Annotated in this window: 47 protein-coding genes, 2 tRNA genes and 1 pseudogene (1 of these 50 running past the window's edge); 34 read left to right on the top strand and 16 right to left on the bottom strand. The window is 40.5% G+C overall.

Annotation, left to right across the window (positions count from 1 at the left end; translation table 11 throughout):
* The 4 genes and pseudogenes from NW213_RS02845 to NW213_RS02860 all read left to right on the top strand — a co-directional run.
* Positions 1 to 182, top strand: a pseudogene (locus NW213_RS02845) (IS66 family transposase); the annotation flags it as partial.
* Between the two features lie 491 nt (positions 183 to 673).
* The gene (ltrA, locus tag NW213_RS02850; protein WP_258321796.1) at positions 674 to 2080 is read left to right on the top strand and encodes a group II intron reverse transcriptase/maturase; all 1407 of its coding nucleotides are present in this window, start codon (positions 674 to 676) and stop codon (positions 2078 to 2080) included.
* A gap of 571 nt (positions 2081 to 2651) precedes the next feature.
* A complete protein-coding gene (gene ltrA / locus NW213_RS02855; RefSeq protein ID WP_258321797.1) occupies positions 2652 to 3923 on the top strand; it encodes a group II intron reverse transcriptase/maturase in 1272 nt (423 codons plus the stop codon).
* A 181-nt stretch (positions 3924 to 4104) separates the two neighbouring features.
* A complete protein-coding gene (locus tag NW213_RS02860) occupies positions 4105 to 5433 on the top strand; it encodes a nucleoside hydrolase-like domain-containing protein (protein WP_258321798.1) in 1329 nt (442 codons plus the stop codon).
* Between the two features lie 627 nt (positions 5434 to 6060).
* Here NW213_RS02860 and NW213_RS02865 read toward each other — a convergent pair.
* Complete coding sequence (locus tag NW213_RS02865; protein WP_258321799.1) at positions 6061 to 7773, bottom strand: glycoside hydrolase family 43 protein; 1713 nt, start codon at positions 7771 to 7773, stop codon at positions 6061 to 6063.
* Positions 7774 to 8109: 336 nt separating this feature from the next.
* Between NW213_RS02865 and NW213_RS02870 the strand changes: the two genes are divergently transcribed.
* The 9 genes from NW213_RS02870 to NW213_RS02910 all read left to right on the top strand — a co-directional run bounded on the left by NW213_RS02870 (position 8110) and on the right by NW213_RS02910 (position 22540).
* Positions 8110 to 8964, top strand: a complete 855-nt coding sequence (locus NW213_RS02870) for an esterase family protein (protein ID WP_154043115.1) — start codon at positions 8110 to 8112, stop codon at positions 8962 to 8964.
* Positions 8965 to 8976: 12 nt separating this feature from the next.
* Entirely contained in the window at positions 8977 to 11409 is a 2433-nt protein-coding gene (locus NW213_RS02875) for a glycoside hydrolase N-terminal domain-containing protein (RefSeq protein ID WP_258321800.1), read from the top strand.
* A gap of 18 nt (positions 11410 to 11427) precedes the next feature.
* Positions 11428 to 13029, top strand: coding sequence for a glycoside hydrolase 43 family protein (locus tag NW213_RS02880; protein WP_154043117.1), 1602 nt, complete (start codon positions 11428 to 11430; stop codon positions 13027 to 13029).
* A gap of 124 nt (positions 13030 to 13153) precedes the next feature.
* Positions 13154 to 15073: a glycoside hydrolase family 97 protein gene (locus NW213_RS02885; RefSeq protein WP_375338105.1), complete on the top strand. Its 1920-nt coding sequence runs from the start codon at positions 13154 to 13156 to the stop codon at positions 15071 to 15073.
* 5 nt (positions 15074 to 15078) lie between these two features.
* On the top strand, positions 15079 to 16455 hold the full coding sequence (locus NW213_RS02890) for a glycoside hydrolase family 43 protein (protein ID WP_204401600.1): 1377 nt from the start codon (positions 15079 to 15081) through the stop codon (positions 16453 to 16455).
* Between the two features lie 23 nt (positions 16456 to 16478).
* Positions 16479 to 17699 carry a glycosyl hydrolase family 8 gene (locus NW213_RS02895; RefSeq protein WP_204390464.1) on the top strand — a complete coding sequence of 407 codons (1221 nt, stop codon included), beginning with the start codon at positions 16479 to 16481 and terminating at the stop codon, positions 17697 to 17699.
* 14 nt (positions 17700 to 17713) lie between these two features.
* A complete protein-coding gene (locus NW213_RS02900) occupies positions 17714 to 20290 on the top strand; it encodes a glycoside hydrolase family 31 protein (RefSeq protein ID WP_258321802.1) in 2577 nt (858 codons plus the stop codon).
* Positions 20291 to 20387: 97 nt separating this feature from the next.
* Complete coding sequence (locus NW213_RS02905) at positions 20388 to 21176, top strand: esterase family protein (protein ID WP_235339007.1); 789 nt, start codon at positions 20388 to 20390, stop codon at positions 21174 to 21176.
* A gap of 5 nt (positions 21177 to 21181) precedes the next feature.
* The gene (locus tag NW213_RS02910) at positions 21182 to 22540 is read left to right on the top strand and encodes a glycoside hydrolase family 43 protein (protein WP_375338100.1); all 1359 of its coding nucleotides are present in this window, start codon (positions 21182 to 21184) and stop codon (positions 22538 to 22540) included.
* Between the two features lie 136 nt (positions 22541 to 22676).
* Here NW213_RS02910 and NW213_RS02915 read toward each other — a convergent pair whose 3' ends face one another.
* Positions 22677 to 23879: a class I SAM-dependent methyltransferase gene (locus NW213_RS02915; protein WP_258321803.1), complete on the bottom strand. Its 1203-nt coding sequence runs from the start codon at positions 23877 to 23879 to the stop codon at positions 22677 to 22679.
* Between the two features lie 240 nt (positions 23880 to 24119).
* Here NW213_RS02915 and NW213_RS02920 point away from each other — a divergent pair, with 240 nt between their 5' ends.
* The 10 genes from NW213_RS02920 (at position 24120) to upp (ending at position 32160) form a co-directional block, all read left to right on the top strand.
* Positions 24120 to 24632, top strand: coding sequence for a DUF177 domain-containing protein (locus tag NW213_RS02920; RefSeq protein ID WP_258321804.1), 513 nt, complete (start codon positions 24120 to 24122; stop codon positions 24630 to 24632).
* Between the two features lie 64 nt (positions 24633 to 24696).
* A complete protein-coding gene (gene rpmF / locus NW213_RS02925; protein ID WP_007559879.1) occupies positions 24697 to 24882 on the top strand; it encodes a 50S ribosomal protein L32 in 186 nt (61 codons plus the stop codon).
* 106 nt (positions 24883 to 24988) lie between these two features.
* Complete coding sequence (locus NW213_RS02930; RefSeq protein ID WP_154043125.1) at positions 24989 to 25990, top strand: beta-ketoacyl-ACP synthase III; 1002 nt, start codon at positions 24989 to 24991, stop codon at positions 25988 to 25990.
* 84 nt (positions 25991 to 26074) lie between these two features.
* A complete protein-coding gene (gene era, locus NW213_RS02935; protein WP_204390468.1) occupies positions 26075 to 26956 on the top strand; it encodes a GTPase Era in 882 nt (293 codons plus the stop codon).
* Between the two features lie 34 nt (positions 26957 to 26990).
* Positions 26991 to 28304 carry a ribosome biogenesis GTPase Der gene (der, locus tag NW213_RS02940; protein ID WP_154043127.1) on the top strand — a complete coding sequence of 438 codons (1314 nt, stop codon included), beginning with the start codon at positions 26991 to 26993 and terminating at the stop codon, positions 28302 to 28304.
* Positions 28305 to 28482: 178 nt separating this feature from the next.
* Positions 28483 to 29553 (top strand): glycosyltransferase family 2 protein, encoded by a 1071-nt coding sequence (locus tag NW213_RS02945; protein WP_258321805.1) that lies wholly within the window; start codon positions 28483 to 28485, stop codon positions 29551 to 29553.
* Complete coding sequence (gene radC, locus NW213_RS02950) at positions 29550 to 30239, top strand: DNA repair protein RadC (protein ID WP_204390470.1); 690 nt, start codon at positions 29550 to 29552, stop codon at positions 30237 to 30239. The genes NW213_RS02945 and radC overlap by 4 nt, the downstream gene beginning before the upstream one ends.
* A 76-nt stretch (positions 30240 to 30315) precedes the next feature.
* Complete coding sequence (locus tag NW213_RS02955; RefSeq protein WP_154043130.1) at positions 30316 to 30636, top strand: metal-sulfur cluster assembly factor; 321 nt, start codon at positions 30316 to 30318, stop codon at positions 30634 to 30636.
* A 36-nt stretch (positions 30637 to 30672) separates the two neighbouring features.
* A complete protein-coding gene (locus tag NW213_RS02960; RefSeq protein ID WP_154043353.1) occupies positions 30673 to 31437 on the top strand; it encodes a UDP-2,3-diacylglucosamine diphosphatase in 765 nt (254 codons plus the stop codon).
* Between the two features lie 63 nt (positions 31438 to 31500).
* The gene (gene upp / locus NW213_RS02965; RefSeq protein WP_258321806.1) at positions 31501 to 32160 is read left to right on the top strand and encodes a uracil phosphoribosyltransferase; all 660 of its coding nucleotides are present in this window, start codon (positions 31501 to 31503) and stop codon (positions 32158 to 32160) included.
* A 60-nt stretch (positions 32161 to 32220) separates the two neighbouring features.
* Here upp and NW213_RS02970 read toward each other — a convergent pair whose 3' ends face one another.
* The 3 genes from NW213_RS02970 to pta form a co-directional block, all read right to left on the bottom strand.
* Positions 32221 to 33261, bottom strand: a complete 1041-nt coding sequence (locus tag NW213_RS02970) for a sugar kinase (protein ID WP_204390472.1) — start codon at positions 33259 to 33261, stop codon at positions 32221 to 32223.
* Positions 33262 to 33422: 161 nt separating this feature from the next.
* On the bottom strand, positions 33423 to 34622 hold the full coding sequence (locus NW213_RS02975; protein ID WP_154043133.1) for an acetate kinase: 1200 nt from the start codon (positions 34620 to 34622) through the stop codon (positions 33423 to 33425).
* 85 nt (positions 34623 to 34707) lie between these two features.
* Entirely contained in the window at positions 34708 to 35721 is a 1014-nt protein-coding gene (pta, locus tag NW213_RS02980) for a phosphate acetyltransferase (protein WP_258321807.1), read from the bottom strand.
* A 245-nt stretch (positions 35722 to 35966) separates the two neighbouring features.
* On the opposite strand from pta, the gene NW213_RS02985 reads away from it, so the two are divergent.
* Genes NW213_RS02985 through NW213_RS03000 form a run of 4 tightly spaced genes read left to right on the top strand, consistent with a single transcriptional unit; the run spans position 35967 to position 38907 of the window.
* The gene (locus tag NW213_RS02985; protein ID WP_258321808.1) at positions 35967 to 36317 is read left to right on the top strand and encodes a CidA/LrgA family protein; all 351 of its coding nucleotides are present in this window, start codon (positions 35967 to 35969) and stop codon (positions 36315 to 36317) included.
* Entirely contained in the window at positions 36298 to 36993 is a 696-nt protein-coding gene (locus NW213_RS02990; RefSeq protein ID WP_235339014.1) for an LrgB family protein, read from the top strand. Before NW213_RS02985 ends, NW213_RS02990 begins: the two co-directional genes overlap by 20 nt.
* Positions 36994 to 37003: 10 nt before the next feature.
* Positions 37004 to 37894 carry a DUF2156 domain-containing protein gene (locus NW213_RS02995; protein ID WP_258321809.1) on the top strand — a complete coding sequence of 297 codons (891 nt, stop codon included), beginning with the start codon at positions 37004 to 37006 and terminating at the stop codon, positions 37892 to 37894.
* On the top strand, positions 37891 to 38907 hold the full coding sequence (locus NW213_RS03000; protein WP_258321810.1) for a GNAT family N-acetyltransferase: 1017 nt from the start codon (positions 37891 to 37893) through the stop codon (positions 38905 to 38907). The genes NW213_RS02995 and NW213_RS03000 overlap by 4 nt, the downstream gene beginning before the upstream one ends.
* Here the strand turns inward: NW213_RS03000 and cdaA are convergent.
* Both cdaA and folP read right to left on the bottom strand, forming a co-directional pair.
* Positions 38894 to 39679: a diadenylate cyclase CdaA gene (gene cdaA, locus NW213_RS03005; RefSeq protein ID WP_154043139.1), complete on the bottom strand. Its 786-nt coding sequence runs from the start codon at positions 39677 to 39679 to the stop codon at positions 38894 to 38896. The two genes, NW213_RS03000 and cdaA, sit on opposite strands and share 14 nt — an antisense overlap.
* Before the next feature lie 8 nt (positions 39680 to 39687).
* Entirely contained in the window at positions 39688 to 40539 is an 852-nt protein-coding gene (gene folP, locus NW213_RS03010; RefSeq protein ID WP_258321811.1) for a dihydropteroate synthase, read from the bottom strand.
* Positions 40540 to 40650: 111 nt separating this feature from the next.
* On the opposite strand from folP, the gene murF reads away from it, so the two are divergent.
* Entirely contained in the window at positions 40651 to 41946 is a 1296-nt protein-coding gene (murF, locus tag NW213_RS03015) for a UDP-N-acetylmuramoyl-tripeptide--D-alanyl-D-alanine ligase (RefSeq protein ID WP_258321812.1), read from the top strand.
* Between the two features lie 142 nt (positions 41947 to 42088).
* Here murF and NW213_RS03020 read toward each other — a convergent pair whose 3' ends face one another.
* The gene (locus NW213_RS03020; protein WP_154043142.1) at positions 42089 to 42958 is read right to left on the bottom strand and encodes an AraC family transcriptional regulator; all 870 of its coding nucleotides are present in this window, start codon (positions 42956 to 42958) and stop codon (positions 42089 to 42091) included.
* A 119-nt stretch (positions 42959 to 43077) separates the two neighbouring features.
* On the opposite strand from NW213_RS03020, the gene NW213_RS03025 reads away from it, so the two are divergent.
* The 4 genes from NW213_RS03025 to uxaC all read left to right on the top strand — a co-directional run bounded on the left by NW213_RS03025 (position 43078) and on the right by uxaC (position 48202).
* Positions 43078 to 43893 carry an SDR family oxidoreductase gene (locus NW213_RS03025; RefSeq protein ID WP_258321813.1) on the top strand — a complete coding sequence of 272 codons (816 nt, stop codon included), beginning with the start codon at positions 43078 to 43080 and terminating at the stop codon, positions 43891 to 43893.
* Positions 43894 to 44025: 132 nt separating this feature from the next.
* Complete coding sequence (uxuA, locus tag NW213_RS03030) at positions 44026 to 45210, top strand: mannonate dehydratase (protein WP_258321814.1); 1185 nt, start codon at positions 44026 to 44028, stop codon at positions 45208 to 45210.
* A 97-nt stretch (positions 45211 to 45307) separates the two neighbouring features.
* The gene (locus tag NW213_RS03035; protein WP_258321815.1) at positions 45308 to 46783 is read left to right on the top strand and encodes an MFS transporter; all 1476 of its coding nucleotides are present in this window, start codon (positions 45308 to 45310) and stop codon (positions 46781 to 46783) included.
* A 12-nt stretch (positions 46784 to 46795) separates the two neighbouring features.
* Complete coding sequence (gene uxaC / locus NW213_RS03040; protein WP_204390481.1) at positions 46796 to 48202, top strand: glucuronate isomerase; 1407 nt, start codon at positions 46796 to 46798, stop codon at positions 48200 to 48202.
* A gap of 83 nt (positions 48203 to 48285) precedes the next feature.
* On the opposite strand, the gene NW213_RS03045 is transcribed toward uxaC, so the two are convergent.
* The 5 genes from NW213_RS03045 to rsfS form a co-directional block, all read right to left on the bottom strand.
* Positions 48286 to 48711 (bottom strand): SufE family protein, encoded by a 426-nt coding sequence (locus NW213_RS03045; RefSeq protein WP_204390482.1) that lies wholly within the window; start codon positions 48709 to 48711, stop codon positions 48286 to 48288.
* Between the two features lie 18 nt (positions 48712 to 48729).
* The gene (locus NW213_RS03050) at positions 48730 to 49737 is read right to left on the bottom strand and encodes a M28 family peptidase (RefSeq protein ID WP_235339025.1); all 1008 of its coding nucleotides are present in this window, start codon (positions 49735 to 49737) and stop codon (positions 48730 to 48732) included.
* Between the two features lie 82 nt (positions 49738 to 49819).
* Entirely contained in the window at positions 49820 to 50659 is an 840-nt protein-coding gene (locus NW213_RS03055; protein WP_154043147.1) for a phosphatidate cytidylyltransferase, read from the bottom strand.
* Between the two features lie 61 nt (positions 50660 to 50720).
* A complete protein-coding gene (gene ftsH, locus NW213_RS03060) occupies positions 50721 to 52688 on the bottom strand; it encodes an ATP-dependent zinc metalloprotease FtsH (protein WP_154043148.1) in 1968 nt (655 codons plus the stop codon).
* A 64-nt stretch (positions 52689 to 52752) separates the two neighbouring features.
* The gene (rsfS, locus tag NW213_RS03065; RefSeq protein WP_154043149.1) at positions 52753 to 53112 is read right to left on the bottom strand and encodes a ribosome silencing factor; all 360 of its coding nucleotides are present in this window, start codon (positions 53110 to 53112) and stop codon (positions 52753 to 52755) included.
* A gap of 264 nt (positions 53113 to 53376) precedes the next feature.
* Between rsfS and NW213_RS03070 the strand changes: the two genes are divergently transcribed.
* Positions 53377 to 53447: transfer RNA gene (locus tag NW213_RS03070), tRNA-Gln, on the top strand.
* 30 nt (positions 53448 to 53477) lie between these two features.
* Positions 53478 to 53548, top strand: a tRNA-Gln gene (locus NW213_RS03075).
* Positions 53549 to 53627: 79 nt separating this feature from the next.
* Here NW213_RS03075 and NW213_RS03080 read toward each other — a convergent pair.
* The 3 genes from NW213_RS03080 to rsmA form a co-directional block, all read right to left on the bottom strand.
* On the bottom strand, positions 53628 to 55427 hold the full coding sequence (locus tag NW213_RS03080) for a DUF349 domain-containing protein (RefSeq protein ID WP_258321816.1): 1800 nt from the start codon (positions 55425 to 55427) through the stop codon (positions 53628 to 53630).
* Between the two features lie 167 nt (positions 55428 to 55594).
* Positions 55595 to 56935: a magnesium transporter gene (mgtE, locus tag NW213_RS03085; protein WP_235339027.1), complete on the bottom strand. Its 1341-nt coding sequence runs from the start codon at positions 56933 to 56935 to the stop codon at positions 55595 to 55597.
* A gap of 37 nt (positions 56936 to 56972) precedes the next feature.
* A protein-coding gene (rsmA, locus tag NW213_RS03090) for a 16S rRNA (adenine(1518)-N(6)/adenine(1519)-N(6))-dimethyltransferase RsmA (protein ID WP_204390485.1) crosses the window boundary here: on the bottom strand, positions 56973 to 57671 show its 3' portion. 114 nt of this gene lie beyond the right edge of the window; the window shows 699 of its 813 coding nt (coding positions 115-813); its start codon lies off the right edge, out of view; its stop codon occupies positions 56973 to 56975.

Consider the following 57671-nt stretch of genomic DNA (forward strand, 5'->3'; position numbering starts at 1 on the left):
GGAACAGCCTGTTCTTCGGAAGTGTGAAAGGAATACAGAACTCCGCAATCTATAATACCTTTATAGAAACATGCAAACAGGCAGGAGTCTCCTTCAGGGATTACTTCTGCAGGCTGCTCAGAGAATTAAAAAAGGGAAGAACGGATTACGAAAACCTGCTTCCCATGACAATATGCAAATAATAATCGTTAAATTTGTGGACTCTTTTTTAGACGGGCGCTTGCTGGCGTCCGTCTAAAAGGGGACAGTATGCTCGGCATGAGTATTAGCTAACGGGTGCAAGTCCCTAATGAGCCCTAATAGCGGGAATCATACAGCCAATAGCAAGGGTGTCCATCGTGAGGTGGAATCTGAAAGAAGCTGGCGGCAAACATCTGGTCTGACGAACAGAAACTTCATATAAGGCATAAAAACCGTGGGCAAGGTTGCTGTCCAAACCAAAGCCCTATAGCTATTCGGAACGGTTAATGTAGATGAAGCAGACATAAGATGGAAAGTTAATACCCTTATCCGAGGAGGTCTCACGGACATACAGATTAGTTTTTTTTTTTTACGAAATGTATGGAGTAAAGCTTGCCGTGAGAAGTCAGCAGATGTCATAGTAGCAAACGTGTCGATAAGTTTGTGAAGGACTGAACCTAATAATTAAACGATAGTAATAGAAACATACCTAATGAAAGAACGAATGCAGAAAACATTATCCGAAGTTAATGACTGCCCTCAAAGAGATAGGTCGGAAACCGAATGGTATGAGGGAGTGCAGACTTTCATGTGGATATGTGAAGACAACATCGTGGAAGTACCATTCGACAAGGAACACCTTTTCGAGCAAATCCTGAATCCTTCCAATCTTAATCGAGCCTATAAGGCAGTGATTGGAAACAAGGGCTGTGGCGGTATCGACAATATGTCATGTGAACAATTGTTTTCATGGCTACTAGCCAACAAAAATGCGCTCATCCGTTCCTTGATGGACGGTTCTTACCGTCCGAACCCCGTCAAAAGGGTAGAAATCCCCAAGGACAATGGCAAGATGCGTCTATTAGGAATCCCCACGGTGGTAGACCGCTTGGTGCAACAAGCCATTAACCAAGTTCTTAGCCCTATCTATGAGCGTCAATTCTCCAGGAGAAGTTACGGCTTCCGTCCGAGGAGAGGCTGTCATGACGCGGTAAGAGGAGCTCAAGAGATAATCAATACAGGCTACACATACGTAGTAGACCTTGACCTCGAGTGCTTCTTTGATACCGTGAATCACAGCAAACTCATAGAAATCCTCAGCCGTACTATTAAAGACGGCAGAGTTGTCAGTCTAATACACAAGTACCTCCGAAGCGGTGTAATGAACAAAGGTTTGTTTGAAACGAGCGAGGAAGGAACTCCCCAAGGAGGACCACTAAGTCCATTGTTAAGTAATATTATGCTCAATGAACTGGACAAGGAACTCGAACGCAGAGGACTTCCTTTTGTGCGCTATGCCGATGACTCAATGATATTCTGCAAATCCAAAAGGGCGGCAAGAAGAGTCAGGGAGTCCATAACCCGATTTATAGAGGGAACTCTATATCTCAAAGTCAACAAGGAAAAGACTGTAGTGTCATATGTCCAAGGAGTGAAGTATCTCGGGTATTCCTTTTATGTAACGAAAGGCAAATGTCGTCTCACAGTGCATCCGAAATCCAAATCTAAGATTAAATCAAGACTTAAAGAACTGACGAATCGTAGCAACGGATGGGGATACATGAAGAGGAAACAGAAACTGAAAGAATACATACATGGATGGATTGGATACTATCATCTTGCCGAAATGAAACGTTTTCTTCTTGACACAGATGAGTGGTTAAGACGGAGAATACGTATGTGTATATGGAAAGCTTGGAAGAAACCCAAGACCAAGGTGGCAAACCTCATTAAATGTGGTATAGAAAAATACAATGCACGGAAATGGGGTAATACTCGCAAAGGTTATTGGCGTATCGCTGATAGCCCTATATTGAAAGTGGCGATAAATAATGATAGCCTGCGAAAGGCAGGATATCCTACCTTAATGGACTCGTATCTCGAATGGCGCCCAAAATAGGAACCGCCGTATGCCGAACGGCAAGTACGGTGGTGGTGTGCTATGTAGAGTTTTTCTTAAACTCAAAACTGACAATTAGATGGAAGCAGTCCTTCCACTATCGGTAAATAGGTACCGGTAGTAAACCGGCAAGTGCTGCTTTATCTGAAAAGATATTGTAGTGAACGACTTGTTAAAAGGCTATAAAAAAAAAAATAGTCAGGTAGGCGGACAAAAGATGAACGGAAGTGAACCGCTGATGAAGCATCGAAATGTACGTTAGACTACATCAGAACTTGGTTTTCACCACAAACCTTGGATAAGAATAAGAGATACCTATACTGCTGCTTATTCGATGTACGGTGTTAAGGCGGCATGATTTGTCTGTAGGCTAATTGTCGGAACATAGGAACCTGCTTCAGAATGTTAAAGGAAAATACACAAGTGAAAGAAGCACAAGGTAGAAATACTGATGTCTGATGCAGGGGCGGATTACCTCGTAGTAGTGAAGAACTCTCTGTAATGGAGACGGAGCGAAGGGGGTAACTTATTCAAGCGAAATTGTATTGTACAACTTAAAATTTCATTAAGGATGACACAAAAGCAAGGAGCAAAACCATTCGATATTGACCGATGGAAACTATATTACGCATACCAGCGTGTGAATCAAAATCGAGGTGGTTCAGGTGTTGACAATGTCACACTTGAGAAATATAACAGTAATTTGAAAAGAAACTTATACAAACTATGGAATCGTATGAGTTCGGGTAGTTATGTTCCTAAACCAGTTAGACTGGTTCAGATACCGAAGCCTGCAGGAGGAACGAGACCATTGGGTATTCCAACAGTGGAAGACAGAATTGCACAGATGCTTGTAGTTGAAATGATAGAACCTGAGATTGAGAAGATATTTCATGAAGATTCCTATGGTTATCGTCCCAACCGTTCTGCTCATGATGCGCTTGGTCGTGCAAGAGAGAGATGTTGGAAATATGCGTGGGTTTTGGATATGGACATCAGCAAATTCTTTGATACGATAGACCATCAGTTATTGATGAAAGCCGTAAGGCTTCATGTAAAAGAAAGATGGATAATATTATATATAGAAAGATGGCTCAAAGTCCCATATCAGAATGCAGACAAAAGTCTGATTGAAAGGACCTGCGGTGTACCCCAAGGTAGTGTTATAGGACCGATTCTGGCAAATCTCTTCCTGCATTATTGTTTTGACAGATGGATGCAGATACATCATCCTGAAATCCCTTTTGAGAGATATGCGGATGATACTGTATGTCATTGTCGGAGCCAACGGGAAGCCGAATCGTTATATGAGGAACTAATAATTAGGTTTAAGTCATGCAAATTAAGCCTGAATGAAGAGAAAACAAAGATAGTATATTGCAAATCAAGCAGGAGAAAAGAAAATCACTCAAATGTTACCTTTGATTTTCTCGGACATACATTTCGACCATGTAAAACCATGCACAAAAGTTCCCGTGAAGCTTTTACAGGTTTCCAACCACGAATCAGTATGAAAGCTACAACGAAAATCAGGGCTACCATGCGTTCATGGAATCTTAAGTCAAAATCACATACTCCGCTGGACTGCATAGCTCATATGGTTAACCCCATACTTCGTGGATGGGTAAATTATTATGGCAAATATGGTGGAAAATCTTTTCAAAAATTACTTGGGTACTTCGATTTATTACTTGCAAGATGGGCAAAAGCGAAATATAAAACTTTCAGACGAAAGCCCATGTACGTAATATTGAAATGGCTTGGGAATGTTGCAGATAGAGATGCCGTTTTCTATCATTGGCAAATAGGTCTCAAACCAGCCAAAGGTACGATAAAGTTATAAGGTTGAATAAGAAGAGCCGTGTGATGGGAGACTATCACGCACGGTTCTGTGAGAGATTTAAGGTGAAACTCCTTTTATCTACTCGACTGAGAGGTCGGTGAACATGAAAATAGGAGATAAACACCTATGATTAATGTTTACCTCCTACTCGATCCCTAAAATTGGAAGTTTACATATGGATATGAAAAAGCTGTTATTTTTATTTATTGCTTTAGTTTGTACTTTTGTAGTTTCTGCCCAAAGTACATCATGTAAACAAAGATTGATTGTGGCTACCGATTTGGGTGGTGCAGATCCTGATGACACACAATCATTGATACATCTTTTGGTTTGTTCGGATGTTGTAGATATTGAGGGAATAATAAGTTCCTCCTCATGGATAGATTGTCCGGACTGGACTGCTGAAATTATAAAAGTGATAGACGGTTATTCAATGGTTTTGCCCATGTTGAGGAAACATTCCGATGGCTTTCCTGATGCTGGCTATCTGAAATCGATAGTGAAACGCGGGCAGTCGGTTTCTAACATGGCAGGTGTAGGCCAAGGAAAAGATTCTCCTGGTTCTGAACTTATTATTTCAGCTGTCGACAAGCAGAGTGATTCCCGACCAGTGTGGCTTTTAGCATGGAGTGGTATGAATACCATAGCTCAGGCAATATGGAAAGTTCATGAAAGTAGAACTTCTGAGGAGTTTAAGAGGTTTGTTGCTAAGATACGTATATTCGATGTGTTGGGACAAGACGATGCCGGGGCATGGATTGCAAAGCATTTTCCTGAAATACAGTATATACGCAATACTCAGGTTTACGGATGTGGTCCGTCTGATGAGTGGATAGCAGAGAATGTGCAGTCAAAAGAACCGTTCGGAGCAACATATCCCGACAGAAAATGGGCAGCTGAGGGAGATACACCTTCTTTCCTTTATGTTTTGGCTAACGGATTAAATGTGCCCGACAGTGTCTCATACGGTGGATGGGGAGGAAGGTTTTCAAAAGAACCTGTTGCAGGTGTAAGAGGTATGGATTTTATAGAAAAATCTGGTAAGAGTGAAGCACAGTATGATACATACTATATGTATGCTAGTGCACCAGAAGGTGTTAATGCTATAAATAAATGGAAGGAACATATTCTGAACGATTTTGCTGCAAGGATGATATGGACAACTACTTCTGAATATTCAGAAGCCAATCATCACCCAATAGTTGTTATAAACAATGATTCTACTTACAATCATATCAATATTGAGGTATCAGCAGGAGAAACATTATTGTTGGATGCATCTTCTTCGTTCGATCCTGATAATGATGATTTGCATTATGAGTGGATGGTGTATAATGAACCAGGAAGCTATAAAAGAACTGTTAGCCTGAATTATGATAATATGGGGAAATGCAAGGTCATTATACCAGATGATGCAAGAGGGAAGAATTTCCATGTTATATTAGTTTTAACTGATGATGGTGTTCCATCTCTTACTGCTTATAGAAGATTTGTCATAGACGTTAAATAAAAGATTTATTAATCCTGCCAGTTGATTGATATTATTGCGATAAGACAATAATGTCATAATTCTAAGTATATTCATACCACATTTCACTTTCACATCCTTCACATATCACTTCAATAACGCATAATAATTATTCTCGTTCTTGCGGTACTTCTTTTCCATTTCGGAATAGTCAGTTAACTGTCCATCACAAAACTTATAACTTGGGAACATTATGGTTTTCATTTAATTTGTAAATGTCTTATAGAATCTCTAAAAGTACGTTGCAAACAGATATAACTCCTTGTTGTTTGACACGTGTCGGACGAATTGCTGACAGCTGTCAAACGAATTGCCTACACGTGTCAGACAATTGTCCGACAGCTGTCAGACGATAAATAATTCTAGAATTTTAGGACCTGACACAAACTGTCTTTAAACAATTGATAATAACGGATATGTATTCCGTGAAAATCAAGGCAATAGTTTCGGGGAGATAAATTAAAAGCCTAAACTTGAGTTATAATGACAGACACGTTGATATAAAGAGAAATTCTGGTATTGTTCATGTATTAATCTTTTGAAACGAAAAAAGGTATAAAGTCATTACTCTATACCTTTTTTAATGATTTATTAGCTAATCAATATTTATTATTGTATGGTTGCATCATTACCGGAAGTAGCATAAAGCCCTATCATAGCACCAGTAAATCCGCCTGCTACGTTTGTCGACAAAATATCTCCCGAAACTGTTTCTCCCAAATTTTTGAATTCATCTTTTCCTGTAGCATAACTGAATGTATAGTTGTTTCCTTCGGCTTCAACCTGCAGCTTGATAGGTGTTGTGTCTTCAACTTTTACACTAGCAATTGTAGTAGAACTACCTTTTGCTGTACGTTGCAAAACCAAATAGTTGTCTTCAGCCTTTTTAGTTACACCGAACACATAGTTGAAACTTTCGCTCTGGTAGCATGTAATACCTGCAAGATCTTTTTCAGTACGAGGAATGTATGAAAGAGTTGTTGTTGCGGTAAAGTTTATATGTTGCTGGCGATAGAACAATGTTGATGTAGGAACTTTAGCTTTTATGTTTGTCTCATAAGGTGTTATGCTGAGCCCTTCTGTAGTAGTAGAAACAAATCCTTCCTTTGCTCCTCTTACTCCAACCCAACGGTAATCAAGTGGGGTTGTTGTAAATGAGTCGCTGAAAGTGAAATTTCCGTTAGGGAAGTAACCGTCTTTTCCTGTCATGTTTTTTACACCTTGAGGCATTTTAAGCTTTGCTTTCAGTGGTTCCAGACCACCTTCAAAAACAGGGAATGTGCCAGTCCAGTCAACTGGGAGTATAAATGTTTCACGTCCTGTATTTACTCTGTTTGTTTCATTTGGACGTATTGCCAGGAATACACCATAGTATTTACCGTCTGGTCCTTCTACTAAATCAGCGTGTCCAGCCCAGTCTACTTTCTCTGGTCTGTCAGCTGGCAAATGTCTTTGAGAAAGTATAGGGTTCTTTGGAGCTGGTTTGAACGGACCTTTAGGACTATCTGCTATAAATATAACTTCGCTATGCCATCCGCCAGTACCACCTTCAGCACACATCAGATAGTATTTGCCGTCTTTTTTATAAAGATGTGGAGCTTCTATCCATATAGGTTTTTTAGAAAGGTCTACTCCACCGTTTACAACAACCTTGTCTGTTTCTGGAATAATCTGGTCTTTTTCTGTATCATATTCCCAAACCTTTATTACTCTGTGACCTTCGTATAAGGCTTTTTCTGGTGCATCGTTATGTACTATGTATGCTTTTCCGTTATCGTCAAAGAAGATATCAGGGTCTATACCTTCAAAGTCAAGCTTTATTGGGTCGCTCCATCCTTTCATAGGGTCTTTTGTCTTGACAACCATGTTTCCGATATTTCCGGCAAATTGTGTGGTAATCATGTAGAAGGTATCATTGTTTGGATTGTATCTTATGGTCGGGGCGTATATACCTGCGCTTATTCCTGTATCTTCTACCTTAAGCTGTGAAGGACGGTCCAAGACGTGACCTATCTGTTTCCAGTTTACAAGATCTTTTGAATGGAAGATAGGTACACCGGGATTGATGGCGAATGAAGAACATACCAGATAATAATCGTCTCCCTTACGGCAGATACTTGGGTCAGGGTAACATCCTTGCAAGATAGGACTGTAGAATTCATCTTCACTCAAAGGATTATTGGTGTATACGTCGTCGTTTCCTGTATAAATGAAATCTTTGAAAACAGGAGTTCCCGGTTCCGGTTTGAATCCGCTTTCTGCACACGAAGTTGCTATAACTCCCAATGCGCCTAATGCTAATAATTTGATTTGATTTTTCATGATTAAATTAATTGAAATTTTACGTGTGTTTAATGATATAGTTGTGTAATCTTTACAATCGCAAAGATACTATAATGCTTTATAAATAAGTGTCACAGATGTTTCATAAGTTTTGTTGTGTGTTACTACATATAATTTTTTTATGCTTTACTCTATAGGGGGTATTGTCTTGATTTTTAGGTTTTTATATTAGGACGTGTAATATTGGCGCTATATATTTGTACTCTATGGAAATACTTTTCCCCACTGATGTAACGTATGTTATTATATTTGTAACATAAAAATTTGAATTTCGATTCATATGGTAATATTTTTGCATTATAAAAACATGGAACTATGGAAAAAAAAATTATTTTTATTTTTCTCTTTATTATACCCTTGCAGCTGTTTTCGCGCAGTAAGGTAGTAAGTGATAGTATTTTCAGTAATATTCTGAAAACTTCCAGAAATTACTCTGTTTATTTACCACCATCTTATCAGGATGATAAGAAATATCCAGTGCTTTATTTGTTTCATGGAATGTCGCAAACAGACCGTGACTGGCTGTGGCGAGGACATTTACAGGAAGTGGCCGACAGACTAATATACTCAGGTGAGGCAGATGAAATGGTTATTATTATGCCGGATGCCGGTGGTGATATATATAAGGGTTTTTGGAACGGGTATTTTAACATGCCGGGATGGAAATATGAAAGTTTCTTCTTTGAGGAACTGCTTCCTTATGTTGAGAAAAAATATAATGTTATAAGTGACAAGTCGCACAGGGCGGTAGCTGGCTTGTCAATGGGGGGAGGTGGGGCTACAGCTTACGGGCTGTGGTATCCTGATAAATTTTCATCGGTATATGCAATGAGTGCCCTTATGGATATACCTGAGTTTGGGGCGGCAAAATATGATAATCCTGATGATAAACTTGCAATATTGACACGGGCTGTTAAAGAACGTAGCTGTGTGAAATTTGTAGAAAATGCAAATGATCAGACTAAAGCAGAATTAAGAACTGTTGAATGGTTCATTGATTGTGGCGATGATGATTTTTTGTTGGATAGAAATATTGAGTTTTTCCATGCAATGAGGAATTCCGGTATTGGATGTCAGTTTAGGGTGAGAGATGGCGGACATGATTGGGAATATTGGCATTCGGCTTTGTATATGTGTTTACAGTTCGTATCAGATGGTTTTAAAGATTAAGATTTGTGTCTTATGAGATTTTTTTTAGTATTTGTTTTAATATCTCTTGTAAATGGAATAGGAGCTGAAAATCTCAGACTATGGTATTCTAATCCTGCAAAAAATTGGTGGGAAGCACTTCCCGTGGGTAATTCCCATATAGGGGCGATGGTTTATGGTGGTATTGACCATGAAGAGATTCAGTTGAATGAAGAAACATTCTGGTCTGGTTCACCTTATAACAATGATAAATCTGGTGCCAGTCGGTATTTGGGTGATGTAAGGGAACTGATATTTCAAGGGAGGAATGCTGAAGCACGGAAATTACTTGATGAGAATTTTTTTACAGGTAACCATGGGATGCGTTATCTTACGTTAGGCAGTCTGTTAATTGATTTTTCCGGTGTAGATAACGTAAAGAATTATTACAGGGAGTTGAATCTGGATGATGCGACAGCTGTAACCGGGTTTACTGTTGATGGGATAAAATATAAACGTACCGTCTTTTCATCGTTTTCAGGTAATGTAGTTGTGATAGACATTCATTCAGATAGCAATAAAATACATGATTTTGAATTGAAGTATACATGTCCGTTGGCTTTCGCTGTTGATAATGTGGGCAAAGACTTGATAGTGAAATGTAGTGGTGTGGAACATGAAGGTGTAAAGCCTGCTTTGGATGCTGTTGTTGGTATCCGCGTGATAACAGATGGAAAAAGCACTTCCGAAAAAGGAAAAATTCGTGTCAGTGATGCGTCACGCGCCACTGTATACGTATCAGCTGCTACTAACTTTGTAAATTATAAAGATGTAAGTGGTGATGCCATGAATAAGGTGATTGCTTTTCTTGATGAATCATCTTCGAAGGAATATGCTACATTGTTAAGTGAACATGTGGATAAATATAAAGAACAGTTTGACAGGGTAACATTCACACTTCCTGCTTCTGCACAGGCTGTGAAGGAAACAGATGTGAGAATAACTGAGTTTGGAAAGAAGGATGATCCTACACTACCTGTTCTGTTATTCCAATATGGACGATATTTGTTGATTTCTTCATCACAGCCGGGCAGTCAACCGGCAAATTTACAGGGTATATGGAATAAAGAAGTATATGCTCCATGGGATAGCAAATATACAATCAATATAAATGCCGAAATGAACTATTGGCCTGCAGAAGTTACAAATCTGGCAGAGACTCATTATCCTCTTTTTGAGATGATAAAGGATTTGTCTGAAACAGGTCGTAAAACAGCCAAAACTTTATACGGAGCAAATGGATGGGTGGCTCATCATAATACGGATATTTGGAGAATTGCAGGACCTGTAGATTTTGCGGATGCAGGAGTTTGGCCTAATGGAGGTGCCTGGCTTACACAGCATTTATGGCAACATTATTTATTTACAGGTGATAAAGATTTTTTACGCGATTATTACCCTGTAATGAAAGGGGCTGCCGATTTCCTATTGTCTTTCCTCGTTAAACACCCTGATTATGGATGGATGGTAACAGTTCCGTCTGTATCGCCCGAACATGGTCCTGGCGGAGTGTCTATAACTGCCGGTTGTACAATGGATAATCAGATAGCTTTTGATGTGTTGGAAAATACAAGACAAGCTGCTGAGATATTGGGAGAGAGTGGTGATTATATTGATTCTCTGAAAAATATGGCCGCAATGTTGCCACCTATGAAAATAGGCAGATATAATCAGTTGCAGGAATGGCTGGAAGATGTTGATGACCCGAATGACAAACATAGGCATATTTCTCATTTGTATGGATTATATCCAAGTAACCAGATTTCTCCATATGCTGATCCTTTTTTATTCCAGTCAGCAAAAAACACTCTATTACAAAGAGGTGACATGGCTACTGGATGGAGTATAGGATGGAAAATAAATTTTTGGGCAAGAATGCTTGACGGTAATCATGCTTATCGTATCATAAAAAATATGCTTAATATATTGCCTAACGATAATGTTGTCAAGGATTATCCTGAAGGACGTACATACCCGAACATGTTTGATGCACATCCTCCATTCCAGATTGACGGTAACTTCGGATTTACTGCCGGTATAGCGGAAATGTTGTTGCAAAGTCATGATGGAGCTGTTCATATATTGCCTGCATTGCCGGATGAATGGCAGGAAGGTAAGGTGACAGGATTGGTTGCACGGGGAGGATTTGAGATAGATATGGAATGGAAGCAGGGCAATGTAGAAAAAATTGTCGTGCATTCACGAATAGGAGGAACCATACGATTAAGAAGTTATGTTCCGCTTGAAGGCAAAGGATTGAAAAAAGCGAAAGGTGAATGCCCTAACAGTCTTTATGCGCGCGCCGATGTACGGAAACCTGTCATTTCTGAAGAACTTACATCTCCTGAAAAGCCTGAACTTAGGAATGTATATGAATATGATTTGAAAACAGTTGCAGGCAAAGATTATGTTATAACGAATAAATAATTTAAACAGTATAAATCCATGAAAAAACATTTTTTATTCTCTTTTATTTTGGCTCTGGGATGTATGTGTGGTGGTGAATCGGCGGCACAGTCGAGTGATAATGGCAATGGAACTTTCACAAATCCTGTATTATGGGCCGACGTGCCAGATCCGGACGTAATCCGTGTTGGTGACGATTATTATATGGTAAGCACTACTATGCATCTTATGCCTGGTGCGCCGATAATGCATTCCAAGGATTTGGTGAACTGGAAAATAATTAATTATCTGTATGACAAGCTTGATGATAAGACTTCTTATAATCTGGAAGGTGGTACAGTATATGGAAGAGGACAGTGGGCTACATCTTTAAGATATAGAGATGGAAAGTATTATGCCTATTTTTCTCCAAACGACACCCCTTATAAGGGATATGTATATACTACAGATAATCCTGCAGGGGAATGGACTTTGTTGGCGCGTACCCCGCATTTTCATGATGCTTCGTTGTTTTTCGATGATGATGGCAGGGTATATGTATTCTACGGAACAGGACAGTTACGTGAGTTGAAACCGGATCTGACAGGTGTTCTGGAAGGTGGACTTGATACAAAAGTATTCGAACGCGACAGTGAAGAGAACGGACTTCTTGAAGGTAGTAGAGTTATAAAACACGATGGAAAATATTATCTGATAATGATTTCATGGCCTGTGGGAGGCAAGCGACGTCAGGTTTGTTATAGAGCCGACAACATAGCCGGACCATATGAAAAACGTGTGATACTTGAGGATGCTCTTGGAGGATTTCCATATGTGGCACAAGGTACCATAGTAGACGATGGTAAGGGTAATTGGTACGGAGTTATTTTCCAGGATAGAGGTGGTGTGGGCCGTGTGCTTACGGTGATGCCTTGCCGTTGGGTTGACGGATGGCCTATGCTCGGAGATGAAAACGGTCGTGTGCCGGAAGTAATGAAAAAGCCTGTACAGGGATATCAATCAGAAGGACTGGTGGTTAGTGACAGCTTTAATGACGGTAGTCTTAAACTGAACTGGCAATGGAATCATAATCCTGTGGATTCTTGTTGGAGTCTGAAAGAAAGACCAGGTTACCTCAGACTGAAGACTGCCAGGGTTGTGGATAATTTATTCCTTGCTCCTAACACTCTGACCCAGCGTATGGAAGGTCCGCGCTGTGAAGCCGTCGTTTCTTTTGATATCTCGGCTATGAAGGATGGCGATGTGGCAGGATTCAGCGCATTCAATGGTGATGCTGGAATTCTTGCTTTGTCATGTGAAGGTGATAAAAAATATCTTAATATGAAATCGGAAGTTGTTAGTCTGAGTGATGAGAAGAAAGAGGTGACCGGTATTGACAGAAAAGTAATGGAGAAGGTTGAACTTGAATCAGATTGTGTGTTTTTGCGTATCGATGGTGATTTCCGATTGAATAAAGATATAGCTTCTTTCTATTATAGCTATGACAATAAGAATTGGAAAAAGATAGGTAGTGATTTCAGGATGGTATTCGACTACAGACGATTCTTTATGGGTACTAAATATGCCATATTCAATTATGCTACCAAGTCTCAGGGAGGATATGTGGATGTAGACTTCTTTGATTATAAGCGAATAAGATAATCGCATTAGTAATGATAACAGTTTTATATATAATTTTTAATAGGTAGGCATCATACATAATATTGTAAATTTTAAAATATTGAGGATTATGAGAAAACATTTGTTTTTTTGTTGTCTCATTTGTATGGGAATGTGTGTAAGTGCAGCAGAAAGAAAAATATCAAGTCCGGACGGAAGATTAGTAGTGATGGTTTCGGACACTGACGGTAAGGCCACATATAGTGTGACATACGATGATGAGTTGTTCATAGCATCATCTCCTCTTGGTATGAAGACAAATATTGGAGATTTCACATCAGGGCTGTCAATAGGTGAAGATGTAAAAGTTTCTCTAATAGAGAACGAGTATAATCTGCCTAATATAAAGAAAAGTAGTGTTAAATATAGTGCAGGTAAGGCTATTGTACCGTTTATGAAGGATGGTAAGACGGCGTTTGACGTGGAATTCAGTGTCTCAAACAATGATGTGGCTTTTCGTTATACGGTTTATCCTAAGGGAAATACACTTTGTTGCGTGATAGAAGATGAGGCTACAGGGTTTACAATGCCTGATGGAACTACAACTTTCCTTTGCCCTCAGAGTGGTCCGATGGGTGGTTTTGCCAGAACTTCTCCAAGTTATGAAACTCCATATACACTGGATGCTGCTACAGGAAGCAACGGATGGGGCGAAGGATATACTTTCCCGTGTCTGTTCCGTAATTCCGATAAAGGATGGATTCTTGTTTCAGAAACTGGGGTTGACAGTTATTATTGTGCATCACACTTGATGGGAGGTAACGGTAATACGTATAAAATAGGATTTCCTAATCCGGGAGAATTCAATGGCAACGGAACTTCAGTACCGGGAATGGCTCTTCCTGGAAAGACACCTTGGAGAACTATTACTGTAGGACGTACTTTGGCACCAATAGTTGAAACTACTGTACCTTTTGACGTTGTAGAGCCTTTGTATGAAGCTTCAAAGGACTATACTGCAGAGTATGGTTGCGGTACATGGAGTTGGATTATTGCCGGTGATGGCAGTATGACTTACAATGACCAGAAACGATATATTGATTTTTGTGCCGACATGGGATACCGTACAGTACTAGTTGATGCATTATGGGATACACAGGTGGGATATGACAAGGTGGAAGAACTGGCACGTTATGCGAAATCAAAGAATGTAGGTCTCTATCTTTGGTATAACTCAAATGGTTATTGGAATGATGCACCCCAGGGACCTCGTGGAAAGATGGATAATACCATTAAACGCAGAAAAGAAATGCAGTGGATGCAGAAGGTTGGCATAAAGGGTATTAAGGTGGATTTCGTTGGAAGTGACAAACAAATGGCAATGAAACTATATGAAGATATACTTGCTGATGCTAATGATTATGGATTACTGGTTATCTTTCATGGTTGTACGATTCCAAGAGGATGGGAGAGAATGTATCCGAACTATGCAGCCAGTGAGGCTGTTCTTGCAAGTGAGAATATGAATTTCTCACAGGGAAGCTGCGATGCAGAGGCATTCAATGCATGTATTCATCCGTTTGTGCGCAACACTATAGGTAGCATGGACTTCGGTGGCAGTACGTTAAACAAATTTTATAATGCAGCCAACGAACCTAGAGGCAGCCGCAGGGTTACTTCTGATGTTTTTGCACTGGCTACTGCAGTTCTTTTTCAGAGTCCTGTACAGCATTTTGCAATGGCACCGAATAATCTGACAGATGCACCGGTATGGGCTGTGGACTTCATGAAGAAGGTTCCTACAACTTGGGATGATGTCAAGTTCATAAATGGATATCCCGGTAAATATATAATAATGGCACGCAAGCATGGTGACAAATGGATTGTTTCAGGAGTAAATGCACAGGACGAGACTTTAAAATTGAATCTGGACCTTTCTTCTTTCTTCAATGCCGGCGAAACAGTAACATTATACTCTGATGATGCTAAACTTAATGGTAAAGCTTCGGAGATAAAAATAAATAAAAAACAAGAACTTAAGATTTCCATTCCAAAGAATGGGGGATTGGTAATAACTAAAAAATGATGATTATGAAAGACATGAAAAATATATTTACTTTGGCTGCACTAACATTGGTATCTGGAGCAGCTGCACAGAATCCAGTAGTACAAACATGGTTTACAACCGATCCGGCACCACTTGTGCATAATGATACTTTATATCTGTATACAGGACATGATGAAGATAAAGCAGATTTTTTCTGGATGCAGGAATGGAGGGTTTATTCCACTACAGATATGGTGAACTGGACAGATCATGGTTCTCCGCTAGCTATAGAATCATTCAGTTGGGCTGATGACAGGGCCTGGGCAGCACAATGTATAGAACGTAACGGAAAGTTCTACTGGTATGTGTGTCTGCACTCAAAACTAAGTAATGCTATGGCAATAGGAGTGGCTGTGGGAGATAGTCCTACAGGACCTTTCCGTGATGCTATAGGAAAGCCGCTGTATGATGGTAATTGGGATTTTATAGACCCGACTGTGTTTATTGATGATGATGGTAGAGCATATTTGTATTGGGGAAATCCGAATATTTATTTTGCAGAACTTAATGAGGATATGGTATCGATTAAGGGGGAAGTAAAGAAACTGGAACAGACAGTTGAAAGTTTTGGTGCACCAAATCCTGAAAAGAGAATAAAGGGACAGAAATATAAAGATACATATACAGAAGGACCTTGGTTCTACAAGCGGAATGGTAAATACTATCTGCTCTATGCTGCGGGTGGAGTGCCTGAGCATATAGCATATTCTATGGGTGACAGTCCTGAAGGACCGTGGAAATATATGGGTGAGATTATGCCGCTTCAGGACACAGGGTCCTTTACTAATCATTGTGGTGTAGCCGATTATAAGGGCAATTCGTACTTCTTCTATCACACCGGCAAATTGCCAGGTGGAGGTGGATTCGGACGTTCAGTGGCTATAGAGGAATTCAAATATAATCCGGATGGCACTTTCCCTATAATAAATGCTACCAAAGAAGGAGTAAAACCTGTTTCTACATTTAATCCTTACAGAAGAGTTGAAGCCGAAACAATTGCTTTTTCGGAAGGAGTCAAGTCCGAACCAAATGCAAAGACTGGAGTTTATATTTCTGAAATTCATAATGGTGATTATATAAAGGTAAGAGAAGTGGACTTTGGTAAAAAAGGACCAAAATCTTTCCGCATAACTGCTGCCAGTGCTTTGCGTGGAGGTACAATTGAAGTACGCACAGACAGTATTGCAGGAAATAAGATTGCAGAAGTCAACATTCCTACAACAGGTGGATGGGAAGAATGGAAAACATTTAATAGTGAAGTTAAAACTGCTGTTACCGGAGTGCATGATGTATATTTTGTATTCCGTGGCCGCAAAGGTTGTAAATTATTTAATCTTGATTGGTGGGAGTTCTCTAAATGATGAGCTTTTTATATTAATTAATTATGAAAAATATATTATATAGTGTTTTGTTTTTTGTAGCTGGTATATTGTGGTATGTGGAATGTAAAGCTACAACAATAGAAGAAGGTTCATTCTATACAAAAGTATATAAAAATCTGTTTAAAGAATATTTAGGTATATCAGATAGAGAAACTAACAAGAAAATAAGTGATATATGGAATCATTTTTTTGTTAATCCTACAACCAAAGTTTATTTTGAAGATTCTGATACAACAGCATATATATTGGATACAGGAAATAATGATGTACGTACTGAGGGAATGTCTTATGGTATGATGATAAGTGTGCAGATGGATAGACGTACAGAATTTGACCGTATTTGGAGATGGGTTAAAAAGAATATGCATTATAAATCTGGTAAATGGCAAGGCTATTTTGCATGGCAATGTAATACTGATGGCAGCAAAATAGGAGTGGAACCTAGTTGCGCTACTGATGGAGAAGTATATTTTATTACATCTTTGTTTTTTGCTTCACATAGGTGGGGAAATAATGGAGAGATAAATTATGAAAAGGAGGGACAGCAGATTCTTTATGATATTATGTCAAAAGGAGATAAAGGAGAAATACGTAATATGTTCAATACGGATTCTTTTTTAATAACTTTTGTTCCTAAAGGAGAAATGTGGAACTTTACTGATCCTTCATATAACTTGCCTGCTTTTTTTGAATTATGGGCTTTATGGAGTAATTCAAATAAAGATTTTTGGGCAAAGACTCCTGATGCAGCACGAAAATTATTAGTCAAAGCTTCACATCCTATAACTGGTCTTTTCCCTGATTACTCATGCTTTGATGGTACTCCGCATCAACCCGATTGGAAAGAAGACTATGATGCAAGACGTTATCAGTATGATGCAATACGTTGTGCAATGAATGTGGGGATGGATTACTATATGTTTGGAAAGGATAAGACCAACCAATCTGATATGATGGAACGTTTGTTGAGTTTTTTTGAATCGGATGATTTTAAGCATGGACAGTTTGATTTGAACGGAAATAATCCAACCGGAGAATATTCGTCTGGTATGGCAGGTGCTAATGCTGTTGGCGCTTTTGCTTTGAAAAATAAGGCCTTAGCTAAAAAATATGTCTCTGATTTATGGAAACAGGAGTTCCCAATAGGTAAATATAGATATTATTCAGGTATGGTATATATGTTATCTATGCTTCATGTTTCTGGTAACTTTAGAATATATTGATTTTGTCTTTTCTTATGAGAAACGTGTGTTTTTTATATTTTATATTATTATCAACTTTTGTATGTGGTAATATTAATGCAACCGTAAGTGACAATAATGAATTGTGCTTTTGGAGAGGACATGACAGTATAATAGTCATGCCTTTGGCCGATAATGCTGTTAGAATAGTAAAAAAAGTGGGTGAAGTTTATGAACTTCCTGAAATGGTATATGTTGAAGGTAAGTCTGTACGTTTTAAATCGGTAAAAAGAAATGGTAAAGACATAATAATATTGAAGAAATTGGTAATAGAGGTTTCTGAAAATACAATTACTTTCTTATCACCTGATGGTAGATTGTTGCTGAAAGAAAAAGAACATAATATTTCTCCTTCACAAATTCAGAATGGCAGAACTTATATTTCTATGCAAGGCTTTCATTCTCCCGAAGACGAACATCTTTACGGACTGGGGCAGTTCCAGGACAATAATCTTGATGTGCGCGGACTTACAAGAAGGCTTACACAGGTTAATACACAGATATCAATCCCTTTTATTATGTCGAATAAAGGTTATGGATTGTTGTGGAATAACTATGGGCTGACAGACTTCAATCCGTGTGATGATTATGAAGATATGAAACCTAAAGCAGGAGAAGGACATGCAACTACTGTAAATGTTACTTCTACAACAGGTGGTGTGACAGAGGTCCGTCATAGTAACATCTTTACGGCAGAATTGGACATTAAAGAATCTGGACGCTATTCATTGATGCTTGACGTAGGTAGTAGGATGGCTCGCAAACATAATCTTGTAATAGATGGCAGTACTGTGATTGATATGAATAATTTGTGGTTTCCTCCAACAACATCTGTGATAGTGGAACTCTCGGAAGGACGTCATAAACTTGTTTCAGAACTGACTAAGGAAGATTCACCTAAAGTATATTACAGAAAAGTAGACGATACGACAGTGTTTTGTTCGCCTGTATCAAATGGTATTGATTATACCTTTTTTGCAGGTACACCTGACGAAGTTATAACTTCTTATCGTGAAGTAACGGGTGGCATACCAATGATGCCTTTGTGGGCATTGGGATATATACATTGCCGCGAACGTTTCCATTCACAATCAGAACTACTTGATGTAGCAAATCGTTTTAGAAAAGAATCTTTACCTGTTGACATGATAGTTCAGGATTGGCAGTATTGGGGTAAATACGGATGGAACGCGATGCGTTTCGATGAAGAGTTTTATCCCTCTCCGGCAGAGATGACTGATAGCCTGCATAAAATGGATATGAAATTTATGCTGTCAATATGGTCAAAGATAGATCCCTCTTCATGTTTAGGTGAGGATTTCTCGCAAAAAGGTTATTATATAAACGGTACCCAATGGGTAGATTTTTTCAATAAGAATGCAGCTGATTATTATTGGACCAATATGCGCGATAGTCTTGTTGGCAGATACAATATAGATGCTTTGTGGCTGGATGCTACTGAACCGGAGAATGATGACCTTTTGGATCGTAAGGTTTGTGATGGAAAATATCCGGGAGAGATGTTTAGAAATGCTTATCCGCTGATTGTTAATAAGGCTGTCTATGAAGGATTCCGTCGTGATATTAGCAATAAACGTGCGTTGCTTTTTACAAGAAGTGCTTTCCCCGGTATACAACGTTATGGGGTAGCCACATGGTCGGGTGATGTCGGTAATGATTGGGAAACCCTTAAACGTCAGATTGTAGCTGGGTTAGGTATATCTGTGTGTGGATTACCTTGGTGGACATATGATGCGGGAGGATTTTTCCGCCCTTCTAATCAATATACAGATAAAAGCTATCATGAAAGATTTTTGAGATGGTTGCAGACTTCAGTCTATCTGCCGTTAATGCGAGTGCATGGCTATATGAGCAATACTGAGTTCTGGAATTATGGTGAAGATGTTATGCGAATATCCCGTAATGCTCTTTCGTTACGTTATTCATTGCTCCCTTATATTTATTCTTGTGCTGCGGATGTAACATTCCGTGGTGGAACCATCATGCGTCCTTTGGTGATGGATTTTGCAACGGATACTACTGCACTGTCATTGAAATATCAGTATATGTTCGGTCGTTCATTATTGGTTACTCCTGTTTTAGAACCTGAAATAAATCAAATGTGTGTATATTTGCCTGAAACAGAAGGTGGATGGTATGATTTTCGTGATAATAGTTATGCTAGCAATAATGGGTGGTATGAAACGGGGGGGTCAATAGAGAATATTCCAGCTTTTGTGCGTGCAGGTAGCATTATTCCTTTATCGACTGAACTTACTACCACTTCATCATTGTCAGGGGCAGATTTTGAAATACGTATTTTCAATGACGCTGATGGTGAATTTTGTCTTTATGAAGATAATGGTAATAACTATGATTATGAGTCTGGACTATTTAGTGAGATAAAGATGAAGTGTAACAACAAGAAAAGGGTATTTACCATTTTTGATAAAAGTGGAAAGTTTGGTAATAGAAGAGAGGGGAGAAATATAAAAGTGATCCTTATATCTAAAAATGGAATATCTGAACGCGAAATATTATATGATGGATATAAAACAGTTGTAAAGTTTTAATGTATAAAGAATGAAATCAATACTTGGATATAAAAAAATATTATTCTTTCTCTTTTCTGTCGTGTTGGCGGGGGAAGTTTTTTCTAATGGAAAAATTGTGAATACAAGTATGCCATGTAAACTTCTTGAAGGAATCTCGTCGCGTGAATATTCCATCTATTTGCCGGAATCTTATGGTAAAGAAAAGAATAAAAAATATCCCGTGTGTTATTTGCTTCATGGAGGCAATTGTTCGTGTACGGATTGGGAGACATATGGTAATCTTCGTGTAGTGGCAGATAGTCTGATAAATTGTGGAGAGATGGAGGAAATGATAATTGTATGTCCGGAAGGAAATAAGAACAATATGATTTGGTTTAATGCTCCTCACTGGAAATATGAAGATTTCTTTTTTCTTGAATTTATACCCTATATTGAAAGGAACTATAATGTTGATGGACGTAAAGATAGCCGGTTCATAGCCGGTTATTCAATGGGGGGAGGAGCATCAATAGTGTACGGTCTCTCTCATCCTGATAAATTTTCGTCTGTGTACTCTATGAGCGGATATCTGCGTCGTCAATATTTGGAATTCCTTAAAGATGATCCTTCAGCGGAGTGGAGACAGCAGTTGGTTGAAGACCATAATCCAATACGAACAGTAAATGAAATTTCAGATGGAAGAGTTGATGCATGGAAAGGTGTGGATTGGTTTATTGATTGTGGAGATAAGGATTTTACTTATGAGGCCAACATTGCATTGGTACAGGCATTTCGCGATAAAAAAGTGAATTATCAATTGAGAATATATGGAGGTGGGCATGACTGGAACTACTGGCGACCATCTCTTGTTAGGGCTTTAAAACATATGTCTGATGTATTTAGAAGTATTAACCATAAAAAATAATTAATATGAAGACAAAAACTATTATTCCGGCTTTATCCCTTATGGCATTTTCCGGATTGGCTGCTCAGACTGCCGATGATGTGAAACTTAATATGCCGATAATACAGACAAAGTATACTGCAGATCCGGCTCCAATGTTGTATAATGATACTGTCTTTCTGTATACTTCGCACGATGAGGATGATGCAGAAGGATTCAAAATGAAGGATTGGCTGCTTTACACGTCTACAGATATGGTGAACTGGCAGGACAGAGGGGCTGTTGCCTCACTTAAAAACTTTGAGTGGTATAAAGGTGATAATGGCGCATGGGCTGCATGTGTTGTTGGCAGAAACGGTAAGTGGTATATGTATTGTCCTATTCATGGTCACGGTATAGGTGTGCTGGTGGCAGATTCGCCATATGGCCCTTTCAAAGATCCTATAGGCAAGCCTTTGATTTGGCAGAAAGAACATTGGGATGATATAGACCCAACTGTCCTTGTTGATGATGATGGTCAGGCGTATATGTATTGGGGAAATCCAAATATCTATATGGTAAAACTGAATGAGGATATGATTTCATATTCGGGAAATATCGTTAAGATGCCACATATAGAAGATTATCAGGAAGGACCTTGGTTCTATAAGCGTAACGGACACTATTATCTGGCTTTCGCTTCTACATGTTGTCCGGAAGGTATAGGATATGCCATGAGTGACAGTCCTACCGGACCGTGGGAATATAAGGGACACATAATGGATCATACAGTACGTACAAGAGGTAATCACCCTGGAATAATTGATTATAAAGGACGGTCATATTGTTTTGGTCAGAACTATGATATATTCCGTCTTCAGACCAGCCGTCATGCAGAACGCCGTTCTGTATCACTTGCCGAAATGACATACAATCCTGATGGAACAATTCAGGAACTTCCATATTTTCATGATTGTAATCTAAATCAGATAGAACCGTTTGATCCTTATCGTATGGTGGAAGCTGAAACGATGGCTTGGGGATATGGGTTGAAAACTGTTCCGAAAAATAAACAGGCTGCCGATCATTGGAATCAGTTGGTTACGGATATTGATGATGGTGAATATCTTATGCTTCGTGGTGTTGATTTTGGCAACGGCGCATCTTCTTTTTTAGTTTCAGCGTCATGTCATCTTTATGGTGGTAGTATTGAGATAAGGCTTGATGCTCCGGATGGTAAATGTATAGGGCATGTAGATATTATCAATTCTAAAACTGAATTCAAGACTTTCAAAACCAATGTAGAGGCAGAGGCCGGAATACACGATTTATACTTGGTTTTCCGTGGTTGTAAGAAACAGCAGAAAAACCTATTTATGCTGGATTTCTGGCGATTTGAACGTTAGTTTGATGATGACAATAATGCTTGTTTTCCAACCACTCAAACATTCAAAATAAAACGTGCGCACGTTTGAACTTAAATGTGCGCACGTTTTACTTAAAACGACAGTCCATTTTTTTTAAACGTATCAGCATAAAAAATTACCTGATGCTTTTGCATTTTATCAGTACTTTTTCTCCGTTGTTCAGTGTCGTGGCGAAGATGTATATTTGTCCTCCTTCTTTAATTTTTAGCTTCTTCCTGAGATCATCTACAGTCGAAGGGAAATTCCTTATCGTTATGTTTGCATTTGCAATATCCTTTAGAAATGTCTTCAGGTCTTTTTTGCTGAAAGAAGATGTCTCTATTACTTCGAATCTTCTTCCCGGAAAGTCTATCATTTCGTCTGACGTATAAAGGTGGCTGTTGATATGCAGCTTTCCCACTCCGTATCTTGATGATAAAAGTTTGAATGGTCCGGCCTTTAGTATGGCAGCTCCCGGTTCGTACAGATATTTACCCGGTTTTTCCGCAAATATGGTTTTGGCGTTCTTTTCTTCCTCGAATGTGAAGCTGAAATGTTGGGATGTCGCATTGCTGGTAATCTGTTCGCAATTTATCATCGTTTCATCGTGTGAATCGTTTTCATGTAGTGACTCATTTTTGAGGACAATTACAAGTTCCTTGCACTCGTTGTTCACAGATATAATATGTAGGCTGTCTGTAAATTTTAGTTCGGATAGTGCCGAATGTATGTCAAGCATAGGAGATAGCTTTACCATAACAGTCTTTCCTTTTTCAACCAGCGTATTTTCTATCTTGGTGATATCAGGTTCGCAATCTGTTATTGCCACAGTCTTTCCTCCGTGTTCGTTTCTTCTGGCAGGATCAAGGAAAATGCAGTCCACAGGTTGCATGCTTTTCAGATATTCTGTGCAATCGTCATTATGGATTTCAATATTGTCGGCTCCGAGTGTCTTGAAATTATGCTTGGCGATATTGCAGAGATAGTCCATCCTTTCAACGTAATGAGCCTTGTTGAAATTTCTTGAAATGAAATAACAGTCAACTCCAAGGCCGGCAGTCAGATCGACCATTGTGTCTCCTTTTAATAATGTGGATTTATATCGGGCTGTGACTTCCGAAGAACATTGTTCCATTGAGAGATGCTTAGGGTAGATTATTTCATCATTTGCGGCCCATGATGGAATCTTCTTTTTGGCTATTTGCCATCCGGCTATTTGTACGATGGCTTCTTCTGAATCGATGTCCTGTTTTTTGTTTATTTTCAGCGCGAGCTGTCGGACATCATCGTTGCGATGGCTCAGTATGAAATCTATGGTTTCTTGTGATAATCTGTTCATAAATATCCGCTTTTTGGTGGAGACGGCACAAAGATAGAATAATTGTTTTAATAATAAATCTCTGGCATTGACTAATAGATTCTTTTCCTTTATGTATAATTTAAAGAATAGCGTTCCTTTGTAATGAAGAGTATTTGATTTTGTCAAAATTGTTTTTTTTGACAAAATAATAAGTAGAAAAATTAGAAATAATGAATTATTATTTGTAACTTTGTCGCCCGATTTATATGGTGTTGAGACTTGGAAAGAATAGAATTATATGATATAGATTTAAAAAATCTGCGAGAAACATCAGCCGTTTATAACTATAGGGTTGGTGATGAATTTTTTAAATTGATTGAGGCTACAGGAATAGAAAAGGGTGATTTGGAAGTCTCTGTGACAGTGAAGAAAGGAATAGGGGCATTTAAATTGAACTTTCATATTCAGGGATTTGTTATAGGTATATGCGACAGATGTCTCGATGAGGTTGAGGTGGATGTTGATACAGACAATGTACTGAACGTAAAATTCGGAGAGGAGTTCTCTGATGACGAGGAAATTGTTGTAGTACCTGAAGCTGAAGGAAAAATAAACGTAGCCTGGTATATATACGAATTTGCATATCTTAGTCTTCCATATAGAATAGTGCACGAAGAAGGTGAGTGCAACGAGCAGATGCAAGAGAAGTTGAATGACTTCATGAGATATGAAGGTGACAATGAGGCAAATGCTGAAGAAGCAGAAGATGATGAGGCAGACGGCGTTGATTAAATAGATCCTCGTTGGAACGCATTAAAGAAAATATTAAATAATAATTAAATAAAGTTTTAGTAAAATGGCACATCCTAAAAGAAGACAATCAAAAACGAGAACTGCTAAGAGAAGAACTCATGATAAAGCAGTTGCTCCTACTTTAGCTATTTGCCCAAACTGCGGTGAATGGCATGTGTATCACACAGTTTGTGGAGCTTGTGGTTATTACAGAGGTAAATTAGCGATTGAAAAAGAAGCTGCTCTATAATTAATACGGAGCTTTGTCATGAACAGTTTATGTTCTTGAGGAAATAAAGCCGGAGGGCTTCGGCTCTTCGGCTTTATTTTTAGGATTCAAACTAAAATTTGAAATAATGGAAAAAATAAATGCGGTAATAACAGGTGTTGGCGGGTATGTACCTGACTATGTACTTACAAACGAAGAACTGTCAAGAATGGTTGACACTAATGACGAGTGGATCATGACTCGTATTGGCGTTAAGGAAAGACGTATTCTTAACGAAGAAGGTTTGGGTACATCATATATGGCGCGTAAAGCTGCAAAACAGCTTATGCAGAAAACAAATTCGGACCCTGACTCTATAGATTGTGTTATAGTTGCAACAACTACTCCTGACTATCATTTCCCTTCTACAGCATCTATATTGTGCGATAAGCTGGGACTTAAAAATGCATATGCATTCGATTTGCAGGCAGCATGTAGCGGTTTCCTTTATGCTATGGAAACAGCAGCAAGTATGATACAGTCGGGAAGACATAAAAAGATAATTATTGTAGGTGCAGACAAGATGTCATCTATGGTTAATTATTCAGACCGTGCCACATGTCCTATTTTCGGTGACGGAGCTGCAGCTTGCATGGTTGAAGCTACAACTGAGGATTATGGTATTATGGATTCTATATTACGTACAGACGGTAAGGGACTTCCATTCCTTCACATGAAGGCCGGTGGTTCTGTATGTCCTCCTTCTTATTTTACAATAGACAACAAGATGCATTATTTGTATCAGGAAGGTAGAACTGTATTCAAATATGCAGTATCAAATATGTCTGACGTTACAGAACAGATTGCAATGCGTAATGGCTTGAACAAGGATAATATCGACTGGATTGTTCCTCATCAGGCTAATCTCAGAATCATTGACGCTGTTGCTTCAAGACTAAGTGTACCTATCGAGAAAGTGATGCTGAACATTCAGCATTTCGGTAATACAAGTGCCGGAACATTGCCTTTGTGCTTATGGGATTATGAAAAGAAACTCAAGAAAGGCGATAACCTGATCTTCACTGCATTTGGTGCCGGATTTACTTGGGGTGCTGCTTATGTTAAGTGGGGTTATGACGGAAACAAGTAATATTTGAAATATATTCATTAACAAATATACAAAAAGACGCATCCCTGTCAGATGCGTTTTTTTGTATTCATGAGGTAATTTTTTATGCATAAAGCCGGATTTGTAAACATTGTAGGAAACCCGAATGTAGGAAAATCTACATTGATGAATTTGCTGGTGGGCGAAAGAATATCCATCGCAACATTCAAGGCACAGACCACTCGTCATCGTATTATGGGAATACTTAATACTGATGATATGCAGATTGTATTTTCGGATACTCCTGGGGTATTGAAACCTAACTACAAGCTTCAGGAATCAATGCTTAACTTCTCGCAGTCGGCACTGGTTGATGCCGATGTTTTGCTATATGTTACAGATACAGTGGAAAAACCGGACAAGAACACTGAATTTATGGAGAAGGTGCGAAACATGAATGTTCCGGTTTTGTTGCTTATAAACAAGATAGACCTCATAAACCAAGATATTCTGGTCAAACTTGTCGAGGAATGGCATGAGATGTTGCCAAATGCCGAAATAATCCCTATTTCAGCCATGGCAAAGTTTAATGTCGATGTAGTGATGAAACGAATTAAGGATCTTCTTCCGGATTCTCCTCCTTATTTCGGCAAGGATCAGCTGACCGACAAGCCGGCACGTTTCTTCGTGACGGAGATAATAAGAGAGAAAATCCTTTTGTATTATGACAAGGAAATCCCGTATTCTGTAGAGGTGGTGGTGGAAACCTTCAAGGAGGATGCCAAAAGCATACATATCAACGCTGTGATATACGTGGAACGCGAGTCTCAGAAAGGTATTATTATCGGTCGTCAGGGAAGGGCTCTCAAGAAAGTGGCTTCGGAAGCCAGAAAGGCTTTGGAGCAGTTCTTCAGAAAATCAATCTATCTTGAAACTTTCGTAAAGGTAGATAAGGACTGGAGAAGTTCCGACAAGGAATTGAAGAATTTTGGTTATCAATTAGATTAATCACCGGCTGAGATAGCCGTAAATAATTATAAGTATGGGTAATTTAGTAGCTATTGTTGGACGTCCAAATGTAGGAAAGTCAACGTTATTTAATCGTCTGACAAAGACTCGTCAGGCAATTGTGAATGAACAGGCCGGAACTACTCGTGACCGTCAGTATGGAAAATCTGAATGGTTGGGAAAGGAATTTTCTATTGTAGATACCGGTGGATGGGTTGTAAACTCGGATGATATTTTTGAGGAAGAAATTCGCAAGCAGGTTCTTCTGGCTGTGGATGAGGCGGATGTGATTTTGTTTGTGGTTGATATAATGAATGGTGTTACGGATTTGGATATGGAGGTATCCGATATTCTGCGACGCTCTAAGAAACCAATAATTGTCGTTGCCAATAAAACTGACAATAACGACTTGCAATATAATGCAGCTGAATTCTATTCATTAGGATTGGGCGATCCTTACTGTATTTCTGCAATCAGTGGAAGCGGAACGGGGGATTTGCTCGACCTTATCGTATCGAAATTCAAGAAGGAAGCGGACGAGACTTATGATGAGGACATTCCAAGATTTGCCATTGTGGGCAGACCGAATGCCGGAAAGTCTTCAATAGTAAACGCTTTTATCGGAGAGGATAGAAATATTGTGACCGAAATAGCAGGTACTACACGCGACTCGATATACACAAGATATGACAAGTTCGGTTTCGATTTTTATCTTGTTGACACAGCAGGTATAAGAAAGAAAAACAAGATCAGTGAAGATCTTGAATATTATTCTGTAGTACGTTCTATACGTTCTATCGAAAGTTCGGATGTGTGTATCCTTATGCTTGACGCAACAAGAGGAATTGAAGGTCAGGATCTGAATATATTCAGCCTGATACAGCGAAACCAGAAAGGACTTGTTGTGGTTGTCAATAAATGGGACCTTGTAGAGGAAAAGACCGTAAAGGTTATGAAAAACTACGAGGATGCAATCCGTAACAGATTTGCTCCTTTCACTGATTTCCCTATAATATTTGCTTCGGCATTGACAAAACAGCGTATTCTGAAAGTGTTGGAGGCTGCCAAGGAAGTCTATATGTCAAGAACTACAAGAATACCAACAGCACGACTCAACGAGGAACTGTTGCCGCTGATAGAGGCCTATCCGCCACCATCAAACAAAGGCAAGTATATAAAGATAAAATATATCACTCAGTTGCCTAACACTCAGGTTCCGTCGTTTGTGTTCTTTGCAAATCTGCCTCAGTATGTCAAGGAACCATACAAGCGTTTCCTCGAGAACAAGATGAGAGAGCGTTGGAACTTATGTGGAACGCCGATAAATATTTTTATCAGACAGAAGTAATTTTAGTATTTTGACAATAATCACAATTGCCCGGGTATTTGAAGATTTATTCTTATACCCGGGCTTTTTTTGTGAATTTATGCCTATAACATGATGTCCCGTTGTTATAAAAATGAAATGACTAATTGATTTTTGCGAAACTTTTACGTAAGTTTGCAAATAACTCATTTTTTAGATTATGCGATATTCAGTTATAGTACCGGTATATAATCGTCCAGACGAGGTGGATGAACTGCTTCAGAGTCTTATGCAGCAGACTTATACCGACTTTGAAGTAATTATAGTGGAAGACGGATCTGTTGTCCCTTGTAAGGATGTGGTTGACAAATATGCCGCGTCTATGGATATCAGATATTACCTGAAGTCGAATTCCGGTCCCGGAAAGTCCAGAAACTACGGCGCGGAAAGAAGTCACGGAGAGTATCTTATAATCCTTGATTCTGACTGTATCCTCCCTCCTGATTATTTTAAAGCGGTAGAAGAAGAGCTGAGAAACGAGCCCGCCGACGCTTTTGGAGGTCCTGACCGTGCGCACGAGTCATTTACAGACACCCAGAAGGCGATAAACTATTCAATGACGTCATTCTTCACTACCGGCGGAATTCGCGGCGGAAAAAAGAAGATGGACAAGTTTTATCCCCGTAGTTTCAATATGGGAATCCGTGCCGACGTCTATAAGGCTTTGGGAGGATTTTCCGACATGCGTTTTGGCGAAGATATAGATTTCAGCATACGTATTTTCAAGGGAGGATATACCTGTCGCCTGTTCCCCGGAGCATGGGTTTGGCACAAGCGCAGAACGGATATGAAGAAATTCTTCAAGCAGGTTCACAATTCCGGAATAGCCCGTATAAACCTTTATAAGAAATACCCGGAATCACTAAAGCTGGTGCACATGTTGCCTGCAGTCTTTACAGTAGGGGTCGTTTTTCTGGTTCTTGTAATATTGGGAGGTATTTATTTGTTGTCGTTGGCATCCTATACCCCCGATCCCGGCAGCCATGATTTATTGCATTCATGGGGTAAATGGCTTGTAGTGGCCGGAGTGTCGCCGTTATTGCTTTTTTCGTTACTTATATTTATCGATTCGTCTGTACAGAACAGAAGTTTGAAAATCGGTACAATTTCCATACTCTCATCGTTTATCCAACTAACCGGATATGGAAGCGGATTTCTGATTGCATGGTGGAAACGCTGTGTGAAAGGAAAGGATTCGTTCTCTGCATTCGAAAAGACTTTCTATAAATGACAGACAGACTATCTATAAACCAATGGGCAGAAGAAGACCGTCCGCGCGAAAAAATGATGATGCACGGTGCTTCTTCACTCTCGAATGCCGAGTTGCTTGCCATTCTCATAGGTTCCGGCAATACAGACGAATCGGCAGTGGAGCTCATGCGAAAGGTCCTGGACAAATATAATAACAGTCTTAGCGCACTGGGCAAATGTTCTGTATCGGATTTATGTAAGTTCAAGGGGATAGGGCCTGCCAAAGCCATAACAATCCTTGCCGCATCCGAGCTTGGCAAGCGGCGTAAGGATGAGAAGCAGGAAGAAAGAAAGCCAATACGCTCGTCGGAAGATATATACTCCTATTTCCATCCTATAATGTGCGACCTACCGATAGAGGAATGTTGGGTGATGTTCCTTAACCAGGCATCGAAAGTGATAGATATCACCCGTATAAGTCAGGGAGGTTTGGCCTCGACACAGGTCGATGTGCGTGTCATTTTGCGAGAGGCACTTCTGAAACGTGCAACTTCCATGATACTCACCCACAATCATCCGTCGGGTAATGTCCGTCCTAGTACGGATGATGACAGGCTAACACAGGCATTGTTTCAGGCATCCAAGGTGATGAACATCCGTATGCTCGATCATGTGATAGTGGCCGACGGAGCCTACTACAGCTATGCGGATGAAGGCAGATTATGATGGAAATAAAGATTTATTTGTTTCTGCGCATCTCTTTGCGTATATTTGCACTGTAAATATTATTTGATTTAAATATATGAATAGCGAAGAAAAACTCAAAATAGAAGAGAGGATAATTGATATGTTGAAAACTGTATATGACCCTGAAATCCCGGTAAATGTTTACGATTTGGGGCTTATATACAAGATAGACCTTCAGGAAAACGGCGAGCTGACCATTGATATGACTCTTACCGCACCAAACTGTCCTGCAGCTGATTTCATAATGGAGGACGTAAGGCAGAAGATAGAGTCGGTTGACGGAGTAACATCAGCCCAGGTAAATCTGGTGTTCGAGCCTGAATGGGACAAGGACATGATGACTGAAGAAGCCAAATTGGAATTGGGCTTCATGTAATTATATAAACTATAAAAGGGTATAACTATGGATGAGATGAAAAATATATATTTCATTTCCGACGCCCATCTGGGCTCGCGGGCTATACCTCACGCCCGTACTCAGGAAAGGAGGCTTGTCAATTTTCTTGACAGTATCAAGGATAAGGCTGCCGCTGTGTATATGTTGGGCGATATGTTTGATTTCTGGTACGAATTCAAAACAGTAGTGCCGAAAGGATATACACGTTTCTTGGGAAAAGTCTCTGAACTTACAGACAGGGGAGTGGAAGTACATTTTTTCATCGGCAACCATGATATATGGTGTGGAGACTATCTTGAAAAGGAATGTGGAATGATTATACATCGTGCTCCGTTGACATGCGAGATTTATGGAAAGGAGTTTTTCATGGCTCATGGCGACGGGCTTGGCGATGATGACAGGAAATTTAAATTCCTTCGCATGATGTTCCACAGCAAGACATTGCAGCGGCTGTTCTCAATGCTTCATCCGCGATGGAGTGTCGATTTTGGTCTGGAATGGGCAAAGCATAGCCGCATGAAGCGCAAGGATGGAAAAGAGCCTGAATATATGGGTGAAGACAAGGAGCCGTTGGTTCTGTTCACAAAAAAGTATCTCAAGACTCATCCTGATATCAATTTCTTTATTTACGGTCACAGACATATATTGTTCGATATGATGCTCTCAAGGACATCAAGGATGATGATACTTGGTGATTGGATTACGGAATTCTCTTATGCCGTTTTTGACGGAGAAAATATGTTCCTGGAACAGTATATTGAAGGAGAAACCCAACTTTAACGGCTGTCTGTGAACAACTCAGACATAAGAATGTTATATCAGTAATAATATAATCTTATTTTTATGAAAGTTATAAACCTTGCAGAAACCAATTCTATACTAAATCAGTTCGTCGCAGAGATGAGAGATGTCAATGTACAGAATGACAGAATGCGTTTTCGTAGGAATATTGAACGGATAGGAGAGTTGATGGCTTACGAAATCAGTAAAACACTTGATTATTCAACGAAAAAAATCCAGACCCCGTTAGGTGTTGCCGAAGCCAGCACGCCGGATGACAATATAGTGATAGCAACAGTTTTCAGAGCCGGTCTTCCTTTGCATGCCGGTTTCCTGAATATATTCGATAAGGCTGGAAATGCGTTTGTTTCGGCTTACAGGTATTATAAAGATAAGGATCATAGAGATCTTGACGTGAGGATAGAATATATCGCAACACCTGATTTGACAAATAAGACAGTCATATTGGTAGATCCTATGCTTGCTACAGGCGAAAGCCTTGAACTGGCATGGAAAGCCTTTACCACAAAAGGTATTCCTGCGAAGCTTGTCATTGCATGTATAATAGCAAGCCGTCCCGGAGTGGAACGTATCAGGAAGTTTTTCGAAGGAAAGGATGTCTCGTTGTGGTGTGGCGTAATAGATCCTGCCATTGATGAACATTCGTATATAGTTCCCGGATTAGGTGATGCCGGAGACCTTGCTTATGGTGAGAAAATTTAAAATCCCTATAAAAACAAAGAGGCTGTTTTCAGCCTCTTTGTTTTTATAGGGATTGTTATTTTAGCGTGCCACTTCACCACTTTCATGACGTGCGATGAGGCTTTCCACTTCTGCTACCTTCACCATATTGTAGTCGCCAGCTATAGTATTTTTCAATACAGAAGCAGCCGTAGAGAAGTCAACTCTCTTCTGATTGTCTTCGAAAGCGCTCTGTGCGTATAGCATTGCGCCACAGAATGCATCTCCTACACCTACACAGTCTATCACATTGTCAATGTCGAACACCCTGCTGTATTTCATTTCTCCATTCGCATAAAGAACACCTGCAAAAGTGTGATGTTCCGAACTCATTACATTGCGAAGAGCTATATAGATATACTTGCAGTTTGGAATCTGGCGGCTTATTTCCTTGCAGAATTTCTCATACGCTTCCGTATCGTATTTTTCACCGCTTCTGGTTGCCTTGAAGCCTGGAGCAGGAATTCCTGTAACCAGTGCATATTCTCCTTCGCTTCCGAACATTATGTCACTGTCTTTCATGAGAGGTTGAAGAACCTCCTGTGCGCTTTTTCCGTAGTTCCAGAGATTTTTTCTATAGTTGATGTCGTATGAAATGATCAGTCCCATTTCCTTTGCCACTCCTATCGCTTCCTTGCATACTTCGGCAAGTCCCGGAGTAAGTGCGGCGTCTATACCCGACCAGTGGAATATTGATGCTCCTTCGAACACTTCACGCCAGTTTATCATTCCTGGTTTAAGCTCTGAAAATGCCGAGTTCTCCCTGTCGTAAATAACTTTCGAGTTACGCATGGCTGCTGCCTTTTCCATGTAGTAAGTACCAAGGCGGTGTCCTCCGAACAGGATATGTTTTGTACCGATATTGTGTGAACGCAACTCTGCTATACATGTTTCGCCCAAGGCATTGTCCGGAAGACGTGTTATGTATTCTACCTCTCCTCCGAAATTGGCAATTGATATAGCTACATTTGCTTCACTACCTCCATAATTGACCAGAAAGTCACGGCTCTGTTGGATGCGCAGATTGTCCGGTGTAGTGAGACGGAGCATTATTTCTCCGAATGTTACAATTTTTTTGCTCATAATGTGATGTTTTTCGATTTAGGTGGAAATCAGGCAACAAAAAAAATAAAAAGGATACCTCTTGTCGGAATCCGTCTTGTCTCATTTCCGAGGCAAAGATAATGAATTCCTTCCATGAGGTATCCTCTTTTTTAACTCTTTTAGGATATTCCTATATCTTATTATTTATTATTTAGGATGTTCATTGTGTCAGTAGCAATCATCAATTCTTCGTCTGTAGGTATTACTACTACTTTCACTTTGGAATTTTCTGTAGAGATGATAGCTTCCTGTCCGCGTACCTTGTTCTTTTCAGGATCAAGTTCAACACCCATAAATCCTAATGTCTTGCAGACACCGGCACGTGCTGTAGCCTGGTTTTCGCCTACACCGCCTGTGAACAGGATTACGTCAACACCACCCATTGCTGCTGCGTATGCACCGATATATTTTGTAATGCGGTAGAAGTACATGTTTTCTGTAAGGATAGCGCGTTCTTCGCCTCTTGCTACAGCGTCTTCCAGTTCACGCATATCGCTTGACTTTTCGAATACGCCAAGAACACCGCTCTTCTTGTTCAGCAGGTTTGACATTTCGTCAGGAGTCATACCTTCTTTCTTCATCATATAAAGGATTGCGCCTCCGTCGATGTCACCGCAACGTGTACCCATCATAAGTCCTTCAAGTGGAGTAAGACCCATTGTTGTGTCGATACATTTACCGTCTTTTACAGCAGCGATAGAACCACCGTTACCGATGTGGCAAGTGATAATGCGGCTACCTTCCTGAGGAATACCGAGGAATTCGCATACACGTTTTGATACATAACGGTGTGATGTTCCGTGGAAACCGTAACGGCGGATACCATATTTTTCGAAATATTTGTAAGGTATCGGATACAGATAAGCATAGTCAGGCATAGTCTGGTGGAATGCAGTATCGAATACAGCTACCTGTGGAACTTCAGGAAGAAGCTGCTGTACAGCGTAGATACCTTTCAGGTTTGCTGGGTTATGCAACGGACCGAGGTCGCAGCATTCTTCTACAGCTGCTATTACAGCATCGTTAATAAGCACAGAACCGCTGAATTTTGTTCCTCCGTGCAGTACGCGGTGGCCTACAGCGTTGATTTCGTGAAGGTTCTTTACAGCACCGTATTCTGCATTTGTCAATGTATCAAATATAAACTGAACTCCAGTAGTGTGTTCAGGAACATCCTTTTCGATGATTTTCTTTTCTCCGCTAGGAAGAGTAAGTTTAAGGAATGAACCTGGAAGACCTATTTTTTCAATACCTCCTTGTGCAAGGATTTCTTTTGTAGTCATTTCAAACAGTTTATACTTGATTGAAGAGCTACCGCAGTTGAGTACTAATATTTTCATAATACTATAAGTAAAAAAGTAATTAAAGCACAAAGGTCAGCGCACAGACCTTTGTGCTTGTAGATAATGTTTGATAAGTTTGTTATTAATTCTGTGCTTTTGCAGCAATAGCCTGGTTGGCTGTGATTGCAATCATCTTGTAAACGTCGTCGATGCTGCATCCGCGTGACAAGTCGTTTACAGGACGTGCTATACCCTGAAGGATAGGACCTACAGCTGTAGCGTGACCAAGACGTTCAACAAGCTTGTAAGAGATGTTACCTACTTCAAGGCAAGGAACTACAAGTACGTTTGCCTTACCTGCGATTTCTGAACCCGGAGCCTTGCTTGCGCCGATACGTGGAACCAAAGCTGCGTCTGCCTGAAGTTCACCGTCGATCTTCAGTTCAGGAGCCATTTCCTTAGCTATCTTGAGAGCTTCAGTTACTTTGTCAACAACTTCGTGTTTAGCAGAACCCTTAGTAGAGAAGCTTAACATAGCAACACGTGGGTCGATACCTGCTACAGCCTGTGCAGTCTGTGCTGTACATATTGCAATCTGTGCCAACTGATTAGCGTCAGGTACAGGAGTAACGGCAACGTCACCCATTACCAATACACCGTTGTCACCACATTCAGGTGCATGAGTCAACATCAACATGGCTCCTGATACACAAGTAATGCCCGGAGCAGTTTTGATAATCTGAAGTGCAGGACGAAGAACATCGCCTGTAGTATTGCGTGCACCAGCCAACTGGCCGTCAGCATCGCCGGCTTTGATGATAAGGCATCCCAGGTAAAGAGGGTTCTTTACAAGTTCCTGAGCCTGTTCCATTGTCATACCTTTTTTCTTGCGGAGTTCGAAAAGCAGTTCGGCATAAACTTCTTTCTTTTCGTGGTTCTCAGGGTCGATGATAGTAGCTTTATTGATGTTTCCCAAGCCCCATTCCTGAGCCAATTTCATGATTTCTTCAGGGTTACCAAGAAGAATAAGGTCAGCAACACCGTCTGTCAATATCTGATTGGCAGCTTTCAAAGTACGTTCTTCAGTTCCTTCAGGAAGAACAATGCGCTGTTTGTTAGCTTTAGCGCGTTCAACGATTTGACTAATTAAATCCATGTTGATTTATATTTTAATATATAATGTAATTCTCTTTATCGCCGTTTGCGTTAACGGTCTTTTTATTTCACACTGCAAAAATACGTATTTTTGTAATATCTAGTTTGCAAAATACAAACTTTTTTTCTCAAAAGAGGTCATTTTATGTATGTTTAAGGACATAAAAGGCTTTTTTGAAGATGCGAGTGCATGTTTTCTGTGCTATTGCATAACTTTGCATCAGTTTTCAATAGTATAATTAAGGTATGATTCGTCAATGTTCAATCCTTTTCGGATGTATGGCTCTAGGTGAACTGATAGTTTATCTGACCGGTGTAAAATTGCCTTCCAGTATTATAGGCATGTTGTTTCTCACGTTGTTTTTGTCATTAGGATGGGTAAAGCTTGAATGGGTTCAAGGCTTGTCCGATTTTCTTGTGGCAAACCTCGGCTTTTTCTTTGTGCCTTCAGGCGTGGCCCTGATGTTGTATTTCGATATCATTCAGGCACAGTTCTGGCCTATAGTGATAGCCACATTGGTAAGTACGGTTTTAGTGTTGGTAGTAACAGGTTGGGTTCATCAAATAGTTCGCAAATATGGATTTTTTAGAAAATAAGTTTTTTCTTCTGGCTATAACTTTCGGTTTCTTTTTCGTTTCCAAACTGTTGCAGAAGAAGACAGGATGGGTGTTGCTTAATCCTATCCTTTTGGCAGTGGCAATGCTGATTTGCTTTCTTAAAATTAGCGGTGTTTCGTATGAAAAATATCAGGATGCCGGCTCTCTGGTAGAGTTCTGGTTGCGTCCGGCTGTAGTTGCATTGGGAGTTCCTCTTTATCTGCAATTGCGTATGATAAAGAAGCAGCTGCTCCCTATCATATTGTCACAGTTGGCAGGCTGTGTAATAGGACTGATTTCGGTCACAGTTGTAGCAAAGTTGCTTGGTGCCACTCCCGAAGTCATAATGTCGCTTGCGCCTAAGTCAGTGACAACCCCTATAGCGATGGAAGTTTCCTCGGCTGTAGGTGGAATACCTTCTTTGACAGCTGCTGTAGTGATAGTAGTCGGACTGTTCGGAGCCATTTTCGGCTTTAAGGTACTTCAGGTGGGACATGTGCACAGCCCTATAGCCCAGGGACTTTCCATGGGAACAGCCACTCATGCCGTAGGAACATCACGCGCAATGGAGGTAAGCGGTAAGTATGGAGCATATGCCAGCCTCGGACTTACTCTCAACGGAATTCTTACAGCATTGCTCTCACCTTATATATTACATTTGATAGGTCTTTATTAATATACAAGTTATGCTTTCATTCAGACGTCTTGATATAGAAGATAAACAGACAGTACAGAAATATACTCTCCGTAGTAAGCGTCGTAACTGCGATTTGACATTTGCCAATCTCTACAGTTGGCGTTTCCTTTATCTTACCGAGATTGCCGAGTACGGTGGTTTCCTGTTGTTCAGATTTTATGTTGACGGGGAACTCTCGTATATGTTGCCTGTAGGTGAGGGCGACATAAAACCGGTTATGGAGGAACTGATGTCGGATGCCCGGATGAAAGGTATTCCTTTTGTGATGTACGGTGTCTGCAAGGAAAATTGCGAAGAGCTGGAAAGTCTTTTCCCGGGTAAGTTTGTGTTTACTTCAGACCGTGACTATTCCGATTACCTGTATCTGCGTTCCGATTTATCTACGCTGTCAGGCAAGAAGTTCCAGCCCAAGCGCAACCATATAAACAAGTTCCGCAACAATTATCCCGGATATGAGTTCAAGCCTCTTACCCGCGAGCTGATACCGGAATGTATAAAGCTTGAGTCGTTATGGTGTCGTGCCAACAACTGCAGTGAGGATGAGGCCCTGCAGAACGAGCGAAAATCCATGAATGCCGCATTACGCAGTTTTGAAGAACTTGATATCATGGGCGGAGTGCTGACGGTTGACGGCAAGATTGTGGCCTTTACCTATGGAGCGCCTGTCAATAATGAGACTTTCGATACATGTGTGGAAAAAGCCGACACCGACTACGAAGGCGCATACGCCATGATAAATCATGAGTTCGCAAAGATTATTCCCGAACAATACACATATATAAACAGGGAAGAAGATCTCGGTCTGGAGGGATTGCGCAAGGCAAAACTCTCTTATCAGCCGCATTTGCTTCTGGAGAAATATAAACTGGAACTGAAATGAAAGAGCAGGTAAAGTCTCTGTGGAAACTGTGCTTTCCGGAAGATTCGGACGATTTCGTCGCACTGTATTTTTCTTCAAGATATACAGACGAAATAAACAGTGCCATTACGGAAAACGGCAGGGTAGTGTCCGCACTCCAGCGGATACCGTATCCCATGCGGTTTAACGGTGCCGTGATACTGGTGGCATATGTATCCGGAGCATGTACTCATCCCGATTTCCGTTCCAGAGGTCTGATGTCGCGTCTTCTTGATGAGGCGCACAGGAAAATGTATGCAGACGGCAAGTACCTTTCTGTCCTTATTCCTGCCAATGAAGGCTTGGTGGACTATTATTCCAAGTCCGGTTACGAAATATGTTTTCAACAGGATGAAAAGTTATTAACAGGTATGTGCAAAACTGTTGATAACTTTAAAACAGAACTGATATTTAATGAGTTAGACATGTTGAAAAACGAATGTTCCGAAGTGTGCGACTTTATAAACCGACAGTTATCAACATATCAGGCAAGCATACTTCATCCTTTTCAGGATATGAATATAGTCCTTGCCGATCTGGCTCTTTCCGGAGGCAAGGTATGGTATGCCAATGATAAAAACGGTAATATCCGTTCTGTAGTGCTGCTGATAGCAGACGAAAACTGTATAGTCATAAAGGAACTTCTGTCTGTTGATAATCAGTCGGAAACGGCCATGCTAAGTTTCATATCCCGCCATTATCCCGGTGTGAAGATAGTAAAACCGTCACCTTGCGGCATGGTGCGTGTGATAAATGCCTACGGAATGCTTGGACTTATGGCAGGCAGGCTGTCAGGCGGATATGTCGAGATTTACGGTGACAGCGTCATTCCCGAAAACAACGGTTTATATCTTATATCCGACGGCGGTGTATGCCGTAAAATAAGCGGCAACGATATCTCTTGTGATACGGAACGTTTAAGACTGCATATCAACAACATGCCTTCCTTGTTGTTCCGGGATATGGAAGCCCATATGAGCCTTATGCTTGATTGATGTATTCGTTAGTCAGCATCCTTTCCAGTTCCTCGGCGTTCAGTTTGAGGTAGAACTCGCCCTTGTAGGCTATTGATATTCCTCCCGTTTCTTCCGACACGATTATGGCAAGCGCATCTGTTTCCTGCGATACTCCCAGAGCTGCACGGTGACGCAATCCCAGCTCCTTGGGTATGTTAAGGTTGTGTGATACAGGCAGGATACATCCCGCGGCCTTAATCCTCTTGCCGCTTATTATCATTGCCCCGTCGTGCAGCGGACTGTTCTTGAAGAAAATGTTTTCTATCAGACGCTGGTTGATATTGGCGTCTATCACATCGCCAGTCATTACTATGTTGTCCAGCGGAACATCTTTTTCCAGCACTATTAGCGCCCCCACTTTTCCCTTGCCCATACTCAGGCATGCCATGACGATAGGCATAATGTCATTCTTGTCGCTGTCGTTGTATTTCTTTCCTTTCAGAAACCTGAACAGACTGTTCGAGCGGTATCTTGAACCTAGAGTAAGAAGGAATTGCCTTATCTCGTCCTGAAAAAGCACAATCAGTGCTATCACTCCCACGCTTACCAGCTTATCGAATATAGAACCCAGCAGTCGCATCTGCAATACCTGCGATACTATAATCCAGATTATGATGAACACCAGTATTCCGATAAATATGTTTATCGTACCCGACGATTTCATAACCTTGTATGTCTTATACAGTATAAAGGCTACCAGCAGTATGTCCAGTATGTCTTTCAGGCTTATTATGCTTAAATCGAATGGCATTTTGATAATTAAGAATTAATAATTAACTTACAATATATCTTCACCGCCTCGCAGGCTTCCTTCACGTCGTGCACCCTCAGTATGTTCGCGCCTTTCATCAGCGAAATGGTGTTTAGTACGGTTGTTCCGTTCAGCGCGTCTTCAGGAGTATTGCCCAGAAGTTTGTATATCATTGATTTCCTTGATATTCCAACCAGAATAGGAAGGTCGAATATCCGGAACTCTTCCAGCTTGTCCATAAGGATATAGTTGTGTTCCACAGTCTTTCCGAAACCGAACCCCGGATCGATGATGATATCCTTTGCGCCAAGGTCGCGCATTTTCTGTACCTTTTCGGAGAAGTAATACATCACCTCTTTCACCACATTGTCGTATTCAGGATTTTTCTGCATGTTCTGTGGTGTTCCTTTCATGTGCATCATTACGTACGGCACTCCCAGTTTTGCCACAACAGGCATCATCCTGTCGTCCATATTTCCTGCGGATATGTCATTTATGATTGCCACTTCATGTTCCTCCACACACATCTTTGCTATATCCGCGCGAAATGTATCTACGGAAATCACAGCTTCCGGCATCTCCTTATTTAATATAGTGAGAGCCTTTTTCAGTCTTGCTGCCTCTTCTTCCGTTGATATATTCTGTGCGTCAGGCCTTGACGAATATGCGCCGATGTCTATAATCTCTCCACCTTCGTCAATTATCTGTCTGGCTCTCTGCAAGATGTCTTCTTCTGATTGCTTTCTGCTTCCGGCATAAAAAGAGTCGGGGGTAACGTTCAGTATTCCCATAACTCTGGGATGTTCCAGATCCATCAGACTGCCGTTCACATTGATGTATTTTGCTATTCTGTTTTCCATTTCGATGCTTGCGTAATGATGGTGCAAATGTACATACAATAATTTATTTTTTATTGATTTGCCATTGATTTTTCGTTTATCTTTGCGCCACGTATCAAATTGTATTTTAAAATGGAAACTTCACAATTGTATAAATATTTTCTTGAGTGCGGAAAGGTCACTACCGACACTCGCGATTGCCCCGAAGGATCTATGTTTATAGCACTGAAAGGAGCCAGTTTCAACGGAAATACTTTCGCTTCGCAAGCCATAGCTGGCGGTTGCCGCTATGCCGTGGTTGATGAGGCTGAATACGCCAATGATGCCGAAGGACGTATTCTTCTGGTTGACGATTGTCTCAAGGCATTGCAGGATTTGGCGGCATGGCATCGCCGCGCGTTGGGCACAAGGATGATAGGTATCACGGGTACCAACGGCAAGACCACGACCAAGGAGCTGATAGCCGCCGTTCTGAAAGAGAAATACAATGTACTTTACACCCAGGGTAATCTGAACAATCACATCGGAGTACCATTGACACTGCTTAAACTTACTCCCGAGCACGAAATGGCAGTAGTGGAGATGGGAGCGAACCACCCGGGAGAGATAAAGACTCTGGTAAACATAGCATGTCCGGACTATGGTATAATAACAAATGTAGGCAAGGCACATCTTGAAGGATTCGGCTCTTTCGAGGGAGTAATCCGTACTAAAGGCGAGTTGTACGACTATCTCCGCGACAATGGCGGAAAAATCTTCATACAGAACGAAAATCCTTATCTTAACTCCATAGCAGGCGGACTGGAATGTATCCGTTACGGTGCCGAAGAAGGGCTTTATGTGTCGGGCAAAGTTCTGTCATGTTCTCCGTTCCTGTCTTTCAGCTGGAAGTCGGAAGATAAGGCCCACGAAGTGCAGACTCATCTGATAGGTTCGTATAATGTTGACAATGCTCTGGCGGCAGTCGCTATAGGACGATATTTCGGAGTTGCCGACGATGCTATCTGCCACGCGCTTTCATCATACGAGCCGCGCAACAACCGTTCGCAGCTGGTAGAGGCAGGAGGAAACAGTTATGTGATAGACGCCTACAATGCAAATCCTACATCCATGGCTGCCGCATTGGATAATTTCCGCATGATTGATGCCGGACATAAGATGGTGATTCTCGGCGATATGAAAGAGCTTGGCGAAGCAAGTCTTGAGGAACACCAAAAGGTGGTTGACATGCTTTCCCGTTACGGTTTCGACAGGGTGATACTCGTTGGTCCGGAATTCGGAAAAACTGCAAATGCTTTTGAGCACTACAGTAATGCCGATGATGTGTATCAGGTGCTTTCTTCCGCCATGCCTAAAGGTTATATGATACTGATTAAAGGCTCAAACAGCATGAAGCTGGCAGCTTTGGCCGAAAGACTTATGAAATGATTTTTTAATTCTTTATATCATAAACTCCACACGCCCGTGTCGAGTTCTCCACACGCTCGTGTCAAGTACTCCACACGTTCGTGTCGAGTTCTCCACACGGCTGTGTGGAGATAATAATGTTGTGACTTTCTGATAGGATATATTATAATTCCAGAATTTTCTTTCTGTACTCAGTCGGAGTAACTCCCGTTACTCCTTTGAAACACCGGTTGAAATGTACAGCCGATTCGAATCCGCATTCCATGCTTATTTCCGATATGTTTAGACGGTCGTCGGCCAGCAGTTTGCAGGCATAACCTATCCGCATGTCGGTGATGTATTGTTTCAGTGTCTTTCCGGTGTGGTCTTTGAAATATCTGCAGAATGCCGACGGATTCATCGCCGTATATGACGCTATCTCGTCTAGTGTGATATTGTCGGTGTATTTTTTGTTTATGTAGGCCACAACCTTTTCAATTTTCTTGTTCTTGAACTCGGCAGGTACCGGGTTGTAGTTTGGCGATGCCGCAAATTCCCTTTTCTTTATCATGGACAGCGATTGCAGAAGGCGAAGGAAAAGAATGAGTTGTTCCATTCCCTCCGATTCTGGTATCTGTTTCAGTAATGAGGTTATCTCCGGTTTGTTCTTTACTGAAATCTTGACTCCTCTGTTCGATTCGTTCAGAAGGGTGTTGATGTTTATGAATTGCACGTAATGCGTGAAGGAATATTGCATGAAGTCCTTTTCAAACTGTATAATCGTACCGTTTACCCTTAGACTGTCATCCTGTCCATATTCCGGAGGATTCTGCATGCAGTGTGGAAGTGCCGAACCGAACAGCAACAGAGTCTCGTCAGAATAGTCTATTATGCTATCGCCGATAATGCATTGTCCGTAACCTTTTTCTACATAAAGTATTTCATATTCGCCATGGAAATGCCATGGATATGTGAATGACTTGTAGTCGTATGCCCTTGCTTTGATTGGGTTTGAATCGGATATGTGCAGTTGTTCGTTTACTATTCTTTTCATGGCTCCATGTCGAATTGTACTTAATGCAAATATAAGTAAATATCTTGCAAAAATAGGTATATATACTTATTTCTTTCTGTAGTATTTTTGCATCTAAGAACAATTTAAAACTTATATATATGAACAACATGTTTGATATTGCCGGTAAGGTAGCTGTTGTAACAGGCGGTTCCGGCGTTTTGGGTAGTAATATAGCTGAAGGTCTTCTGAAGGCCGGAGCTAAAGTCATAATCATCGGTGCTCATCAGGATAGGGTAGATGCGGCATTGGAACGTTTGAAAGCTGTGAACCAGGATGTAGCAGGTACTGTATGTAATGTGCTTGACATCGAGAGCCTTCGTTCTGTAAAAGATACTGTACTTTCAAAATGGGGTCGTGTGGACTTCCTTATCAATGCTGCCGGTGGTAACATTCCTGGCGGTACGCTGACTGTTGACCAGAATATATTCGATATGAAGGTGGAAGACCTTAACAAAGTGGTCGATCTGAACCTTAACGGTACTGTTTATCCATGCCTTGTTTTCGGTGAGATAATGGCAAAACAGCAGAGCGGCGTTATCGTGAATGTTTCTTCTATGGCTGCTTACGAGTCAATCACACGTGTGCCTGGATATTCTATGGCTAAGAGCGCTGTTGAAAACTTTACTCGCTGGATGGCTCAGGAAATGGCTATCAAGTTCAGCGAAAAGATCCGCGTAAACGCTATTGCTCCTGGATTCTTTATCGGCAACCAGAACCGTGCTATCCTGATTAATCCTGACGGCTCACTGACAGAACGCAGCAAGAAGGTTATTGCCAAGACTCCTATGAGAAGATTTGGAGATATTTCAGAATTGAATGGTGCCGTTCAGTTCCTTTGCAGCGATGCAGCTAGCTTTATCACTGGTGCTACATTGGCTATCGACGGTGGTTTCAGCGCATTCAGTGGAGTGTAATTATATTTGGTTGACAAGGCTTCAGTTACAAGTTAACAAGGTTCTGGCTTCGCCGACCTTTGGCTTTATCCGGACTAAGAACCTTGTCAACTCGTTAACTTGTCAACTTGTAACTAAAAAAAAGAAAACATTATGATGGAGAAAACTTGGAGATGGTTTGGAAAGAAGGATAAGATTACTCTTTCCATGCTGCGTCAGATAGGAGTGGAAGGAATAGTAACAGCTTTGCATGATGTTCCAAACGGCGAGATTTGGACAGTTGAGGCTATCAACGACTTAAAATCTTATATCGAGTCATACGGATTGAGATGGTCGGTAGTGGAAAGTCTTCCTGTATGTGAAGCTATCAAATATGCAGGTCCTGAACGCGACCAGTTGATTGAAAACTATAAAGTCAGCCTTGCAAATCTTGGTAAATGCGGTGTAAAGACAGTATGCTATAATTTCATGCCGGTAATCGACTGGGTGAGAACAGACTTGCAGCATCCTTGGGCGGACGGTACAAGCTCGTTGTATTACGACAGGGTACGTTTCGCATATTTTGACGTAAAGATTCTTCAGCGCGAAGGAGCGGAGAAAGACTATTCTGAAGAAGAACTCCGCAAGGTGGAAGAACTTGACAAGGTTATCACAGAAGCAGAAAAGGATGAGCTTATCGACGCTATCATCGTTAAGACTCAGGGATTCGTAAATGGAAATATCCGTGAAGGCGACAAGAACCCTGTAGCTATATTCAAGCGTCTGCTTTCTTTATATAAAGGTATTGACAGAGATGCATTGCGTGAAAACATGCGTTACTTCCTTGCTGCTATAATGCCAGTGTGCGAGGAATACGGTGTCAACATGTGTGTTCATCCGGACGATCCTCCTTTCCAGATTCTCGGATTGCCTCGTATCGTTACAAACGAAGAGGATATAGCATGGTTCCTCAATGCTGTTGACAATCCTCACAACGGACTGACTTTCTGTGCCGGTTCTTTGAGTGCAGGCGAGCATAACGATACACGCGAACTTGCAAAGAAGTTTGCTAAACGTACGCACTTCGTACATTTGCGCAGTACAGCGGCTATGCCTGGCGGTAACTTTATCGAAAGTACTCATCTGTCTGGTCGCGGACATCTGATTGACCTTATCAGAATATTCGAAAAGGAAAACCCGGGATTGCCGATGCGTGTTGACCACGGACGTATGATGCTAGGCGACGAAAACAAGGGTTACAACGCAGGATATTCATTCCACGGACGTATGCTTGCCCTCGGACAGGTGGAAGGTATGATGGCTGTGGTAGATGACGAACTGAAAAACGGAATAGTATAAAAGATAATGAATAATTAAAAATTAAGAATTAAGAATTAATAATGCCGTATCCACCCATTATTAATTCTTAATTTTTAATTCTTAATTGAATAATACCATGAATTCACAAGATAATAGAATGAAAATGACAAATTATCGCTGGACGATATGCCTTATGCTGTTTATCGCCACAACGATAAACTATATGGACCGACAGGTTCTTTCTCTTACATGGAAGGACTTTATTGCTCCGGAATTTAACTGGACTGATGCGAATTACGGAACTATTGCCGGTTTCTTCTCTATACTGTATTCTATCAGTATGCTTTTCGTTGGAAAATTTGTAGATAAGATTGGAACAAAGAAAGGTTATTTATGGGCTATAGGTATATGGTCTGTAGGTGCCTGTCTTCACACTTTCTGCGGAATAGTTACTGCCGGAATATCTACAGGAACATGGGCTTTCACTTTCGAAGGTGCGCGTGAGGCTATCGAGGCTGCCGAAACTGCAGGTACAGTGATATGGAGTGTATCGACCGTAAGTATATGGCTTTTCCTTGCTGCGCGTTCCATACTGGCAGTAGGAGAGTCTGGTAACTTCCCTTGCGCCATAAAGGTGACTGCCGAATATTTCCCTAAGAAAGACCGTGCTTTCGCAACCAGTGTGTTCAATGCCGGAGCACAGCTTGGTGCCTTGCTCGCACCTTTCACCATTCCTGTCATAGCACGTTATATGGGTTGGGAAATGTCATTCCTTATAATCGGTGCTTTAGGTTTCTTCTGGATGGGATTTTGGGTGAGAATGTATGAAACTCCGTCAAAGCAGAAGAAGGTAAACAAGGCTGAGCTGGAATATATTGAGCAGGATCGTCTGACAGAAGCTTCTGAGACTGCAAAGCCTGTAACAGAAGAGAAAAAGGAGAAGGGTATCAGCTTGTGGAAATGTTTCACTTTCCGTCAGACTTGGGCTGTTATATTCGGACGTTGTCTTCCTGACGGTGTGTGGTGGTTCTTCCTTTTCTGGGCACCTGCTTATGTGAAAGACGTTTACGGATACAGTTCAGACTCTACTATGGGTATGTTGCTTATCTTTACTCTTTATTTGATATCAATGCTTTCCATCATTGGCGGTTATTTGCCTACTGTGTTTATCACACGCCTTGGTATGAATCCGTTCGCAGGACGTATGCGCGCTATGCTTATCTTCTCTTTGTTCCCATTGCTCGGACTTTTTGCACAGCCGCTCGGAAATATATCCTGTTGGTTCCCTATCATCATAATCGGTATAATAGGTGCAGCACATCAGAGCTGGAGTGCCAATACTTATACGGTAGTGAGCGATATGTTCCCTAAATCGGCTGTGGCAACAGTTACAGGTATCGGTGGTATGGCCGGTGGTATAGGCAGCTTGCTGTTCAATCAGGGCTCAGGTATCCTGTTTACTTACTCAAAGGAAACAAATATGGCTTTCATGGGATTCGAAGGTATTCATGCCGGCTATATGATAGTGTTCCTTATTGCTTCAGTAGCTTATCTGTTCAGCTGGATAATGATAAAGATACTTGTTCCGAAATATAAGATAATTGAAATTTGATAATTGATTAATATGAAAGATTTTATAAACGAAGATTTTCTTCTGCAGAGTGACGTGGCAAAGATGCTGTATCATGAACATGCGGAAAAGATGCCTATCATAGATTATCACTGTCATCTTAATCCGAAGATGATTGCAGATGATTATAAATTCAGTTCCATCACCGAGATATGGCTTGGCGGCGACCATTACAAATGGCGTGCGATGCGTGCCAATGGGGTAGATGAAAAGTATATCACAGGTAAGGAAACTTCCGATTGGGAGAAATTTGAGAAATGGGCAGAAACAGTTCCATATACATTGCGCAATCCGCTTTATCACTGGACTCATCTTGAATTGAAGACTGCTTTCGGTATAGGTGAAACCCTGAATCCTGCATCGGCAAAAAGGATATACGACAAGTGTAATGAACTGCTTGCTACTCCTGAATACTCGGCTCGCGGACTGATGAAGAGATATAACGTAGAGTCTGTTTGTACAACTGACGATCCGATTGATACGCTGGAGTATCATAAGGCTATTGCAGATTCAGGTTTCGAGGTGAAGGTTCTTCCTACTTGGCGACCTGACAAGGCAATGAACGTTACTACAGCAGCCGAATACAGGGCATATCTTGAAAAGCTTTCACAGGCTAGTGGCGTGACAATCTCCAAGTTTGATGATTTGGTTGAGGCTTTGAAAGTGCGTCATCAGTATTTTGCCGACCACGGATGTAAGCTTGCCGACCACGGTCTTGCTGATATACCTGCTGCTGATTATACTATGGCTGAAATATCAGCGATATTCGACAAGGTATATGGCGGTAATGAACTGACTAAGGACGAAAAAACAAAATATCAGACAGCCCTGTTGATTATCCTTTCCGAGATGAATGCAGAGGCTGGATGGACACAGCAGTATCATTACGGACCGTTGCGTAACACAAATTCAAGAATGATGGCCAAGCTTGGTCCTGATACAGGCTTTGATACTATCGGCGATTTCAGATGTGCTGAGGCCATGGTTAAGATTTTCGACCGTCTGAACTCAGAAGGTAAGCTGGCAAAGACAATACTCTATAATATCAATCCGTCGGAGAATGATATGGTGGCTGCAATGATAGCCAACTATCAGGACGGAAGTGTGCCGGGCAAGATGCAGTTCGGTTCAGGCTGGTGGTTCAACGACCAGATGGGAGGAATGCTCCGCCAGATGAATGCCTTGTCTGAACAGGGCTTGTTGAGCCGTTTTGTAGGTATGCTTACTGACTCCCGTTCGTTCCTTTCATATCCTCGTCATGAATATTTCCGCAGAATCTTGTGTAATATGATTGGTAATGACGTGGTGAACGGAATACTTCCGGAATCGGAAATGGGAAGAATAAAAGGTATGATAGAAGATATCTGCTATTGCAATGCCAAGAGTTATCTTAATCTTTAAGAGATAATTGAAAAAAATACAGCCGCCGTATTACCGGAAATCCCGGATAATGCGGCGGCTGTTATTTTGTGTTGTGGTTGTTCTCAAGCGTTCTTGGCCTTGAAAGCCAGTGCGTACATACGCATCTGTTTCACCATTGCAAGAAGTCCGTTGCTTCTTGTAGGGGAAAGATGTTCTTTAAGTCCGATCTTCTCAATGAAGTACAAATCGGATTCTAGTATCTCGTCAGGAGTATGTCCTGACACTACTTTTATGAGGAGGGCAATGATACCTTTTACAATCAGTGCGTCACTTTCTGCCTGGAATATTATCTTTCCGTCTTCCATATCAGCCTGAAGCCATACACGGCTTTGGCAACCGTCAATAAGGTTCTGGTCTGTCTTATATTCCGGATTAAGCGGTTCCTGTTCGTTTCCAAGATCTATCAAAAGCTGGTACTTGTCCATCCAATCATCGAAATCGCTGAATTCTTCTATTACTTCGTCCTGAAGTTCGTTTATTGTTTTCATCGTTATTTTGCTTTTATGTTATTTCTCATTGTAAATCACCTGGAGAACTGTCTGTCCTACTGCCTGTAGAGTGGCACGGTCTATATTCTCCATCGTATCATCTATGGTATGCCATGTAGGGTTAAATCCTGTATCGCTGTTGGTATCGTAATGAATGATATCTACACACGGGATTTGTCTGAAACGGTTCACATATATATGGTCGTCTGTTATTTCTCCGCCTTTTTCTTTTATGAATGTGTTGCCGTAGCCAAGTTCGTGTGCCGCATTCCAGATTTTCTTCATTACATTGTTGGCTGTACGCTGTGAATATCCCTCATAATAGAAAGTTGCATTTTTACCTCCTACCATGTCAAGAAGTATTCCGTAGCGTGCCTTGTAGTTTGATACATGAGGAATTCTTCCCCAGTATTGCGAGCCCAGACACCATGTGTCTGCCTTATAGTTTCCCTGATAGAACTCCGGAATACCATAATCTTCGGCATCGAAAAATGCAATGTCGATACCTATTGCGGGAGACTGCTTTTGAATCTGTCTGGCTATTTCAAGCAATACACCTACACCGCTGGCACCGTCGTTGGCTCCGTCTATGGCAGTATGATGGTATTTCTCTTCATCGTAGTCGGCATACGGGCGGCAATCCCAGTGTGCAAACAGGATTACTCTTTTCTTGGCTTCAGGATTATATTCACCTATGATATTGCGTGCCTTGAGCAGTGTGCCGTCATAAGCAACCAGGTCTGCATACTGGTTATATACCTTTGCTCCGAAACTTTCAAGTTTTGAAGCCAGATAGTCTCCGCATTCCTTATGTGATTTTGTGTTGGGAACACGTGGACCGAAATCTACCTGGGCCTTTACGTAGCTGTAGGCGCTGTCTGCATTAAATACAGGAGCCTGTACATTGCCGGTTGTTTCTTCCTTGCTGACAGATGTGTCGCTTTTCTTGCTGCTGCCACATGCTGTTACGGAAGCGGCATAGATTAATATCAGTGAACCGGATAATAATTTACCAAGTATATTCATATTGAAAAGATTAATATGTTATAAAAAAATCATCAATCAACTCCGTGAAGTCAATTAATGATTGTTGATTATGAGTATCATATTATAAAAGGGATATGATATATAGATATAAGACAGCGGCAGGAACTGCCATCAGTGTACTGTCAAATCTGTCTAACAGACCTCCGTGTCCGGGGAGTATATTTCCGGAATCCTTGATGCCAATTTTGCGTTTTATCAGAGACTCAACCAGATCACCCCATGTTCCGAATACTACAACTGTCAACGCCAGTCCAATCCATTGGGATAGCGAGAGTAGAGGGAAGTATCTGGAAATTACAATAGCCGCTATAATGCTGAATACACATCCTCCGAATGAACCTTCCCATGATTTCTTAGGCGATATGCGCTCGAAAAGCCTGTGTTTTCCGAACAGTACTCCTGCGCAATATGCACCCGTATCGTTTACCCATGTGAAGATGAATATTGAGAGAGGGAATATAGGATTGTAAACAGAACTTGCCGTTTCGTTTTGAGACTGGAAAGCCAATACATTCAGTAAGGCAAATGGCAGGGCGATATACATTTGCGACATCAGTGCATATGCCATATTGTTCACCGGATTTTCTTTCTTATAGTACAATTCGCTGATTAATATATACATAATCAGGAACATGTATGGGATAAGAATTTCATTGCTTCCCGGCGATGTGCCAAGGTACGCAAATCCGAAGAATAGAAAAACGGATGCCAATATGGATATAGGTTTGTTTATTTCTGCAAACCCGCTCTGCTTTATAATATTCCCAAATTCATTTACAGTAAAAGCACATATTAAAGCAAATAACACAGAAAAAGTGATAGGACCGCCTAATATGCATCCCACTAATACGGCTACAAAGATAGCGCCTGTTAATGCTCTTGTTATAAAATTACCTTTCATGGCTTTGGGAATATTATTATTTCCTTAAATACTTTTCTATTGAATTTATACTTATAAATAGTTATTCACCGTTTTGAGTATCACTTTCAGTGCTTGAAGGCAATTCTTTTGTTTCTTCATTCTTGCTTTCAATACTCTTGGTTTCATTGTTTTCACTTTCGGCCATTATCTCTTCTGAACGTGATGCCCACGGGCGTTTGCCGAATATAGCTTCAACGTCTTCCGCAAAAATCACTTCTTTTTCTATAAGTAATTCGGCAAGACGGTTATGACCTTCTTTATGTTCCGTAAGAATTCTTTTGGCACGGTCATATTGCTCGGCAATCATCTGCTTCACTTCACTGTCTATGAGTTCGGCTGTATGTTCGCTGTATGGCTTATTGAAACTGTATTCATCATTGTTGTAATAGCACAAGTTTGGAAGCTTGTCACTCATACCGGCGTATGCAATCATGCCATATGCCTGTTTGGTCACTCTTTCCAAATCGTTCATTGCACCTGTAGAGATTTGTTTGATAAACAATTCTTCAGCCGCACGTCCGCCCAAAGTAGCACACATCTCGTCCAACATCTGTTCCTTTGTAGTTATCTGTCTTTCTTCAGGCAGGTACCATGCTGCACCTAAAGCTCTTCCTCTCGGTACTATGGTTACTTTAATCAATGGATTGGCATATTCAAGGAACCATGATATAGTGGCGTGTCCTGCTTCGTGCAAGGCTATAGATCTTTTCTCGGCAGCTGTCATGACTTTTGTCTTCTTTTCCAATCCTCCGACTATTCTGTCAATTGCAGCCATGAAATCATCTTTACTTACCGAAGTCTTGTTATGTCTTGCAGCGATAAGTGCGGCTTCATTACATACGTTGGCAATGTCGGCTCCACTAAATCCCGGTGTCTGTCTTGCCAGCAAATCTATATCTACAGTATCATCAAGTTTAAGAGGGCGGATGTGTACACCGAATACCTCTTTTCTTTCGTTCAGGTCAGGTAAATCTACATGTATCTGTCTGTCGAAACGTCCGGCTCTCAACAAAGCTTTGTCCAATATATCGGCGCGGTTTGTAGCTGCAAGAATGATTACGCCACTGTTTGTTCCGAAACCGTCCATTTCGGTAAGAAGCTGGTTAAGAGTATTTTCTCTTTCATCGTTACCTCCCATGTTAGGATTTTTTCCTCTGGCACGACCTACGGCGTCTATTTCGTCAATGAATATTATACATGGAGCTTTTTCCTTGGCCTGACGGAACAAATCACGTACTCTTGATGCACCGACACCGACAAACATTTCCACGAAATCGGAACCGGACATAGAGAAGAATGGTACGTCAGCTTCGCCTGCTACGGCTTTTGCCAAAAGTGTTTTACCTGTTCCCGGAGGGCCTACAAGAAGTGCTCCCTTTGGAATCTTACCACCTAGCTCTGTATATTTCTGTGGCTGTTTCAGGAATTCTACAATTTCCTGTACTTCCTGTTTTGCGGCTGTCTGACCTGCAACATCCTTGAATGTCACTCTGTTGGCTCCTTTCTCGAACAGTTGTGCCTTACTTTTGCCTACATTGAATACATTGCCTGCACCACCGGCATTGCCTGCACCACCCATTCTACGCATTATGAATATCCATAATCCGATAAAGAAAATTATAGGCAAAAGATTCCAGAAGATAACGCCAAAGTAGTCATTCTCTTTTTCGTATCTTATTGAACCTGTAAAGTTCCCGTTTTTCTGTTCTTCATCGAGGAATTTGTCCAATGATTCCATTGAACCTACCTGTATTTTTACAGATGGACTTTTACCAACTTTAGGAGCGTCTTTTTTGAATACATCTACTATATTTTCAGGTTTGATGTACATCTCTACAGAATTATTGTCGTATGCAATAATCTTGTCCGCATATCCCTTCTTGACCATTTCCTTGAATTCTGTATAAGTAATTTCCTTACTCATACTTCCTTCATCGCTGGTGATATATAAGAAAGCTATGGTCATAGCTATTATTATATATAACCAACTTAAATTTGGTCTGGGCATATTTATTTTTTGCTTATTTGAATTATTGTTCATGTTTCCTTTTTAGTGAATTGATTATGTGATATTAGTCTATATCCGGTATGCGGGTTAATTTTGCATCAGCCCATAAATGTTCCAGATTATAGAAATCTCTTTGTTCCGGTAAGAATATGTGTGCTATTACGTCGTTGTAGTCCATTGCTACCCATTGTGCATTTTTAGTTCCGTCGATTGCAAATGGTTTGATGCTTATTTCGTTTCTGACGTAATCCTTTATTGATTCTGTAATAGCCAGTACTTGACTTGGTGAATTTCCATTACATATTACGAAATAATTGCATATAGTATCTTCTATGTCAGAAAGATCTGCTATTACGATGTTTTTACCTTTTTTTTCCTGAATACCTTCTATGATTTTTTCTAGTAATTTTTTTTCTTCGTTCATTATTCTAAAATACAAACTTTTAAGTTAATATACATAATATATGGCAAATATACTTGCTTTTCTGTATTCCACGAAATATAGATGAATTTTTCTTTTAGATTTTGTATTTTTTAGAGTGAATTTTGAGTTTGTCCGTCATGACAAGGCGAAAAAACGCCCTTATTCATATTTTTTTTGAAAAAAAAAGGACAAAAATGTTTGAAACTAATGAAAAAGTTGTACCTTTGCAGCGTCAAACAAAAAATGACTTGCTGACAACAATTTTGGGCTATGGTGTAATGGTAACACAACAGATTCTGGTCCTGTTTTTCTAGGTTCGAATCCTAGTAGCCCAACTTTGTAAGACAATTTAAATTATCAGAAATTGGGTTATGGTGTAATGGTAACACAACAGATTCTGGTCCTGTTTTTCTAGGTTCGAATCCTAGTAACCCAACAAAAAAAGAGCAGTTTTTACTGCTCTTTTTTTGTTTTTGTACATTAATATAATAGCGAGCTAAGCTCGCTATTATAATTTATTTGTTTATAGCTTCGTCGATAGCTTCAATCTTTTTCTGAGTCAACAGTAAATCATTTTTCAGCTTCTCTATTTTTCTGGCAATGTCGTTTACCAATGAATTGCCTTTTTTAGATGACGAATTTAAGAAACCTAAATTGTTTTCGTATGTTTTGATTTCGTTCTTTATTCTTTCGTATATTCTAACGAGCTTTTCTCTTTCCTTATAAAGATTGTTCTCTTTGCTTAATCCTGATTTATAGCTGTTCAGCTTTTTCTCTGTGGCAGAAAGATTTGCCTTGTCAAATATCTTGTTTACAAGGTTATGGAACTCTTTGTATAATCTGTCCTTGTCCTTAAAAGGTACGAAACCTATGCTGTTCCATTCGGAAATCAGTGATTTGATCTTATCTGCTATGGTTTCATCGTATGTCTCGGTCTTTTCCAGTTCTTCAATTTTTTTAAGCAATTCCTCTTTCTTGTTCAGATTTTCCAGCTCTTCTGAACGTTGTGATGAAGTTGCTTTTGATTTCTGTTCGAAGAAATAATCGCAAGCGCCGATAAATCTTTTCCATATAGAATCTGAATACTTTTTAGGTACAGGACCTATTGTCTTCCATTCTTTTTGCAGTTTGGTCAAAATCTCGGCAGTCTCTTTCCATGCTGTACTGTCTTTCAATGCTTCTGCTTTTTCGCATAGCTCTTTTTTCTTTTCCAGGTTTACAGACATGTTTTCTTTGGCTGTTTTAAAGAATTCTGCCTTACGTCTGAAAAATTCGTCGCATGCAGCACGGAATCTTTCGAAGATTTTCAGATTCATTTTTTGTGGAGCATATCCTATTGTTTTCCACTTGGCCTGCAGTGCCAGTATTTCCTGTGTCTTGTCTTCCCAGTCTGTGAAAGTTGTGAATTTGTCATATTCCATGGCTTCTGCTATTTCGCAAATCACAGTTTTCTGGTCAAGGTTGTTTTGCTCCTGCTCTTTTAAATCCTCAAAATGTTTCTGGTGTCTCTTGTTTACGTTTGTAGAAGCAGCTTTAAATCTTGCCCAGATGCTTTCACGCATTTCTTTTGCCACAGGACCGATTTCCCTGAATTCCTGATGAAGCTTTTGCAACTGATGGAATGCTGAAATTACGTCAGGTTCGTCGGCAAGCTTTTCGGCAGCTTCGCAGATACGTGTCTTTTGTTCCAGATTTTTCTTGAAGTCATACTCTCTGAATTCATTGTTCAGTTTGAGCATGTCGTAGAATTTTTCTGTATATAATTGGTAAGTCCTCCAGATTTCGTTGATCTTATTTGCCGGAATGAGCTTTATTTCATTCCATTCCTGCTGCAGATTTTTGAATTCATTGTAGTTCTTCCCTGCATCTTCTGACAGTTCTGTAAGATTTTTCATCTTTTCCAGAATTTCCATTTTCTTTTGCAGGTTCTCCTCTTTTTCTTTTTCTATTGCAGCTATCATGGAATTTCTTTTCTCTTTTATTTCTGCCAATACGGATTTAAGTTCTGCTTCCAGAGGATCTGTGGTAGGAACAAAAGAGTTTGCATCGCCGCCCGATTCGATAAATGTTTTGCGGTTAGCTTCCTGTTCAGCTTTGTGTAGTTTGTAAAATGTCTGTTTAAGGAAGTCTATTTCCTGTTTTTCAGCTTCACAAGCATTGTTGTTTATCTCTTTTAAACGTTGTATAACCTCTTCTTTAGTCTGTTTAGGTTCATACTTAACGTTATCTGTTGTTTGATCAACAGTAGGAACCAAATTTTCAGTCTCATTTTCCTGAATTTCGGTTAGTGGGCGGTTTGTTTCATTAACTTCCATGCGTATATAGATATTTAAGAATGTTTCTTTTAAAAACGTTATAATTACAAATTAAAGAAATAATATTTAAAAAACATAATATTGTCTTGGTTATTTTACCAAATAGGGTAAAAATGTATTATAATCTTTAATTTTTTTTGTTTTTTCGTTTAATCAAGTTCTGCAAATTATGACAGCAACACTGTTATTCCCATATATAGCATCATACCGATGATGTCGTTTGTGATGGAGATGAAGGGACCGGTTGCGATTGCAGGGTCTATCTTTAGTTTTTCTAGTGTCATAGGCACTAATGTGCCGAAAATGGAAGCGAACATTACAACGGCAAATAAACTGATTGATACAGAATAGCTTACTGTGGCTGTTGCTCCAAAACGAATGAAATTATATATATAAACCAGTAATGATATGATTGAGGCATTAATAAGGGCGACTACCGCTTCTTTTGCTACTTGTTTGAAGGTATTTGCAGAATCCAGTGAACTGTTTGCCAACCCCTGTACAACAAGCGCCGATGACTGTGTTCCGACGTTTCCTCCTGTTCCACCTATCAATGGGATGTATAGGGCCATTTCAGGATGGGCGGCAAATGTAGAGTCGAAGTTACCTAATATCATTGAGTTGCCGATACCTCCCAGCATACCGATAAGAAGCCATGGCAGACGTGCCGTGGTCTGTCTGAAAACGTTGTCGTCTGATTCTACATCCTGAGAAAGACCTGATGCCAACTGGTAATCACGTTCAGCCTGTTCACGTACCTCATCCATCACATCATCTACGGTGATACGTCCTACAAGGCGTCCGATACTGTCAACTACCGGTACTGCCACAAGGTCATATTTCTCAATTATCTGTACCACTTCTTCTATAGGAGTATCCACATGTACTGAAACTGGGTCTTTTTTCATTACATGTTTGACTTTTGATACAGATGGACTTGTTATCATTTTCTTTAGTGGGAATACACCTCTCAGACGTTCGTCGTCATCTACTACATATACATAATAGATTTCGTCCATGTCCTCAGCCTGAATTCGCATTTCCCTCAGACATTCGGGCATACTCCAGTTTTCTTTTACGGTAACCATTTCCGTACCCATCAAACCTCCGGCGGTATCTTCGTCGTATTTCAGAAGGTCAACGATGTCTCCGGCCTGTTCAATGTCTTCTATATGTGAAAGGACCTCTTCCTGTTTGTCCTCGTCCATCTCTCGGATGATGTCAACGGCATCGTCCGAATCCATATAGTCAACAAAACGTTTAGCGATAGTTTCCGATGGCAGTATGTCAAGAAACTCTTTACGGGCATCTTCGTCCATTTCGACGAGTACGTCCGCGGCTGTTTCATTATCTAGCAGCAAGTATATAAACCTTGCATTTTCAGCATTAAGTTCATTGCATAGTTCTGCTATGTCGGCAGGATGTAAATCATTAAGAAGCTCCTTTACTTTGTCAGGCTCCTTATTCTCTATTAATTCCGTTATTTTTTTGATTTCTTCGCTGTTCATCCTGGTTAGCTTTTAGTGGTTACGTGTATAAAAACTCTTATAACTCTAGATTGACAGATGCTGTATTGCTGTCCAAAGCCTTTTCCACCTTATTGGTCAGTTCGATAAATTCATTGACAGACAACTGTTCCGGTCGCTTGTTGAATATAGGCTCGGCGCTTAAAGGATTGTCTTTTGCCAATATCGGCGAAATTGAATTGCGTAATGTCTTTCTTCTCTGATTGAATGTGGTCTTTACAATTTGCTTGAACAGTTTTTCGTTGCACCCCAAATCTTTCGTATCATTCCTTTTCATTCTGATTACTGCGCTCTTGACTTTTGGTGGTGGATTGAAAACGTGTTCATGTACGGTGAATAGATATTCCACATCATACCATGCCTGGATCATTACACTAAGGATGCCGTATGTCTTGTTGCCGGGCTTGGCGGCAATTCGTTCTGCCACTTCCTTTTGAATCATTCCTGTACAGCATGGGATAAGTTCCTTGTTGTCAAGCATCTTGAAGAATATCTGGCTTGAAATGTTATACGGGTAATTGCCTGTAAGGACAAAAGGCTTGCCGTCGAACAGGCTTGTGAGATCCATTTTCAGGAAATCCTTTTCTATAATATTCTCACCCAATTCACCAAAGTTCTCTTTAAGATAAGCTACTGATTCAAAATCCAGCTCAACAACTTTTAAAGGTCTGTTTTTAGGTATCAAATATTGTGTCAGGACTCCCATTCCCGGTCCGAC

The organism is Bacteroides sp. ET336, from assembly GCF_024733815.1.
Taxonomy (GTDB): domain Bacteria; phylum Bacteroidota; class Bacteroidia; order Bacteroidales; family Bacteroidaceae; genus Phocaeicola; species Phocaeicola cellulolyticus.

Coding starts and splice junctions, on each gene's coding strand:
- ltrA (WP_258321796.1), top strand. CDS start 674: ATGAAAGAACGAATGCAGAAAACATTATCCGAAGTTAATGACTGCCCT.
- ltrA (WP_258321797.1), top strand. CDS start 2,652: ATGACACAAAAGCAAGGAGCAAAACCATTCGATATTGACCGATGGAAA.
- NW213_RS02860 (WP_258321798.1), top strand. CDS start 4,105: ATGAAAAAGCTGTTATTTTTATTTATTGCTTTAGTTTGTACTTTTGTA.
- NW213_RS02865 (WP_258321799.1), bottom strand. CDS start 7,773: ATGAAAAATCAAATCAAATTATTAGCATTAGGCGCATTGGGAGTTATA.
- NW213_RS02870 (WP_154043115.1), top strand. CDS start 8,110: ATGGAAAAAAAAATTATTTTTATTTTTCTCTTTATTATACCCTTGCAG.
- NW213_RS02875 (WP_258321800.1), top strand. CDS start 8,977: ATGAGATTTTTTTTAGTATTTGTTTTAATATCTCTTGTAAATGGAATA.
- NW213_RS02880 (WP_154043117.1), top strand. CDS start 11,428: ATGAAAAAACATTTTTTATTCTCTTTTATTTTGGCTCTGGGATGTATG.
- NW213_RS02885 (WP_375338105.1), top strand. CDS start 13,154: ATGGGAATGTGTGTAAGTGCAGCAGAAAGAAAAATATCAAGTCCGGAC.
- NW213_RS02890 (WP_204401600.1), top strand. CDS start 15,079: ATGAAAGACATGAAAAATATATTTACTTTGGCTGCACTAACATTGGTA.
- NW213_RS02895 (WP_204390464.1), top strand. CDS start 16,479: ATGAAAAATATATTATATAGTGTTTTGTTTTTTGTAGCTGGTATATTG.
- NW213_RS02900 (WP_258321802.1), top strand. CDS start 17,714: ATGAGAAACGTGTGTTTTTTATATTTTATATTATTATCAACTTTTGTA.
- NW213_RS02910 (WP_375338100.1), top strand. CDS start 21,182: ATGAAGACAAAAACTATTATTCCGGCTTTATCCCTTATGGCATTTTCC.
- NW213_RS02915 (WP_258321803.1), bottom strand. CDS start 23,879: ATGAACAGATTATCACAAGAAACCATAGATTTCATACTGAGCCATCGC.
- rpmF (WP_007559879.1), top strand. CDS start 24,697: ATGGCACATCCTAAAAGAAGACAATCAAAAACGAGAACTGCTAAGAGA.
- NW213_RS02930 (WP_154043125.1), top strand. CDS start 24,989: ATGGAAAAAATAAATGCGGTAATAACAGGTGTTGGCGGGTATGTACCT.
- era (WP_204390468.1), top strand. CDS start 26,075: ATGCATAAAGCCGGATTTGTAAACATTGTAGGAAACCCGAATGTAGGA.
- der (WP_154043127.1), top strand. CDS start 26,991: ATGGGTAATTTAGTAGCTATTGTTGGACGTCCAAATGTAGGAAAGTCA.
- NW213_RS02945 (WP_258321805.1), top strand. CDS start 28,483: ATGCGATATTCAGTTATAGTACCGGTATATAATCGTCCAGACGAGGTG.
- radC (WP_204390470.1), top strand. CDS start 29,550: ATGACAGACAGACTATCTATAAACCAATGGGCAGAAGAAGACCGTCCG.
- NW213_RS02955 (WP_154043130.1), top strand. CDS start 30,316: ATGAATAGCGAAGAAAAACTCAAAATAGAAGAGAGGATAATTGATATG.
- NW213_RS02960 (WP_154043353.1), top strand. CDS start 30,673: ATGAAAAATATATATTTCATTTCCGACGCCCATCTGGGCTCGCGGGCT.
- upp (WP_258321806.1), top strand. CDS start 31,501: ATGAAAGTTATAAACCTTGCAGAAACCAATTCTATACTAAATCAGTTC.
- NW213_RS02970 (WP_204390472.1), bottom strand. CDS start 33,261: ATGAGCAAAAAAATTGTAACATTCGGAGAAATAATGCTCCGTCTCACT.
- NW213_RS02975 (WP_154043133.1), bottom strand. CDS start 34,622: ATGAAAATATTAGTACTCAACTGCGGTAGCTCTTCAATCAAGTATAAA.
- pta (WP_258321807.1), bottom strand. CDS start 35,721: ATGGATTTAATTAGTCAAATCGTTGAACGCGCTAAAGCTAACAAACAG.
- NW213_RS02985 (WP_258321808.1), top strand. CDS start 35,967: ATGATTCGTCAATGTTCAATCCTTTTCGGATGTATGGCTCTAGGTGAA.
- NW213_RS02990 (WP_235339014.1), top strand. CDS start 36,298: ATGGATTTTTTAGAAAATAAGTTTTTTCTTCTGGCTATAACTTTCGGT.
- NW213_RS02995 (WP_258321809.1), top strand. CDS start 37,004: ATGCTTTCATTCAGACGTCTTGATATAGAAGATAAACAGACAGTACAG.
- NW213_RS03000 (WP_258321810.1), top strand. CDS start 37,891: ATGAAAGAGCAGGTAAAGTCTCTGTGGAAACTGTGCTTTCCGGAAGAT.
- cdaA (WP_154043139.1), bottom strand. CDS start 39,679: ATGCCATTCGATTTAAGCATAATAAGCCTGAAAGACATACTGGACATA.
- folP (WP_258321811.1), bottom strand. CDS start 40,539: ATGGAAAACAGAATAGCAAAATACATCAATGTGAACGGCAGTCTGATG.
- murF (WP_258321812.1), top strand. CDS start 40,651: ATGGAAACTTCACAATTGTATAAATATTTTCTTGAGTGCGGAAAGGTC.
- NW213_RS03020 (WP_154043142.1), bottom strand. CDS start 42,958: ATGAAAAGAATAGTAAACGAACAACTGCACATATCCGATTCAAACCCA.
- NW213_RS03025 (WP_258321813.1), top strand. CDS start 43,078: ATGAACAACATGTTTGATATTGCCGGTAAGGTAGCTGTTGTAACAGGC.
- uxuA (WP_258321814.1), top strand. CDS start 44,026: ATGATGGAGAAAACTTGGAGATGGTTTGGAAAGAAGGATAAGATTACT.
- NW213_RS03035 (WP_258321815.1), top strand. CDS start 45,308: ATGAATTCACAAGATAATAGAATGAAAATGACAAATTATCGCTGGACG.
- uxaC (WP_204390481.1), top strand. CDS start 46,796: ATGAAAGATTTTATAAACGAAGATTTTCTTCTGCAGAGTGACGTGGCA.
- NW213_RS03045 (WP_204390482.1), bottom strand. CDS start 48,711: ATGAAAACAATAAACGAACTTCAGGACGAAGTAATAGAAGAATTCAGC.
- NW213_RS03050 (WP_235339025.1), bottom strand. CDS start 49,737: ATGAATATACTTGGTAAATTATTATCCGGTTCACTGATATTAATCTAT.
- NW213_RS03055 (WP_154043147.1), bottom strand. CDS start 50,659: ATGAAAGGTAATTTTATAACAAGAGCATTAACAGGCGCTATCTTTGTA.
- ftsH (WP_154043148.1), bottom strand. CDS start 52,688: ATGCCCAGACCAAATTTAAGTTGGTTATATATAATAATAGCTATGACC.
- rsfS (WP_154043149.1), bottom strand. CDS start 53,112: ATGAACGAAGAAAAAAAATTACTAGAAAAAATCATAGAAGGTATTCAG.
- NW213_RS03080 (WP_258321816.1), bottom strand. CDS start 55,427: ATGGAAGTTAATGAAACAAACCGCCCACTAACCGAAATTCAGGAAAAT.
- mgtE (WP_235339027.1), bottom strand. CDS start 56,935: ATGAACAGCGAAGAAATCAAAAAAATAACGGAATTAATAGAGAATAAG.